The organism is Cupriavidus sp. FW306-01-F10A, from assembly GCF_058782785.1.
This window is the reverse complement of sequence record NZ_JBYSYA010000002.1, coordinates 277,404-333,687: the sequence shown is the minus strand read 5'-3', so window position 1 is coordinate 333,687 and position 56,284 is coordinate 277,404. Positions and strand designations below refer to the sequence as shown.

Below are 56,284 nucleotides of genomic sequence, written 5' to 3'. Positions count from 1 at the left end.
CACTGCCTTCTTTTCATAAGGGACGGACTGAGCTTGAGCGGATGCAGCCATTACTGCGGTAGCTGCAACGAGCGCGAGCTTGGCAAATTTTTTCATATTTCTCCTCTCAGGATGAGATCACCGCAGGGTTACTGCGAGCAAATGGACGAAAACAAGTCATACATTCTTCGGAGTATAACATTCTCGATGTGGTGGATGCTCCACTTCGAACAATGTCTGGCTCTTCGCTGGGGAATTGTGCCACAAGGGTCGTTTCCTAAGAAGTAAATATATTCGATTCGCCGCATGGGTTTTGGGCCTGTGGTGTTTGTGCAACATGGGTCTTGTATCGCCCGCAAAGCCTTGTGGCATCAGGGATTCCGGGTTTCAGTCAGGGCCTCGGGAGGTGTGCGCAAGGGCTGTCCGGAGAGCGGCAGGCGGGGGGTGGCGGCATGTTAGAATGGCACGTTGCCCAGCCGTCAGGCGCCCACCGTGCCGCGCGCTAAAGGGCCTGTCATTCGCTTAAACCTGCCGCATAAACCACGCCGCAATGGATCCATTCGCAAAAGAAACCCTTCCGGTCTCCCTCGAAGAGGAAATGCGCCGCTCCTATCTCGATTACGCCATGAGCGTGATCGTGGGCCGGGCGCTTCCTGATGTGCGGGACGGCCTGAAACCGGTGCACCGGCGCGTGCTGTTTGCGATGCACGAGCTCAACAACGACTGGAACCGACCCTACAAGAAGTCGGCCCGTATCGTCGGTGATGTGATCGGTAAGTATCACCCGCACGGCGATACCGCAGTCTACGACACCATCGTCCGCATGGCGCAGGACTTCTCGCTGCGCTACATGCTGGTCGACGGCCAGGGTAATTTCGGTTCGGTCGACGGCGATAACGCCGCGGCCATGCGTTATACCGAAATCCGCCTGGCGAAAATCGCCCACGAGATGCTGTTCGACATCGACAAGGAAACCGTCGATTTCGACAGCAACTACGACGGCTCTGAAAAAGAGCCTTCGATTCTGCCGGCGCGTATTCCCAATCTGCTAATCAACGGTTCGTCCGGTATTGCGGTGGGCATGGCCACCAATATCCCACCACATAACCTGAATGAAATCGTCGATGGCTGTCTGCACCTGCTGCGCAACCCGCAGGCGACGGTGGATGAGCTGATTGAATTGATTCCGGCGCCTGATTTTCCGACCGCCGGGATTATCTATGGCATCCAGGGCGTTCGCGAAGGCTATCGCACCGGCCGCGGCCGCGTGGTGATGCGGGCCAAGACGCACTTCGAGGACATCGACCGCGGCCAGCGCCAGGCGATCATCGTCGATGAGCTGCCCTACCAGGTCAACAAGCGCACCTTGCTCGAGCGCATCGCCGAACTGGTCACTGAAAAGAAGATCGAGGGCATTTCCGACATCCGCGACGAGTCGGACAAGTCTGGCATGCGCGTGGTGATCGAGCTCAAGCGCAATGAGGTGCCTGAGGTTGTTCTCAACAACCTATATAAGAACACCCAGCTGCAGGACACCTTCGGCATGAACATGGTGGCGCTGGTCGACCGCCAGCCGCGCCTGCTGAACCTGCGCCAGATGCTGGAGTACTTCCTGGCGCACCGGCGCGAAGTCGTCACCCGCCGCACGGTGTTCGAGCTGCGCAAGGCGCGCGAGCGCGGCCACGTGCTGGAAGGCCTGGCCGTGGCGCTGGCCAATATCGACGAATTCATCGCCATCATCAAGGCCGCACCGACGCCGCCGATCGCCAAGCAGGAACTGATGGCGAAGGCATGGGATTCGGCCCTGGTCCGCGAAATGCTTGCGCGCGCCGAAGGCGAGACCCCGGGCGGCCGCGCCTCCTATCGTCCGGACGGGCTGCCGCCGGTGTTCGGCATGCAGGCAGACGGCCTGTACCGCCTGTCGGATGGCCAGGCGCAGGAAATCCTGCAAATGCGCCTGCAACGCCTCACCGGGCTCGAACAGGACAAGATCGTCCAGGAATATCGCGACATCATGGCGGTAATCACCGACCTGCTGGATATCCTGGCGCGGCCGGAGCGTATTACTGCCATCATCATCGACGAACTCACCGCTATCCGCGCCGAATTCGGCGACGAGCGCCGTTCGCAGATCGAGCTGAACGCGACCGAGCTGGACACCGAAGACCTGATCACGCCGCAGGACATGGTGGTCACGCTGTCGCACAGCGGCTATATGAAGAGCCAGCCGATTTCCGAGTACCGCGCGCAAAAGCGTGGCGGACGCGGCAAGCAGGCGGCAGCGACCAAGGAAGACGACTGGATCGACACGCTGTTCGTGGCCAATACCCACGACTACATCCTGTGCTTCTCTAACCGCGGCCGGCTCTACTGGCTGAAGGTGTACGAGGTGCCGCAGGGCTCCCGCAACTCGCGCGGGCGCCCGATCGTCAACATGTTCCCGCTGTCCGAAGGCGAGAAGATCAATGTGATCCTGCCGGTCAAGCAGTTTGACGCCGAGCACTTCATCTTCATGGCCACCGCCCGCGGCACGGTCAAGAAGACCGCCCTGACCGAGTTCTCCAATCCGCGCAAGGCCGGCATCATTGCGGTCGACCTGGACGAGGGCGACTACCTGATCGGCGCGGCCGTGACCGACGGCCAGCACGATGTGATGCTGTTCTCCGATGCCGGCAAGGCCGTGCGCTTCGACGAGAACGACGTGCGTCCGATGGGCCGCCAGGCGCGCGGCGTGCGCGGCATGAACCTTGAAGACGGCCAGACCGTAATCGCCATGCTGGTGGCGCCGGCCGAGACCGCCGAAGAGGCTGAGGCGGGCATGCGCGGCAGCGTGCTGACCGCGACCGAGAACGGCTACGGCAAGCGCACCCCCATTGCTGAGTACACTCGACACGGCCGCGGCACCAAGGGCATGATTGCGATCCAGACGAGCGAGCGCAATGGCCGTGTGGTGGCGGCAGCACTGGTTTCGCCCGAGGATGAGATCATGCTGATCACCACCGGCGGCGTGCTGATCCGTACCCGCGTGGCTGAAATCCGCGAAATGGGCCGCGCCACGCAGGGTGTCACGCTGATCAACGTTGACGAAGGCACCAAGTTGTCCGGGCTGCAGCGCATCGTCGAAAGCGATGCCGACAACGGTGCCGGTGGCGACGAGGCTGAAGACGCCGACGGTGCAGAAGGTGCTGCCGGGGCCGACTTGGACGCTAATCCGTAAGACAAATCGTAAATTGTTGCAACAATAGGACGCCAGCCGGAACTCGCCTCGCGGCTGTCCGGACTAAAACGGACGTATTTACCAGGGAGTCACAATGCTCAAAACCTATCGACGTATCGCAGTTCTGGCCGCTTTCGTTCCGACCTTCATGATGGCGCAGCACGCCCATGCGCAGGATGCGGAAAAGACAGCAGCCATCAAGGAACTGCTTTCCGTCATGCAGGCTGACCAGGCCGTCAAGGGCCAGGCCGAAAACTGGCAGCAAGGCGCCAAGCAGGAAGCTCCGCTGGTGCTGGAACAAGTGCTGGTCGAGAACAAGACCCTGAACGACAAGCAGAAGCAGGCCGCTGTCGAAAAGCTGAAGAAGAACGGCGCGGTGCAGCGCATGGTTGACGGCGCCGGCTCGGCGTTCAGCACCGATGGCTTCCGCAAGGACGCGATCCAGGCGCACTACGATGCCTTCGGCAAGTACTACTCGACGGCGGAACTCAAGGACCTGACCACCTTCCTTAAGTCGCCGACCGGCCAGAAGTTCATGGCCAACCAGGGCAAGGCGACCCAGGAGATCTGGGGTTCGATGATGCAGAAGTACGGCCCGCAGGTCGGCAAGTCGATGCGCGACGCCGCAGAGAAGGAAATCACCGCCGCTTCGAAGTGATGCTGGCGTGATCCGCGACTGAATCAGACCGCCGCCCGCCTGCAGCCTTGCAGGCAAGTGCGGCCCCGGGGCCTGGCCCCGGGTGCCCAACGGGGCGCGGGTTTGAGGGATAATGGCTGCTTGGGTAACACCGGCAGCCATTTTTCCATTCCCCGTCTCATGAACGATCCCCAGAATCCCGCTCTTGCCGGCATGATGCAGCGTGCATTGGCCGAACGTGTCTACAACTTCTCCCCTGGCCCGGCGGCGCTGCCCGCCGAAGTGCTGCAACAGGCTGCCGAGGAGATGCTGTCCTGGCACGGGACCGGGGTTTCGGTGATGGAGATGAGCCACCGCAGCCGCGAATTCGAAAGCATCCATAACGAAGCGATCGCTGACTTGCGCGAGTTGCTGCACATCCCCGCCAATTTCAAGGTGCTGTTCCTGCAAGGTGGCGCCATCGGCGAAAACGCCATCGTGCCGCTGAACCTGATGCGGCTGCGCAGCGCCGAGCAGCCCAAGGCCGATTTCGTCGTCACCGGCACCTGGTCGGTCAAGACCGAGCAGGAAGCCCGCCGCTATGGCGCGGTCAATATCGCTGCCACGAGCGAGGCGCAGAAATTCCACCGCATCCCCGACGTTGCGGACTGGAAACTGTCGGACGATGCCGGCTACGTGCACCTGTGCACCAACGAAACCATCGTCGGCGTGGAGTTCCAGGACATTCCCGATATCGGCCAGGTCAAGGGCGACCGCGTGGTGGTGGCGGACGCTTCCAGCCATATCCTGTCGCGCCCGATCGACTGGTCGCGCGTGCAGGTGGTCTACGGCGGCGCGCAGAAGAATATCGGCCCGGCCGGCGTCACCATCGTGATCGTGCGCGACGACCTGCTCGGTCACGCCCACCCGCTGTGCCCGTCGGCATTCAACTGGCGCCTGGTGGCCGAGCACAACTCGATGTACAACACGCCGCCGACCTATGCGATCTATATCGCCGGCCTGGTCTTCAAGTGGCTCAAGCGCCAGGGCGGCGTGCCCGCGATCGAGCAGCGCAATATCGCCAAGGCGTCGGCGCTGTACAACTACCTGGACCAGAGCGATTTCTATCGCAACGAGATCCATCCGAGCTGCCGCTCGCGCATGAACGTGCCGTTCTTCCTGGGCGACGAATCGCGCAATGAAGCGTTCCTGCAGCAGGCGCGGGCCAACGGCCTGGTGCAGCTCAAGGGACACAAGACCGTGGGCGGCATGCGCGCCAGCATCTATAACGCGATGCCGCTGGAAGGCGTGATGGCGCTGGTCGATTTCATGCGCGAGTTCGAGCGTACGTCCGCCTGACGCGCATTCCCGCTGGCTGCCCGCGCACGTCAGGCACAGTGCGCCGGCAGGCAGAGGTCAGTTTTTCTCCGGCCGCCGCGCCCCGGCGGCCCACCGGATTCATACAAAATGACAAGCCAAGACCGCACCCCCGCGCGCGAGGAGACGCCGCCCAACGAGCAGCAGAACGATAGCCACCTGAGCGAAGCCGAGCGCAAGCTGTCGGTCGAGCTGAGCCCGCTGCGCGAGCAGATCGACACCGTTGACCGCGAACTGCTGGCGATGCTGAACCGCCGCGCCAAGCTGGCACTCGAGGTCGGCGAGGTCAAGAAGAAGTACGGCGCGCCGGTGTTCCGCCCGGAGCGCGAGCTGCAGGTGATCCGCAAGGTGCAGGGCGCCAACCCCGGCCCGTTGCTGGGCGAAAGCGTTGCGGCGATCTGGCGCGAGGTGATGTCCGCATGCCGCGGGCTGGAAAAGCCGCTGGAAGTGGCTTTCCTCGGCCCGGCCGGCACGTTCTCCGAGCAGGCGCTGTATGCGCACTTCGGCCATGAGGTGTCGGGCGTGCCTTGCCCGAGCATCGACGAGGTGTTCCGTGCCGTCGAGGCGGGCACGGTCGAGTACGGCGTGGTGCCGGTCGAGAACTCCACCGAGGGCGCGGTGTCGCGCACGCTCGACCTGTTCCTGCAGACCTCGCTGAAGATCAGCGGCGAGATCGCGCTCAAGGTGCACCACAACCTGATGGCATCCACGCCCGACATGCAGGGCGTCACGGTGGTGCGCGCGCATGCGCAGGCACTGGCGCAGTGCCAGCACTGGCTGACCGCCAACTATCCGCACCTGGAGCGCCAGGCGGTGTCGAGCAATGCCGAGGCCGCGCGCATGGCCAGCGAAGACCCGACCGTGGCCGCGATTGCCGGCGAGTCCGCCGCCAACCGCTATCACCTGCATATCGTGCGCACGCATATCCAGGACGATCCCCACAACCGCACGCGCTTTGCCGTGATCGGCCGCTATGAGACCGAACCGTCGGGCAGCGACCAGACCTCGATGATCCTGTCGGTGCCCAACAAGGCCGGCGCGGTGTACCAGCTGCTGGCGCCGCTGGCGGAGAACGGTGTTTCAATGTGCCGCTTCGAGTCGCGCCCGGCGCGCAGCGGCGCGTGGGAGTACTACTTCTACGTCGACGTGGAAGGGCACCAGCATGAGCCGGCAGTGGCGCGCGCCATCGAAGAGCTGCGCCGCAACGCGGCTTACCTGAAGGTGCTGGGCTCGTATCCGTCGAGCAAGTAAGGCAGCCAGGCAAGAACAAGGAGACGAGATGGCAGAGCAGGGTAAGCAAGGCGGCACGGTGTTCGGACCCGGCTATGTGCGGGCGATTTCGCCGTACGTTGCCGGCAAGCCGATTTCGGAAGTCGCGCGCGAGTTCGGCCTGGACGAGGCCGGCATCGTCAAGCTCGCCTCTAATGAAAATCCGCTCGGCATGCCCGAGTCGGCCCGCCGCGCGGTCGCCGATGCGGTGGCTGAACTCGGCCGCTACCCGGATTCCAACGGCTTTGCGCTGAAGGGCGCGCTGTCGGCGCGCTTCGGCGTGCCCGCCGACTGGCTGACGCTGGGCAACGGCAGCAACGACATCCTGGAGCTGGCCGCGCATGCGCTGGTGGAGCCGGGTCAGTCGATCGTCTATGCCCAGTACTCGTTCGCGGTCTACGCGCTGGCCACGCAGGAGATCGGCGCACGCGCCATCGAAGTGCCCGCGCGCGACTACGGCCATGACCTGGAGGCGATGGCCGCGGCGATCGCGCCGGATACGCGCCTGGTCTTTATCGCCAACCCGAACAACCCGACCGGCACGTTCGTGCCGGCCGCGCAGATCGAAGCCTTCCTGCAGCGGGTGCCGGCCAATGTGGTGGTTGTGCTGGACGAGGCGTACAACGAATACCTGGATGCCGACCAGCAATATGATTCGCTCGCCTGGGTGCGCCGCTACCCGAACCTGATGGTGTCGCGCACGTTCTCCAAGGCCTATGGCCTGGCGGGCCTGCGCATCGGCTACGCGGTGGCGCAACCGGAGCTGTCGGACCTGCTGAACCGCATCCGCCAGCCGTTCAACGTCAACAGCGTGGCGCAGGCCGCGGCCATCGCGGCGCTGGGCGATGCCGGGTTCCTGCGCCGCAGCGCCGAGCTGAACCGTGCCGGCAAGCGCCAGCTGACCGATGCCTTCGACCGGCTCGGGCTGGAATACGTGCCGTCGTCCGGCAACTTCGTGATGGTGCGCGTGGGCGATGACGACGGCGCCGGCGCGCGCGTCAACCTGGCCTTGCTGAAGCAGGGCGTGATCGTGCGGCCGGTGGGCAACTACAACCTGCCGCGCTGGCTGCGCGTGACCATCGGCCTGGCCGAGGAGAACGCGGCCTTCATCGCGGCGCTGGAGCGGGCGCTGGCGTGAGCGCGGCTACAATCGCGGCGTTTCGCTGCAGGCTGCTTGCCTGCCTCGTTGCCAATCATCGATTTACCTCGGCCTGGTCCGAGCCACTGCCCCTAGCGGCCTGAGATTGTGAGTGCATTGCATTTTTCCCGTGTTGTCATTGTCGGTGTCGGCCTGATCGGCGGCTCGCTCGCGCTGGCGCTCAAGCGCGCCGGCGTGGTGGGCACGGTGGTCGGGGTGGGGCGCTCGCCGGCGTCGCTGCAGAAGGCGCTGGATCTTGGCGTGATCGACGAGGCCGCGACGCTGGCGGATGCCGCGCGCGGCGCCAGCGTGATCGTGCTGTGCGCGCCGGTGGCGCAGAACTTTGCGCTGCTGCACGCGCTGGAGCCGCACCTGCAGCCGGGCACCATCGTCACCGATGCCGGCAGCACCAAGTCAGACGTGATCATGGCGGCCAAGACGGCGCTCGGCGACAAGGTCGCGCAGTTCGTGCCGGCACACCCGATCGCCGGGCGCGAGCTCAACGGCGTGGAGGCGGCGCTGCCGGACCTGTACCTCGGCAAGAAGACCGTGCTGTGCCCGCTGCAGGAAAACTCGCGCGCCGATGTCGCCGCGGTGCGCGCCATGTGGGAAAGCGCCGGCGCAGAATGCCATGTGATGTCGGCAGTGCAGCACGACGCGGTGTTTGCCGCGGTCAGCCACCTGCCGCACGTGCTGTCGTACGCGCTGGTGGCGCAGGTCGCCAATGCGGAAGATGCCGCGCTGAAGCTGGGCTTCGCCGGCGGCGGCTTCCGCGATTTCACGCGCATCGCGGCCTCGTCGCCTGAGATGTGGCGCGACATCTGCGTGGCCAACCGCGACGCGCTGCTGCGTGAGCTGAATACCTACCAGTCGGTGCTGGCGCACCTGAAGGCGCAGATCGAGAAGGGCGACGGCGACGCGCTCGAACGCATCTTCGCGCGCGCCAGCAAGACCCGGCTGGCCTGGGGCGCAGAGCGTGCCGCGGGCAACCATACCGAACCCTGAACCAATAGCCTGACCGCGGCGCCCCGGCGCCCACGAAAACCATGGAACACCTGACGCTAGGCCCCCTGACCCGCGCCAACGGCACCGTCCGGCTGCCGGGCTCGAAGAGCATCTCCAACCGCGTGCTGCTGCTGGCCGCACTGGCCACGGGCGAAACCCGCGTGCGCGACCTGCTCGATTCCGACGACACCCGCGTGATGCTGCAAGCGTTGCGCACGCTCGGCGTGGCGTGGCGGCAGGAAGGCGACGACTACATCGTCACCGGCGCCGGGGGCAATTTTCCGAACAAGTCGGCCGAACTGTTCATGGGCAATGCCGGCACCGCGATCCGCCCGCTGACTGCCGCGCTTGCGCTGCAGGGCGGCAGCTACAAGCTGTCGGGCGTGCCGCGCATGCATGAGCGGCCGATCGGCGACCTGGTCGACGGCCTGCGCCAGATGGGCGCCGTGATCGACTACCTTGGCAATGAAGGCTTTCCGCCGCTGCATATCCAGCCGGCCGGCATTCGCATCGACGCGCCGATCCGCGTGCGCGGCGATGTGTCGAGCCAGTTCCTGACCGCGCTGCTGATGAGCCTGCCGATGGCGCAATCCGACAGCGGCCGCATCGAGATCGAAGTAGTAGGCGAGCTGATCTCCAAGCCGTATATCGAGATCACGCTGAACCTGCTGGCGCGCTTCGGCATCGAGGTCGAGCGCCAGGGCTGGGAGCGCTTCGTGCTGCCGGCCGGCGCGGCTTACCGCTCGCCAGGCGAGATCTTTGTTGAGGGCGATGCGTCGTCCGCTTCCTACTTCCTGGCGGCCGGTGCGATCGGCGGTGGCCCGGTCCGGGTGGAAGGCGTGGGCATGGCCAGCATCCAGGGCGATGTGCGCTTCGCCGAGGCGCTCAACCGCATGGGCGCCAATGTGATGGCAGGTGACAACTGGATCGAAGTGCGCGGCACGGAACGCGACGACGGGCGCCTGCACGGCATCGAGCTGGACTGCAACCATATCCCCGATGCGGCGATGACGCTGGCGGTGGCGGCACTGTTTGCCGAAGGCACGACCACGCTGACCAATATCGCCAGCTGGCGCGTCAAGGAAACGGACCGTATCGCGGCGATGGCGACGGAACTGCGCAAGCTCGGCGCAGTCGTGGAAGAAGGGGCCGACTATCTGCGTGTGACGCCGCCGCAACCGTGGCAGACTCCGGCCGACGGCATTGGCACCTATGATGACCATCGCATGGCGATGTGCTTCTCGCTGGCAGCCTTTGGGCCGCTGCCGGTGCGGATCAATGATCCGGGCTGTGTGGCGAAGACGTTCCCGGATTACTTCAGCGTGTTTGCGGGCGTGACCGTCTAAGCGCTCGCCAGGTTGGCGTGGTCGCGCTGCGCCGGGGCGCGGTCGCGGGCAGTTCCGGCCTGGCGGCGCTCGCGCTTCTCCCAGTAGCGGTCGAAGAAGTAGTGGGCCACGGTATTGACGGCCGGCTCGATGAAGGTGATGGCACCGCTGATGGCGAGGCTGCCGGTCAGCGCATACGTCACGCTGAAAGCGATGCCGAGGTGCATGATGCCGAAAGTCAGGGTTTTTGCCATGGTAGATTGCCTCGCGACTGGACGGAAAGGGCATGGTGCCGCGGCTGCGGCGAAGTGCCATGAATCAAATGATAATGATTCTCAATTGAATTCACAATCAATCGTTTCTCTTGGTTTTATAAACAATGACTATCGTCAACGTCATCGCCATTGACGGGCCGACTGCCTCGGGCAAGGGCACTGTCGCGCACAAGGTCGCGGACGCCGTGGGCTTTCACCTGCTCGACAGCGGCGCCCTGTACCGGCTCGTGGCGCTGGCCAGCGACCGCGCCGGGATTGACCTGGCGGACGTGGACGCGCTTGCAAAGATCGCTTCCCGCCTCGATGTGAAGTTCGGCCCTGACCGCGTCTGGATGCAAGGCGAGGAAGTCAGCCTGGCAATCCGTGCCGAGGCGATCGGCAACCGGGCCTCGGCCATCGCCGTGCACCAGCCGGTGCGCGACGCGCTGACCCAGCTGCAGCGCAGCTTCCGCAAGCTGCCGGGGCTGGTCGCCGACGGCCGCGACATGGGCACTGTGATCTTCCCGGATGCGCCGCTCAAGGTGTTCCTGACCGCAAGTGTTGAGGCGCGCGCTCGCAGGCGCTATAAACAATTGATTGATAAGGGAATTTCTGCTAATATTGAAGACCTTTTGCGTGACCTTGAAGCGCGCGATGTACGGGATCGCACCCGCACCGCCGCGCCGCTTCGTCCCGCCGAGGATGCAAAGCTGCTGGATACCTCCGATATGACGGTGGACCAGGCAGTGGCGCAGGTGCTGGAGTGGTTTGCCGCTGTGCGGCCCGATGCATGAGATGCATGCGGGCGCATCAGTAGAAGCGGTGTACCCCGACGGCACCAGATGGCGCCAGCCCGGGCAAGGCTTGTGGCTGGCTTGTGTCAAACCTGACCCCGCTGCACTGGCAGACTGAGCGCGATAGTCGCGCCGGCCAGCGTATTGCGGATTTCACCTTACGTTTATGTCCGACCTGCAAACTAACGAATCCTTTGCCGCACTGTTCGAGGAATCCGTCGCCCGCTCCAATATGAAGGCTGGCGAAGTGATCTCCGCTGAAGTCGTGCGCATCGACCACAATTTCGTGGTCGTCAATGCCGGCCTCAAGTCCGAGGCATTCGTGCCGGTGGAGGAGTTCCTGAACGACCAGGGCGAACTCGAAGTGCAGGCCGGCGACTACGTCTCCGTGGCCATCGATGCGCTCGAGAACGGCTATGGCGACACCATCCTCTCCCGCGACAAGGCCAAGCGCCTGGCATCGTGGCTGAACCTCGAGAAGGCGCTGGAAGACGGCGAGATCATCTCGGGTACCGTGACCGGCAAGGTCAAGGGCGGCCTGACGGTGATGGTCAACGGCATCCGCGCGTTCCTGCCGGGTTCGCTGGTTGACGTGCGCCCGATCAAGGACACCACCCCGTACGAAGGCAAGACCCTGGAATTCAAGGTCATCAAGCTGGATCGCAAGCGCAACAACGTGGTGCTGTCGCGCCGCGCCGTGGTCGAAGCGACCCTGGGCGAAGAGCGCCAGAAGCTGATGGAAACCCTGAAGGAAGGCGCCATCGTCAACGGTATCGTCAAGAACATCACCGACTACGGCGCATTCGTGGATCTGGGTGGCATTGACGGCCTGCTGCACATCACCGACCTGGCCTGGCGCCGTGTCCGCCACCCGAGCGAAGTGCTGTCGGTTGGCCAGGAAATCACCGCCAAGATCCTCAAGTTCGACCAGGAAAAGAACCGCGTCTCGCTGGGCGTGAAGCAGCTGGGCGAAGATCCGTGGGTCGGCATCTCGCGCCGCTACCCGCAAGGCACCCGCCTGTTCGGCAAGGTGACCAACCTGACCGACTACGGCGCGTTCGTCGAGATCGAAGCCGGCATCGAAGGCCTGGTGCACGTGTCGGAAATGGACTGGACCAACAAGAACGTTGCCCCGTCCAAGGTTGTCCAGCTGGGCGACGAAGTCGAAGTCATGGTGCTGGATATCGATGAAGACAAGCGTCGTATCAGCCTGGGCATGAAGCAGTGCAAGGCCAATCCGTGGGACGATTTCTCGCGTAACCACAAGAAGGGCGACAAGCTGGCCGGCCAGATCAAGTCGATCACCGACTTCGGCGTGTTCATCGGCCTGCCGGGCGGCATCGACGGCCTGGTGCACCTGTCGGACCTGTCGTGGCAAGAGACTGGCGAAGAAGCCGTTCGCAAGTACAAGAAGGGCGACGAAGTCGAAGCCGTGGTCCTGGGCATCGACGTCGACAAGGAACGCATCTCGCTGGGCATCAAGCAGCTGTCGGGCGATCCGTTCAACAACTTCATCTCGGCCAACGACAAGGGTTCGCTGGTTCAGGGCACCATCAAGGCGGTTGACGCCAAGGGCGCCGTGGTCCAGCTGGCTGACGATGTGGAAGGCTACCTGCGTGCTTCGGAAATCTCCGCTGACCGTGTGGAAGACGCCCGCAACGTGCTGAAGGAAGGCGAGCAGATCACCGCCCTGGTGGTGAACGTCGACCGCAAGTCGCGCAACATCAACCTGTCGATCAAGGCCAAGGACAGCGCAGAGCAGCAAGAAGCGATGCAGAAGTTCCAGGCTGACACCGGCACGGCTGGCACGACCAACCTCGGCGCCCTGCTGAAGGCCAAGCTCGGCCAGGACAACCAGTAATCGCAGGCCCCCGCGCTTGCGCGTATGCCCATGACCAAGTCGGAGCTCGTCGAAAAACTGGCTGCCCGCTTCCCCCAGCTGCTGCTGCGGGACGCGGACATCTCGGTCAAAACGATACTCGACGCGATGTCCGAGGCGTTGGCCGATGGCCACCGCATCGAGATCCGCGGATTCGGCAGTTTTGGTCTGAACAAGCGTCCGCCTCGCGTGGGGCGCAATCCCAAGTCCGGCGAGCGTGTGCTGGTTCCCGAGAAACGGGTGCCGCACTTCAAGGCGGGCAAGGAATTGCGCGAACGGGTTGACCGCAGCCAGCCGGCGCCTCCGGGCGCCAATGGCAACGGTCATGCCGCCGGCACGGCCCAGGCCGTGCCGGGCAAGGTAGGCCAGGGCAGCGCTCCCGCTGCAGCGGCGGGATTGCACGAGGGTGGGCTGAATTTTGTCCGCTCTTCCTGATTGCCGGGTTTTGCCTGCTGCTTGTGTGGTTGAAAAAAGCGCCCCCCTTCGGGGCGCTTTTTCTATTTCTGCCGGCCTTACGCGCGCACCGAGACGGGTGGCGCATCGTGCGCAAGCGGCTTGCCGGCGTCTGGCGCCGGGCCGCAGCCCGGGCCGCATTACGGCCCGGTTACCGAATAGGTGAAGCGTATCCGTTACAATGCCGGGGTCTTTGCCGGACCTCGCGCGAGTGCGCCGGTGCCGCTTCCACGTCACGCTGAAACGCTGCCAACCGCATGAAACTGTTCGCCTGGATCGTCCGCATCGTCGTATTCGTGCTGCTGTTCGTGCTGGCGCTGCGCAATACCGCCGAAGCCTCGCTGCAGCTGTTCTTCAACGCCGTCTGGCATGCCCCGCTGATCCTGATCCTGTTCGCGGCCTTCGTGCTCGGCGCGGTCGCGGCACTGGCATCGATCGCGCCCAACCTGATGCGCCAGCGCATGGAGCTTGCCCGGCTGCGCCGCGCCCTGGCCGATGCCGGCGCGCAGGCGAGCGCGTCAGCGGCATCGCCGCCGTCGCCAACCTCGGCAGCAGCCGCCGCGCCGCGCGACGGCAAGCCTGTTCCCTATAACGTAGTCGGCCCGAAGGTCTGATCCATGATGTTTGAAACCTGGTGGCTGCTGGCGCTGCCACTTGTCTTTGGCCTTGGCTGGATGGCGGCGCGCTTCGATGTGCGCCAGCTGATCAGCGAGCAGGGCGCCTTGCCGCGCTCGTATTTCAAGGGCCTCAACTTCCTGCTCAACGAGCAACCCGACAAGGCCATCGACGCCTTTATCGAGGTCGCGCGGCTGGACCCGGAAACCACCGAGCTGCACTTCGCGCTGGGCGCGCTGTTCCGCCGCCGCGGCGAAACCGAGCGTGCCATCCGCGTGCACCAGAACCTGGCGACCCGCCCCGACCTGCCCGAGCCCGAGCGCGAGCATGCCTTGTTTGAACTGGGCGAGGACTTCCTGCGCGCCGGCCTGCTGGACCGTGCCGAGGAATCGCTGCGCCGGCTGATGTCGGGCCCGTACGCGGCGTCGGCCAAGCGCGTGCTGCTTGAGCTCTACGAAGTGGAGAAGGAGTGGCAGAAGGCGATCGAGGCCGCGCGCGAGCTGCAGACGCTGGAGCAGACCAGCTACAGCCTGCAGATTGCCCAGTTCTGCTGCGAGCTGGCGCAGGACGCGCTGCAGCGCAAGCGCCCCGAAGATGCGGTGAAGTGGCTCAACCAGGCCGTTGCCGAGAATCCTGCCAACGTGCGCGCCCCGATCCTGCTGGGCGACGTGGCCGCGGCCGCGGGCGACGCCCGCGCGGCGCTTGGCCACTGGCTTGGCATCGAGCGGCAGGATGCATCCTTCCTGCCGCTGGTGGCGGACCGCGTGGTCAAGGCCTACGCCAGCCTGCAGGAGGAGGGCGCCGCGCTGGAATGGCTGCGCGGCCTGCTCAAGGGCAAGCTGGCGCCGGAGGTGCTCGATACCGCCTACAAGGCGGAACTGGACGTGAACGGCCCGGAAGCCGCCGCGCGCCTGATGCGCGAACAGCTGCGCCGCCAGCCCACGCTGCTGGCGCTGACCAAGTATTTCGAGGCGCAGGCGGCGGTGGTCACAGCCGGCGCCGCGTCCGCGCAGCCGGCGGGTGCCGATGCCCCGGCAGAGGGTGCCGAGGGCAACGACGGCAACGGCGAGCAAGCGCAGGAAACCACGGCCATCCGAGACCTGCTGCAGCTGCGCACGCGCAACCTCGCGCGCTACACCTGCCGCGAGTGCGGCTTCCGCGCCCGGCTTTTCTATTGGCAATGCCCGGGTTGCAACCGCTGGGAAACCTATGCCCCGCGGCGCTCCGAGACGCTCGGCTGAGCCCGGGCGGCCTGTGCAACAGAATTGAATTGACGCTATGAAAGTCACCATCATCGGCAGCGGCTATGTCGGCCTTGTCACCGGCGCCTGCCTGGCGGAACTTGGCAACGACGTGTTCTGCCTGGACCTGGACGAGCAGAAGATCGCGCTGCTTAACGCAGGCGGCGTGCCGATCTACGAGCCGGGCCTGCAGGAGCTGATCCAGCGCAACCGTGCCGCCGGGCGGCTGACCTTTTCCACCGACGTGGCGGCCAGCGTCGAGCACGCCGATGTGCAGTTCATCGCCGTGGGCACGCCCCCGGACGAAGACGGCTCTGCCGACCTGAAGTACGTGTTGGCGGCGGCGCGCAATATCGGCCGCCATATGACCGGCTTCAAGGTCGTGGTCGACAAGTCCACCGTGCCGGTGGGTACCGGCGACCGCGTGGCCGCCACGATCCGCGCGGAGCTGGCCGCGCGCAGCCTGGAGGACCTGCAGTTCTCGGTGGTGTCGAACCCCGAGTTCCTGAAGGAGGGCGCCGCGGTCGAGGACTTCATGCGCCCGGACCGCATCGTGCTGGGCTGCAGCGCCGACGTCGCCGGCCGCCACGCGCAGGCCACCATGCGCCAGCTTTACGCGCCGTTCAACCGGCACCACGAGCGCACCTTCTACATGGACGTGCGCTCGGCCGAGTTCACCAAGTACGCCGCCAATTCGATGCTGGCCACGCGCATCTCGTTCATGAACGAGCTGGCCAACCTGGCCGACGAGGTCGGCGCCGATATCGAACTGGTGCGCATGGGCATCGGATCGGACCCGCGCATCGGCTACAGCTTCCTGTATGCCGGCGCCGGCTACGGCGGTTCATGCTTTCCCAAGGACGTGCAGGCGCTGATGCGCACTGCCGCCGACCATGGCAAGCCGATGCGCGTGCTGGAAGCGGTGGAATCGGTCAACGGCGCGCAGAAACGCGTATTGGGCGACAAGGTCGTGCGCCGCTTCGGCGATGACCTGAGCGGGCGCACCTTTGCCGTGTGGGGCCTGGCCTTCAAGCCCAATACCGACGACATGCGCGAAGCGCCGTCGCGCGTGCTGGCGCGCGAACTGGTGTCGCGCGGCGCGTCGCTGCGCATGCACGACCCGGTGTCGATGGCCGAAGCCCGGCGCGTGCTGGATGCCGACCTGGCCGACCTGCCGGGCGGCGCCGCGCGCGTGAGTTTCCACGAGAACCAGATGGATGCGCTGGACGGCGCCGACGCGCTGGTGATCGTGACTGAATGGAAGGTGTTCCGCAGCCCCGACTTCGGCCAGATCAAGCGGCGCCTGAAGGCCCCCGTGATCTTCGACGGGCGCAACCTGTATGAGCCCGAGGCCATGGTCGAGACCGGCGTGGAGTACCACGCCATCGGCCGCCCGACCCGGCAGGCCGTGAACGAATGAGGCGCCGGCGGGTCAACGGACTCATCAACCGATAAGCTAACTCGGCGGCCGCGGCCGTCGCGATATTGCCAAGGATCTTCATGAACAAGACCGTCATTCCGCAGGAGCAGATCCGGCAGTCCCATATCCTGGTGGTCGGCGACATGATGCTGGACCGCTACTGGTTCGGCGATGTGGAGCGCATCTCGCCGGAAGCACCGGTGCCGGTGGTGCAGGTCAAGCGCAGCGACGAGCGCCTGGGCGGCGCCGCCAACGTGGCCCGCAACGCCGCGGCGCTGGGCGCACGCGTGGGCATGCTGGGCGTGGTCGGCGACGACGAGCCGGCCCGCACGCTTGAAGCGCTGCTGGGCGAGAGCCATGTGCAGCCCTACCTGCACCGCGATCCTAAGCTCAACACCACCATCAAGCTGCGCGTGGTGGCGCACCAGCAGCAGTTGCTGCGCGTGGATTTCGAGAGCGCGCCGGCGCATGAAGTGCTGGCCGCGGTACAGGACCGTTTCCTGGCCCTGATCAACGACTACCAGGTGCTGGTGCTGTCCGATTACGGCAAAGGCGGCCTGACCCACGTCACGCGCATGATCGACGCCAGCCGCGCGGCCGGGCGCAAGGTGCTGATCGACCCCAAGGGCGACGACTACTCGCGCTACCGCGGCGCCACCCTGATCACCCCCAACCGGGCCGAGATGCGTGCCGTGGTCGGCGCCTGGAAGACCGAGGCCGACCTGACCATCCGCGCGCAGAACCTGCGCCGCGGGCTGCAGCTTGAGGCGCTGTTGCTGACGCGCTCGGAAGAGGGCATGACGCTCTACACCGAGGCCGAGGTGCTGCACGTCTCCGCCCAGGCGCGCGAGGTCTATGATGTATCGGGTGCGGGCGATACCGTGATCGCCACGCTCGCCACCATGCTGGGTGCCGGCGTGCCGCTCAAGGAAGCCGTGCAGCATGCCAATCGTGCCGGCGCCATCGTGGTGGGCAAGCTTGGTACCGCCGTCGTCTCTTATTCTGAATTGTTCGGCGCCGCCCCGTGAGGCGTGGCGCCCCCATCCTGATCCGACCATGACCATCATCGTCACCGGCGCCGCTGGCTTTATCGGCAGCAACCTCGTCAAAGGCCTGAACGACCGCGGCGAGACCAACGTCATCGCTGTCGACAACCTGACCCGTGCCGACAAGTTCCACAACCTGGTCGACTGCGAGATCTCCGACTACCTGGACAAGCAGGACTTCCTCGCGCGCTTTGCCCGCGGCGAGTTCGGCAAGGTGCGGGCGGTATTCCATGAAGGCGCGTGCTCCGACACCATGGAGACCGACGGCCGCTACATGATGGAGAACAACTACCGTTACACGCTGTCTCTGATGGAGAGCTGCCTGGAACAGGGCACGCAGTTCCTGTATGCGTCGTCGGCGGCTACCTACGGTGCTTCGCAGGTGTTCCGCGAAGACCGCGAGTTCGAGCGCCCGCTGAACGTGTACGGCTACTCCAAGTTCCTGTTCGACCAGATCGTGCGGCGCCGGCTGCCGTCGGCGCTGTCGCAGATCGTGGGCTTCCGCTACTTCAACGTGTACGGCCCGCGTGAAACGCACAAGGGCCGCATGGCCTCGGTCGCCTTCCACAACTTCAACCAGTTCCGCGCCGACGGCACGGTGAAGCTGTTCGGCGAGTACGGTGGCTATGCCCCCGGCATGCAGAGCCGCGACTTCATCTCGGTCGAGGACGTGGTCAAGGTCAACCTGCACTTCTTCGACCATCCGGACAAGTCCGGCATCTTCAACCTCGGCACCGGCCGCGCGCAGCCGTTCAACGACATCGCCGCCACCGTGGTCAACACCCTGCGCGAGGCCGAAGGCAAGCCGCGCCTGTCGCTCGATGAACTGGTGCAGGAAGGCCTGCTCGAGTACGTCAAGTTCCCCGATGCGCTGCGCGGCAAGTACCAGTGCTTTACGCAGTCGGATGTGTCGAAGCTGCGCAGCGCCGGCTACAGCGAGCCGTTCCTGTCCGTCGAGGAAGGCGTGGCGCGCTACTGCCGCTGGCTGATCGAACGCGCCGGCTGACAATCGGCGCGCAGCCGGCCGACACGCTTTCGTGCGGCCGGTGTCAACTTTTGTTGCCGCATGGGCCGCCGCTGCGGCCCGCCCCTATCCTGACCTGACCTCGCCGCCCCGGCGGGGGTGGTACCTCAGACCATCCACAGGAAAGGAGAGCCTTCATGTTCAAGCATTGGGTCCGGCAACTTGCCCGGCGTTTTTCCCTGGTATCCCTCGCTGCAACCATCTGCCTGTTCGCAGGCGGTGCCGCGCATGCCGCCATCGATGTCAACACGGCGGACGAGGCGGCGCTGACCTCGGTCAAGGGCGTGGGGGCCGCCACCGCCCGCAACATCATCGACGAACGCAACAAGCGTGGACCCTACAAGGACGCCGCGGACCTGGCCGAGCGCGTCAGCGGCATCGGGCCAAAGTCCGTGGCGAAGCTGCAGGACGCTGGCCTCGCCATTGGCCCGAAGGGAGCCGCAGCAGCGGCACCGGCAGCGGCGGCGGTCCCTGCCCCAGCCAAAGCCGGTAAGGCAGCGCCCACGGCGGCCGCGAAGCCGGCGCGCTAGCAGGCGCAGGGGCTGGCGCCCGGCTGCCGCGTGGCCGGGCGCTCTCCTTGCTGGTATGGGTTGTGCTAGACCCTTGCCGCTTCGCACGCCCCGTGGCGGCGGAGTATCATGCGGACGCCGCGCCGGCAGGATCTGCCGCGCGCGGCTGCCGACAGGCACGCATCTACCAAACAACCAGGCACAAACGCGGCGGCCGCCGACCAGGCGGCCAGCCCGGACCACAGGGAGCAGAACAGTATGGCGAATGGCGAGGACGCGGGATTCCTGCCGCAATGGCGGCTCAAGACCGAAGGCGTGATCGGGCCGGATGAGCGGCTGCCCGCCGGGCAGACGCTGCTGGCCGGCATCCAGCACGTGGTGGCGATGTTCGGCTCGACCGCCATTGCACCGATCCTGATGGGTTTCAACCCGAATATCGCCATCCTGTTTTCCGGCATCGGCACGCTGATCTTCTTCCTGTGCGTGCGCGGGCGGGTGCCGAGCTATCTTGGCTCCAGCTTCGCCTTCATCGCCGTGGTGATCGCCGCCACTGGCTACGCGGGCAGCGGCCCCAACCTCAATATCCCGGTGGCGCTGGGCGGCATCATCGCCGCCGGTGCGCTGTACACGGTGATCGGCCTGATCGTGCAGGCGGTGGGCTACGCCTGGGTCGAAAAGCTGATGCCACCGGTGGTGACCGGGGCCATCGTCGCGGCGATCGGGCTGAACCTGGCCCCGGTGGCGGTCAAGGCAGTCAGCGGCGCGGCCCTCGATACCTGGGTGGGCCTGCTGACGGTGGTGGCCGTGGGGCTGGTGGCGGTGCGTGCGCCCGGCATGATCGGGCGCCTGCCGGTGCTGATCGGCGGCCTGGCCGGCTACCTCGCCTACTACCTGGGCACCAACGTGATGGGGCTGGGCAAGCCGATCGACTTCTCCAGCGTGGCTGCGGCCAGCTGGTTCGGGCTGCCGGCGTTCACCGCACCGACCTTCGAGTTAAGCGCCATGCTGCTGATCGCCCCGGTGGCGATTGTGCTGGTGGCGGAGAACCTGGGCCATATCAAGGCCATCGGCGTGATGACCGGGCGCAACCTGGACCCGTATATCGGCCGTGCCTTTATCGGCGACGGCATCGCGACCATGCTGTCGGCCAGCGGCGGCGGCACCGGCGTGACCACTTATGCCGAGAACATGGGCGTGATGGCGGTCACCAAGATCTACTCGACGCTGATCTTCGTGGTCGCGGCCGCGGTGGCCATCCTGCTGGGCTTCTCGCCCAAGTTCGGTGCACTGATCCTGACCATCCCGGGTCCGGTGATCGGCGGGCTGACCATCGTCGTGTTCGGCCTGATCGCGGCGACGGCGGGCCGGATCTGGGTGCAGAACAAGGTGGACTTCTCCAGCTCGCGCAACCTGATCACGGTCGGCGCCACGCTGACCGTGGCCGCCGGCGACCTGACGCTGAAACTGGGCGGCATGACGCTGGGCGGCATCGGCACCGCCACCTTCGGCTGCATCCTGCTGTACCACCTGCTGGGCGAAGGCAACCACGAAGAGGGCTGAGCCAGGGCAGGATGGGCGCAGGCGGGTGGGTGGCAGCGTAAATCCCGCCTGCCGGCGAGGGATAGGTGTCTGGATTACAATGGCCGGCGAATTGGAATCCCCCGTTTGCGACCCCCTTTCGCGACCCCTCGCTCCATGGCCTACAAGACAATTGAAGACACCATCGGCAATACGCCGCTGGTCAGACTGCAGCGCATCCCCGGTGCCGCCAACGACGCGCGCGGCAATGTGATCCTCGGCAAGCTCGAAGGCAACAACCCGGCCGGTTCGGTCAAGGACCGCCCCGCGGTGTCGATGATCGCCCGGGCCGAGGCGCGCGGGCGCATCAAGCCGGGCGACACCCTGATCGAGGCGACTTCCGGCAATACCGGCATCGCGCTGGCCATGGCGGCCGCCATCCGCGGCTACAAGATGGTGCTGATCATGCCCGAGGACCTGAGCCTCGAGCGCCGCCAGAGCATGGCGGCCTATGGTGCCGAGATCATCCTGACCCCGGTCAAGGGCGGCATGGAGTACGCGCGCGACCTGGCGGATTCGATGGAACGCGACGGCAAGGGCGTGATTCTCGACCAGTTCGCCAACCCGGACAACCCGCAGGCGCACTACGAGGGCACCGGGCCGGAGATCTGGCGCGATACCGACGGCCGCATCACCCACTTCGTTTCGGCGATGGGCACCACCGGCACCATTACCGGCGTGTCGCGCTACCTGAAGGAACAGAACCCGGAGATCCAGGTCATCGGCGCGCAGCCAGCCGAAGGCTCGCGCATCCCGGGCATCCGCAAGTGGCCCGAGGCGTATCTGCCCAAGATCTACGATGCCAGCTACATCGACCGCACCGAGCCGGTGAGCCAGGGCGATGCCGAGCACATGGCGCGGCGCATGGCGTCCGAAGAGGGCATCTTCTGCGGCATTTCGGCCGCGGGCGCGCTCTGCGTGGCGCTGCGCATTGCCGAGGAAGTGGAGAACGCCACTATCGTCTTCGTGGTGTGCGACCGCGGCGACCGCTACCTGTCGACCGGCGTGTTCCCGGCGTGACCTGAACCGGTGCCAACAAGAAAGGCCTCGCAAATGCGAGGCCTTTCTTGCTTTGGCGGGCAGCTGGCGTCAGCCCATCGCCGCCTTGACCGCCTCGCCCAGCTGGTACACCGCCAGCGCATAGAAGAAGCTGCGGTTGTAGCGCGTCAGCACGTAGAAGTTGCGCAGGCCGAGCAGGTACTCCGTGGGCTGGTCGGGGGTGGGCAAGTCCACCACCAGCACGCCGGTCTCGCCTTCGCGCGCGGGGTCGATCGGCTCGTCCACGCGCAGGCCGGCGCGGGTCAGCTGGTTGAGCGTGCGCGTTGGCCACGGCTCGCCGTCGGCCGCCGCGGTGGCGACACCCAGGCTGCCGGCGTCGCCGGCAATGCGCCACACCACCGGGCGGCCCGGCTCCCAGCCGTGCAGCTGGAGGAAGCGCGCGACACTGCCGATGGCATCGGTAGGGCTGTTGCGCAGGTCGATGCGGCCGTTGTTGTCGTAGTCGATGGCGTATTCGCGCAGGCTGGTCGGCATGAACTGCGGGATGCCGATCGCGCCCGCGAAGGAGCCCAGCACCGAGTACACGTCGGTGCGGGTGTCGCGGCACCACAGCAGGTAGTCGGCCAGCTGGTTGCGGAACAGCGTGGTGCGGGCTTCGCGGTTGGGCGTGTCCGGGTAGTCGAAGGCGAGCGTGGACAGCGAATCGAGCACGCGGAAGGTGCCCATGTCGCGGCCATAGATGGTTTCCACGCCGATGATGCCGACGATGACCGATGCCGGCACGCCGAACTCGGCTTCGGCGCGGCGCAGCGTGTCGCGGTTGTCCTGCCAGAAGCGCACGCCCGCGTTGATGCGGATCGGCTCGATAAAGCGCGAGCGGTAGGTGCGCCAGCTTTTGCGGCCGGTGGTGGCGGGCGGCATGATCAGGCGCACCACGGTGGCGGAATAGACCGCCTGGCCAAACCACTCCTGCAGCATGCCACGGTCAAGGCGGTGGCGGGCCACCATCTCGTCGATAAATGCGCGGGTCTGCGGATTGTCGCGGTAGCGGCCGGGTTCGATCTCTTCCTCGCGCATGCTGACGCGGCGCTTGCCCGCGGCGAGCAGGCTGGGGGAGAGGCCGCAGAGTCCGAGTGCGGCAGCGGAAAGCGCGGCGCCCAGCAGGGGGCGTCGCAGTGAGCGCTGGGTGTCGGTCATGATGTCCTTTGCAAGTCGCACCGAGTATAGCGGATGCCACTGCGGCAACTATGGGCAAGCCGTCACGACATCGCGCGCCGGCGCCGCTGGGTGGCTTGGGCTGGCGTGTGCTAACGTAGCGATTGGAGACAACATCGCGACGATAAGAGATGCCGACAGGCTATTACACGCACCCCGAGTTCCAGCGGCACGAGATGGGGCATTTCCATCCGGAGTGCCCGGAACGCCTTCAGGCGATCGAGGATCACCTGATTTCGCACGGCCTGGACGGGCTGCTGGAGCGCCGCGAAGCCGCGCCCGCCACGCGCGAGCAGCTTGAGCGCGTGCACCGGCCCGACTATGTCGATTCGCTCGAACGCGCCAGCCCGGCCAGCGGCTATCACGCGATCGATCCGGATACCTCGATGAACTCGCACACGCTCGCCGCCGCCACGCTGGCCGCGGGCGCGGCGGTGGCGGCCACCGATGCGGTGATCGCGGGCGAGTTCGAGAACGCGTTCTGCTGCGTGCGCCCGCCCGGCCACCACGCCGAGCCTGACCGCGCCATGGGCTTCTGCTTCTACAACAACGTCGCCATCGCCGCGCGCCACGCGCTGCGGGCGCACGGGCTGGAGCGCGTGGCCATCATCGATTTCGACGTGCACCACGGCAACGGCACCGAAGCGGCATTCCGTGGCGACGAGCAGGTGATGATGTGCAGCATCTTCCAGCACCCGTTCTATCCGTACAGCGGCACCGAGCATCTTGCTCCCAATATGGTCAACATCCCGCTGCCGGCCTATACCAACGGCATGGCCGTGCGCGAAGTGGTCGAGACCATCTGGCTGCCGCGGCTCAATGAGTTCCGCCCGCAGATGCTGTTTATCTCCGCCGGCTTTGACGCGCACCGCGAGGACGACCTGGGCCAGATGGGCCTGGTGGAGCAGGACTACGCCTGGATCACCGGCCAGCTGGTGGACGTTGCGCGCGCCCATGCACAGGGCCGCATCGTCAGCTGCCTGGAGGGGGGCTACAACCTGAGCGCGCTGGGCCGCAGCGTACTGGCGCACCTGAAGGTGCTGCTGGAACGATAGGAGAGCATGGCCATGGCCGAGAACGATGCGCGCGTGGACGCGCCGCTGCTGACCGAAACGCGCGATGCCGCGGGCGTGGTGCGACTGACCATGAATCGGCCGCAGGCGTTCAATGCGCTGTCAGAAACGCTGCTCGACGCGCTGACCGACGCTCTCGGCCGGCTGGCGTCGGACCACACCGTGCGCGTGGTGGTGCTGGCTGGCGCCGGCAAGGCCTTCTGCGCCGGGCACGACCTGCGCGAGATGCGGGCCTCGCCGTCGCACGACTACTACCGGCGCCTGTTCGACCGCTGCACGCGCATGATGATGGCGATCCAGAAGATGCCGCAGCCGGTGCTCGCGCGCGTGCAGGGCATCGCCACGGCGGCGGGCTGCCAGCTGGTGGCCATGTGCGACCTTGCGGTGGCCGCCGACGATGCGCGCTTTGCGGTGTCCGGCGTCAACCTGGGCCTGTTCTGCTCGACGCCCGGGGTGGCGTTGTCGCGCAACCTGCATCGCAAGCAGGCGATGGAGATGCTGCTGACCGGCGACATGATCGACGCCGAAACCGCCCGCGAGCGCGGGCTGGTGAACCGGGTGGTGCCCGCTGGCCAGCTCGACGAAGAGGTGGCGCGCCTGGCCGCCAGCATCTGCGCCAAGCCGGCCGCCGCGGTGGCCGCCGGCAAGGGCCTGTTCTACCGCCAGCTGGAAATGGGCATCGAGGCCGCCTACCAGCTCGCCGGCCAGACCATGGCCTGCAACATGATGGACGAGTCGGCGCTGGAGGGGGTGCAGGCCTTCATTGACAAGCGCTCGCCGTCCTGGCGTGGCTCATAGGCGACTTTTTGGGCGTTTATATGCCGGGAGCGTATAAAGACATCGGTAAAAAGTCGTTTATGGTATGAAGCGAATCGCATAAAATACGCGCTTCAGAAAAATAACGAGCGGCAACAGCGCTGGAGATCCCTCGCCTGTTGCCGTTTTCTTTTGGTCACCTTTCCATGATCGAACTGCAAGGACTGTCGCAGCGCTTCCCGGGCGCGTCTGGCGACGTGCATGCATTGCGGGACGTCAGCCTGTCGATAGCGGCGGGCGAGGTCTTCGGCATTATCGGCCGCAGCGGCGCCGGCAAGAGCACGCTGGTACGCGCCATCAACCTGTTGAACCGGCCCTCGAGCGGCCGCGTGATCGTCGCGGGCCAGGAACTGACCGCGCTGGACACGGGCGCGCTGCGCCTGGCACGCCGCGAGATCGGCATGATCTTCCAGCACTTCAACCTGCTGTCTTCGCGCACGGTGTATGAGAACGTGGCGCTGCCGCTGGAACTGGCCGGCAAGCCCAAGGCCGAGATCGCCGCGACGGTGCTGCCGCTGCTGGACCTGGTGGGCCTGTCGGCGTTGAAGGACCGCTATCCGGCGCAGATCAGCGGCGGGCAGAAGCAGCGCGTGGGCATTGCGCGTGCGCTGGCCAGCAAGCCCAAGGTGCTGCTGTCGGACGAGGCCACTTCCGCGCTGGACCCCGAAACCACCCGCTCCATCCTGGATCTGCTCAAGCAAATTAACCGCGACCTGGGCCTGACCATCGTGATGATCACGCACCAGATGGAAGTCATCAAGCAGGTCTGCGACCGCGTGGCCGTGCTTGAAGCCGGCCAGGTGGTGGAGACCGGGCGCGTGATCGACGTATTCCTGCGCCCGCAGCACGACGTCACCCGCGCCATGATCGGCGACGTCATCTCGCAGGAACTGCCGGCCAGCGTGCTCAAGCGCGTGGAAAGCCGGCTGGGCAACGGGCGCGACCACGTCTACCGCCTTGCCTTCACCGGCGAGGGCGTGGACCAGCCGGTGCTGGCCCAGGCGATCCGCCGCTACGGGCTGGACTTCAATATCCTGCATGGCCATATCGACGAGATCCAGGGCCAGGCCTTCGGCTCGCTGGCGATCATGGCCACGGGCGAACTGGCCGACGTGAAGGCGGCGATGGAATACCTGCAGGCGCAAGGCGTCGTGGTGGAGGAGTTCGAGCATGTGGTCTGAAATGTTTGACCTGTTCCTGACCTCGTTCAACGAGACCCTGCTGATGGTGGCAATCTCGGGCGTGGTCGGCTCGTTGCTGGGCGTGCCGCTGGGCGTGCTGCTGCACCTGACCAACCGCGGCGGCGTGTTGTCGCATCCGCTGTTCAACCGCAGCATCGGCGTGGTGGTCAATGCGGTGCGCTCGATCCCGTTCATCATCCTGCTGGTGGTGGTGATCCCGTTCACGCGCTTTATCGTCGGGTCGTCGATCGGCACCACCGCGGCGATCGTGCCGCTGACCATCGCGGCGATCCCGTTTATCGCGCGCCTGGTGGAAAGCGCGCTGCGCGAGGTCGACAAGGGCCTGGTCGAGGCCGCCCAGTCGATGGGCGCCACCACCCGCCAGATCGTGTGGAAGGTGCTGCTGCCCGAGGCCATGCCCGGCATCGTCGCCGGCCTGACCATCACCTTTGTCAGCCTGGTCGGCTATTCGGCCATGGCCGGCGCGATCGGCGGCGGCGGCCTGGGCGACCTGGGCATCCGCTACGGCTACCAGCGCTATATCACCGAGGTCATGGTGGCGGTGGTGGTGATCCTGATCGTGTTCGTGCAGGCCGTGCAGAGTTTCGGCGACTGGCTTGTCCGCCGTATCAGCCACCGCTAGTCAGCCACTGCCCAAGCCAATTATTTTCTGAAACAGGAACGCATATCATGCAACGTCGCAACCTGCTGCAATGGATTCTCGGCGCCGCGATCGGCGCAACGCTGGCCACTGGCGCCGTCGCCCAGGAAAAGCCGATCAAGATCGGCGTGACCGGCGGCCCGCACGCCCAGATCATGGAGCAGGTGAAGAAGGTCGCCGCCAAGGACGGCCTGAACATCCAGGTGGTCGAGTTCAGCGACTACATCCAGCCCAACGCCGCGCTGGCTGCCGGCGACCTGGACGCCAACAGCTACCAGCACCTGCCGTACCTGGAAGCCCAGATCAAGGACCGCGGCTACAAGTTCGCGCATATCGCCTATACCGTGACCTTCCCGATGGGCGTGTACTCCAAGAAGATCAAGTCGCTCGACCAGCTCAAGCAGGGCGCGCGCGTGGGCGTGCCCAACGATCCCACCAACGGCGGGCGCGGCCTGTTGCTGCTGCAGAGCAAGGGCGTGATCAAGCTAAAGCCCAACGCCGGCCTGAAGGCCACGCCGCTGGACATCGTCGAGAACCCGAAGAAGATCCGCATCGTCGAGCTGGACGCCGCGCAGCTGCCGCGCTCGCTGGATGACCTGGATGCCGCCGCCATCAACGGCAACTACGCGGAATCGGCCGGCCTGTCGCCCGTCAAGGACGCCATCGCCATCGAAGGCCCGAAGGGTCCTTATGCTAACCTGATCGCGATCCGCGAGGCCGACAAGAGCAAGCCCTGGGTGGCCAAGCTGGTGAAGGCCTACCATTCGCCGGAAATCAAGCAATACGTCACATCGACCTTCAAGGACTCGGTCATTACCGCCTGGTAAGCCGGCGTCACTTTGAGGTTTTCATCCAATCAGACGATGCCCGCAAGCCCCGGTTTGCGGCACAATCGCTGGACGGCTGGGATCTGCCGGGCTATGCCCGGCATCATTTTGCCGATAAAATAGTACGATCGTTCGAAAAACAGGAGAGCCGCCAACCCGGTGGTTATAATGACGAGCGAACAATATTTCTGACTATCAGCTATCAGTGGAGTGAGCGCATGAAAGTACTCGTCGCAGTCAAGCGGGTGGTGGATTACAACGTCAAGGTCCGCGTCAAGCCGGACGGCAGTGGCGTCGATCTGGCCAACGTGAAGATGAGCATGAACCCCTTCGACGAAATCGCCGTGGAAGAGGCCGTGCGCCTGAAGGAAGCCGGCGTTGCCACCGAAGTGATCGCCGTCTCGTGCGGTGTCACGCAGTGCCAGGAAACCCTGCGCACCGCGATGGCCATCGGTGCCGACCGCGGCATCCTGGTGGAATCGAACGAAGACCTGCAACCGCTGGCCGTGGCCAAGCTGCTGAAGGCGCTGATCGACAAGGAACAGCCGCAACTGGTGATCCTGGGCAAGCAGGCCATCGACGACGACTCCAACCAGACTGGCCAGATGGTGGCCGCGCTCGCCGGCCTGCCGCAAGCCACGTTTGCCTCGAAGGTGGTGGTTGCCGATGGCAAGGCCTCGGTGACGCGTGAAGTCGATGGCGGCCTGGAAACGCTGTCGCTCAAGCTGCCGGCCGTGGTCACGACCGACCTGCGCCTGAACGAGCCGCGCTACGTGACGCTGCCGAACATCATGAAGGCCAAGAAGAAGCAGCTCGATACCGTCAAGCCGGAAGACCTCGGCGTCGACGTCAAGCCGCGCCTGTCGACCCTGAAGGTGGTCGAGCCTGCCAAGCGCAGCGCGGGTGTGATGGTGCCGGACGTCGCGACGCTGGTGCAGAAGCTGAAGAACGAAGCCAAGGTTATCTGAGCGCGGGGGAGAAATAACATGACTGCACTCGTCATTGCTGAACACGACAATCAATCCATCAAGGCCGCCACGCTGAACACCGTGACTGCCGCTGCCCAGTGCGGCGGCGACGTGCACGTGCTGGTGGCTGGTGCCAACGCCAAGGCCGCGGCCGATGCCGCCGCCAAGATCGCCGGCGTGACCAAGGTCCTGCTGGCCGACGCCCCTTACTTCGGTGACGGCCTGGCCGAGAACGTGGCCGAGCAGGCGCTGGCCATCGCCAACGACTACTCGCACATCCTGGCTCCGGCCACCCCGTACGGCAAGAACATCCTGCCGCGCGTGGCTGCCAAGCTGGACGTGGCCCAGATCTCGGAAATCTCCAAGGTCGACGCCCCGGACACGTTCGAGCGCCCGATCTACGCCGGCAACGCCATTGCCACGGTCAAGTCGGAAGACAAGATCAAGGTCATCACCGTGCGCGGCACCGCCTTTGACGCCGCCGCAGCCGAAGGTGGCTCGGCTGCCGTCGAGACCCTGCCGGCCGTGGCCGACGCAGGCGTTTCGCAGTTTGTTTCGCGCGAAGTGGCCAAGAGCGACCGTCCGGAACTGACCGCCGCCAAGATCATCGTCTCGGGTGGCCGTGGCGTGGGTTCGGGCGAGAACTACGCCAAGGTGCTGACGCCGCTGGCCGACAAGCTGGGCGCCGCGCTGGGTGCCTCGCGCGCCGCCGTGGACGCCGGCTTCGTGCCGAACGACTACCAGGTCGGCCAGACCGGCAAGATCGTCGCGCCGCAGCTGTACATCGCCGTCGGCATCTCCGGCGCGATCCAGCACCTGGCCGGCATGAAGGACTCCAAGGTGATCGTCGCGATCAACAAGGATGCCGAAGCCCCGATCTTCTCCGTGGCCGACTACGGCCTGGTGGGCGACCTGAACACCGTGGTGCCGGAGCTGGTGGCAGCACTGGGCTGATGCCTTGCCGGCCGCCAGGCGGCCGGCACTGGTAGCAAGTACGAGCCGTTCCGGGGGTGACCCGCGAACGGCTTTTTCATACATGTTGGGAGACATCGATGACTTACCGTGCGCCGATCAAGGACATGCTGTTCGTCATGAACGAGCTGGCCGGGCTAGAGGCCGTGAGCAAACTGCCGGGCTTCGAGGAAGCCACGCCGGAAACGGCCGAGGCAGTGCTGGACGAGGCCGCCAAGTTCAACGAGCAGGTCGTCGCGCCGCTGAACCGCGCCGGCGACCTGGACCCGAGCAGCTGGAAGGACGGCGTGGTCACCACCACGCCCGGCTTCAAGGAGGCCTTCCGCCAGTTCGGCGAGGGCGGCTGGCAGGGCGTGCTGCATCCGCAGGAGTTTGGCGGCCAGGGCCTGCCCAAGCTGGTCGCCACCGCCTGCAACGAGATGCTGAACACCGCGAACCTGTCGTTCGCGCTGTGCCCGCTGCTGACCGATGGTGCCATCGAAGCGCTGCTGACGGCCGGCACGGATGAGCAGAAGGCCACCTTCCTGCCCAAGCTGATCTCGGGCGAGTGGACCGGCACCATGAACCTGACCGAGCCGCAGGCCGGCTCGGACCTGGCCGCGGTGCGCACCCGCGCCGAGCCGCAGGGCGACGGCACCTACAAGGTGTTCGGCACCAAGATCTTCATCACCTACGGCGAGCATGACATGGCGAAGAACATCGTCCATCTCGTGCTGGCGCGCACGCCCACCGCGCCCGAGGGCGTCAAGGGCATCTCGCTGTTCATCGTGCCGAAGTTCATGGTCAACGCCGACGGCAGCACCGGTGAGCGCAACGACGTGCATTGCGTCTCGATCGAGCACAAGCTGGGCATCAAGGCGAGTCCCACGGCCGTGCTGCAGTTCGGCGACCATGGCGGCGCCACCGGCACGCTGGTCGGCGAAGAGAACCGTGGCCTCGAGTACATGTTCATCATGATGAACTCGGCACGCTTCTCGGTCGGCATGCAGGGCATCGCCGTGTCCGAACGCGCCTACCAGCAGGCGGTGGCCTTTGCGCGCGAGCGCGTGCAGAGCCGCCCGGTCGATGGTTCGGCGCGCGAGGCGGTGACCATCATCCACCACCCGGACGTCAAGCGCATGCTGATGACCATGCGCGCGCTGACCGAAGGCGCGCGCGCCGTGGCCTACGTGGCCGCGGCCGCCAGCGACGCGGCGCACCAGCATCCCGACGAAGCGGTGCGCCAGCAGAACCAGGCCTTCTATGAGTTCCTGGTGCCGGTGGTGAAGGGCTGGAGCACCGAGCTGTCGATCGATGTCACCAGCCTGGGCGTGCAGGTGCACGGCGGCATGGGCTTTATCGAGGAAACCGGCGCGGCGCAGCACTACCGCGATGCGCGCATCCTGCCGATCTACGAAGGCACCACGGCAATCCAGGCCAACGACCTGATCGGCCGCAAGACCGTACGCGACGGCGGCGCCGTGGCGCGTGCGATCTGTGCGCAGATCGCCGAGACCGAGGCTGCGCTGGGCAAGCATGGCTGCGCTGCGTTCACCGCTGTGCAGTCGCAGTTGGCCAAGGGCCGCGCGGCGCTGGAAGACGTGGTGGCGTTTGTCGTGGCCAATGCCAAGTCGGACCCGAACGCCGTCTTTGCCGGCAGTGTGCCTTACCTGAAGCTGTGCGGCATCGTGTTCTCTGGCTGGCAGTTCGGTCGTGCGATGCTGGCCGCCGATGCGAAGCGGGCCGAGGATCCGGGCTTTTATGACGCCAAGATCGCCACCGCGCATTTCTTTGCGGAGCACATCCTGTCGCAGGCGTCGGCTTTGCGCGATGCCATCGTCAGTGGTGCGGCACCGGTGAATGCGATGACGGCCGAGCAGTTCTGAGCGGCCTGACAGTCGCCGGAAAGAAGAAGGGCGGCCCCGCGGGGTCGCCCTTTTTGCTTATCGAGGCAGCGCCTGCTTCAGGCAGTGGCCGGCCTGGGCGTCAGGCGATGGCGCGCCGGCTTCAGGTAGCGGCCCACCGACAGGTCGTCGGCGCGGATCGCCGGCGAGGTGCCCGAGACCAGGTCCGAGAGCAGCTTGCCCGAGCCGCAGGCCATGGTCCAGCCGAGCGTGCCGTGGCCGGTGTTCAGCCACAGGCCGCGCACCTGGGTCGGGCCCACGATCGGCGTGCCATCCGGCGTCATCGGGCGCAGGCCGGTCCAGAAGGTGGCCTGGCTGACATCGCCGGCGCCCGGGAACAGGTCGGTGACCACGTGTTCGAGCGTGCGGCGCTTGGCCGGATCCAGGCTGCGGTCATAGCCGACGATCTGCGCCATGCCGCCCACCCGGATGCGGTCGTCGAAGCGGGTGATGGCAACCTTGTAGGTTTCGTCCAGAACGGTGGACACCGGGCTGCGCGACGGATCGCTCAGCGGCACCGTGATCGAGAAGCCCTTGAGCGGATACACCGGCAGGTTGGACATGCCATGCAGGAACGGCTTGACCAGTTGCGTCGACCAGCTGCCCAGCGCCACCACCACCAGGTCGGCATCCATCGGCTGGCCGTCGACCACGGCGCCGGTGACGGCATCGCCCTGGGTCATCAGGCTGTCGATCGAGCGGTTGTACAGGAGTTTCACGCCCAGCAGCTCGGCCATGCCCGCGAGCCGTTGCGTAAACAGCGCGCAGTCGCCGGTTTCATCGTTGGGGAGGCGCAGGCCGCCGGCCAGCTTGTGGCGGACGGCGGCCAGCGCCGGTTCGCTCGCGGCGAGTTCCTCGCGCGAAAGCAACTGGTAAGGCACGCCGGCTTCTTCCAGCACGGCGATGTCCTTGGCCGCGCCTTGCAGCTGCTCGTCGGTGCGGAACACCTGCAGCGTGCCTTGCTGGCGGCCTTCATAAGCGATGCCCGTCTCCGCGCGCAGCGCGCGGATGCAGTCGCGGCTGTATTCGGCCAGCCGCACCATGCGCTCCTTGTTGACGGCGTAGCGTTCGGCGCTGCAGTTCTGCAGCATCTGCCACATCCATTGCAGCTGGAACAGCGTGCCGTCCGGACGGATGCTGAGCGGCGCGTGTTCCTGGAACATCCACTTGATCGCCTTCAGCGGTACGCCCGGCGCCGCCCACGGCGACGCATAGCCGGGCGAGATCTGCCCCGCGTTGGCAAAGCTGGTGCCGAGCGCGGGCCCGGCCTCGCGGTCGACGACGGTCACTTCGTGACCGGCCTTGGCCAGATACCACGCACTGGTGACGCCAATAACGCCGCTGCCTAGTACGAGAACGCGCATGTCCGGGGGCTCCAACTGCGGTGACAAGTTGATAAAGGATTTATCTCTATACTATTGAATCCAATCCAGTCATTGTTATCGAATTTCTCAGGAAAACAGGAAAAACTCATGAGAACGAGTCGCCAGCCCATGCGCACCCTCGACCGGCTCGACCGCAAGATCCTGACGGCGCTGCAGAGCGACGGCCGGATGTCGATGAAGGACCTGGCCGAGGCGGTCGGCCTGACCATCACGCCCTGCATCGAGCGCGTCAAGCGCCTGGAGCGCGATGGTGTCATCATGGGCTACTACGCGCGGCTGAACCCGGCGCTGCTGGGCAGCGCGCTGCTGGTGTTCGTCGAGATCTCGCTGGGCAACAAGTCGGGCAATATGTTCGAGCAGTTCCGGCGCGAGGTGCTGCGTATCCCGGAAGTGCTGGAATGTCACCTGGTATCGGGCGATTTCGACTACCTGATCAAGGCGCGCATCCGCGAGATCGGTGAATACCGCCGGCTGCTGGGCGACATCCTGCTGCAGCTGCCCGGGGCAGCGCAGTCGAAAAGCTATGTGGTGATGGAAGAGATCAAGGAGACGCTGGCGATTTCCGTCGAGGAGAAGAGCCAGGCAGTATGACCAAGGCCAGCATGGAGCGCCCCCCGCCAAAACCCAAGCCCGCCAGCAGCCGCCCGACGCGGCCCGACGCCGACCCCGACGCGCTCGCGCCGCAGGCAGGCCCGCGGCCGCCCGTGGCGCGCAAGGGCCGGGGCGCCGTGAGCAACCTGCAGGGGCGTTTCGAGCGCGACCTGCGTGAAGCGTTCGACGATGGCTGGGGCAGTGCACCGGAAGAGGCGCCGCGTACCACCGAAGCCGCATCGTCGCCGGAGGCAGCCCCGCTGCCGCCGCTGCGCACGGAAGTCCATATCGAGCGCGCCCGTTCGGTCCTGACGCGCAATGCATCGCCCGACATCCCGTTCGATGTCTCGCTCAACCCCTACCGCGGTTGCGAGCACGGCTGCATCTACTGCTTCGCCCGGCCGACGCACGCCTACCTGGACCTGTCGCCGGGGCTGGACTTTGAAACGCAGCTTTATGCCAAAACCAACGCCGCCGAGCGGCTGCGCGAGGCGCTGGCACGGCCGTCGTACCGCTGCGAGACCATCGCGCTGGGCGTCAACACCGACGCCTACCAGCCGATCGAGCGCGAACAGCGCATCACGCGCGGCGTGCTGGAGGTGCTGAACGAGTGCGACCACCCGGTGGCGCTGATTACCAAGTCGTCTCTGATCGAGCGCGATATCGACCTGCTCGCGCCGATGGCGGCGAAGCGGCTGGCGGTGGCGGCGGTCACCATCACCACGCTGGACGCTGGCATCGCGCGCACGCTGGAGCCGCGCGCGGCCACGCCGTCACGCCGGCTGCGCACCATCCGCACGCTGACCGACGCCGGCATCCCGGTGGGTGTGAGCATCGCCCCGGTGATCCCGTTCGTCACCGAACCCGACCTTGAGCGTGTATTGGAAGCGGCGCACGAAGCGGGCGCCGTCTATGCAAACTACATCGTGCTGCGGCTGCCCTGGGAAGTGCGGCCGCTGTTCGAGGAATGGCTGCTGGCGCATTTTCCCGAGCGCGCGGAACGGGTGATGAACCGCGTGCGCGACATGCGCGAGGGCAAAGCCTACGATGCCAGCTTTGCCTCGCGCATGCGCGGTACGGGCGTGTGGGCGGACTTGCTGCGTCAGCGTTTCTACAAGGCCGCCGAACGGCTAGGGTTTCGTTACAACCGGTTCGAGCTGGATACGTCGCGTTTCCGCCCGCCAGTCAGGGGGCCCCGCGGCAAGGACGATCCGCAGGGTTCGCTGTTCTGAGTCTTCCGGGCGCGTTCGGTGGCCTGCTGGTCGCCGATCATGCTGCTGGCGAGTTCCAGCGCGGCCTTCGCGCTCGATGGCGGCAGTCCCGAGGACAGCGCCAGCCTGACAGCGATCGCCGCCAGGCGTCCTTCCTCATAGGTTGGCATGTCGATGCTTGCTCCTTTGCGCCAGGGTGTGGCCCCGCCGCGCGTGACGCCGCCGGAATCGGACGGCTCTACCAGTATGGGCGAATTGGCGGAAAGGAGAACCGCCGTTTGCGCCGGCCTTGATCGTGCGCAAGCGCGCAGTGCGCTCTAGGTATCGGGCCGGTCCCAATAGGGCGGGTTGCCGAAGCGCTCGGCGAAGAAATCCACGAAGGCGCGTGTCTTGGGCGGTACCAGGTGCCGGCTGGGAAACACTGCCCAGATCGACACTGCCGGCACCACCGGGTATTCGTCCAGTACTGTCACGAGCGCGCCGCTGCGCAACAGCGGGCCCACATCCCAGGTCGACTTGAGCGAGATGCCGACGCCGGCCACCACCGCGTCGCGCAGCACTTCGCCGTTATCCACGCGCAGGTTGCCGCGCACGTGCACCACGGTCTCGCCCAGTGGCGTATTGAAGCGCCACGCCGACTGGTCGGCCAGCACCAGGCAGTTGTGCTGGCGCAGGTCGTCCGGGTGGCGCGGCACGCCGTGGCGCTGCAGGTAGGCGGGTGAGGCGCAGATCACGCGGTGGCTGGGTGCGAGCGCGCGTGCCACCAGCGTGGAATCGGGCAGCACGCCCATGCGCAGCGCCACGTCGATGCTGGCATCGACCAGTCCGATCACCTGGTCGGTCAGGCGCAGGTCAAGCGCGATATCGGGATAGGCGGCGAGGAATTCGGGCAGCGCTGGCGAGACATGCTGGCGCCCGAAGGACGCCGGCGCGGTCACGCGCAACTGCCCGCGCGGGCGCTCGGCGCTGGTGCCGACCGATGCGCTGGCCAGATCCGCGGTGGCAAGCAACTGCTCCGCATGCGGCAGGAAGCGCTCGCCGTCGGCGGTGAGTGCCAGCCGCCGTGTGGTGCGATGCAGCAGGCGGCTGCCCAGCGACTGTTCCAGCCGGCCCAGGCGGGCGCTGGCGCTGGAGGTGGACAAGCCCAGGTCGCGTGCGGCGGCCGACAGGTTGCCCAGCGCCGCGGCGCGGACGAAGACGGCAATGTCGAGCAGGTCGAAATGCACGGCGCCAATGCCGCCGCGGCCGCTATTGCGACAACGCGCGGGCGGCCTCGACCTGCGATTCGAAGAAGGTCTGGAAACTGATCGCCAGCCCTGCCATCAGCAGGCCGGTGCCGATCAGCAGCGACAGGATCACCAGGATCACTACCGGCCAGCCGGAGCGTGTAGGTTTGCCGAGTTGGTTGAAGCGTGCGTCCCATTTGTCGTCCGGGCGCAGCCCGTAGACGATGGCCGCCAGGAAGGCGCTGATGACGGAGGCTCCGCCGGCGACGGCGAAGGTCCAGTTCAGCGCCGGGCTGCCCGCGCCGGTCGCCATCGAGGCCACGCCGAGCGCGCCTGCCAGCAGCGCCAGCAGGTGCACCCAGCCATACGGATCGCGCAGGCCGCCCAGGTAGAAGCGATGCGCGCCCAGGCTGCCGCACAGGAACGCCAGCGCCACGGTCAGCAGCTTCGATTTGCCGCGGGCGGGCGGCGAGGCGAGCGTGGAGGCATGGCGGGCTGGCGTGGCTGCAGGCATGGTCGGATTTCCGGCGGTTGCGGGCCGGCAATGCACCGGCACAGGAACGGCGGCACACGGGTACCGGCCGGCCCACATTGTACGCCGGCAGTCAGCGCAAGAAAGGGAAGTGCGTCAGAAGACGCGCAGGACGGCGCTAATGCCAGCCGGACTGCAGGCCGTCCAGGAAGGCCACCGCGTGCTCGCTGATATGGGTTTCGCCGTAGAGGACCAGGGTCAGGAGGCCCATGAACAGGATTGACAGCGATAACTGGCCCGCGTGTTCGGCCAGGTCGCTAAGAAGGGGTGACATGACAAACCTCACAGAATTATTGTCTTTCTGGAGGCTGCGCCCGGGCCGTCTTGATCGGGTCCGGCAGGAGGTGTCGGGCAGAGGCAGGTCAGTTCGATTGCCGTCTGCACTGGACGGCACGCTGTGAGCCCCGGGCAGCGCCGGGCGGCAGCCTGTGCGTGGCACCCGCAAAGCGGGGCGCACACTTGAATAGAGACCGGGGGAGCGGGGGCGGAGTTCCGCGAACCGCCGCAAGACCGTTGGGCAGTGCGGCGACGGGCGGGGGTGTGCCGACAGCCGTCAGCAGTGACCTTTATCGGCCATTGTCGCGGCCACGTGCCTGCCAGCCGGGGCCGACGTTGCCTGGCCGGGAGTCGTTGCGGGCTTCATTGGGGTTGTCGCGTTCCTGGCCCCGGCCGCGGTTGTCGTCGCGGGCACCAGCCAGTGCGGCGCGGCGCCCGCTCAGGCGATCGTCGGCACGGGCACGTGCCTCCATGCGGTCGATCTGGGCTTGCACGTGCTCGCGGCTCTCGGCGCGCACGCTGGCCATCTGCCAGCCGTCGCGGGGCTGCGGCTGCATCCGTGCGGACCGGCTATCGGGCCGTACTTGTTGCCAGAACGCGACCTGGGCATGGCTGGTGGCAACCGCGCCGACCAGGCCCGAGGCCACCAGGATGCCAGCCACCAGGTCGCGCAGGAGAGAGCGGGTGAGCATGCGGATTCCCAGGTTCCTGACGCGCTGTGTTGCTGTTGGAAGATGGGTTCATGGTACGCATGGGCCATCGGGGCGCCTATGCCAATCCCGTTACCGGTGTAACGGATTGTTTCGGCCACCCAGACCCCCGTTCCGTGGGGTTTTCAGCGGGATTCAGGGTCGGTAGCGGATGCGGTAAATGGCCCCGGCAAGGTCGTCGCTGACCAGCAGCGAACCGTCCGGCGCAACCAGGACGTCGACCGGGCGGCCCCACGGCCTGCCGCCGCGCAGCCAGCCCTGCGCGAACACCTCCTGGCGCACCGCCTTGCCGGCATCGTCCAGCGCCACGCGGACCACGCGGTAGCCGGACGGCTCGCTGCGGTCCCAGCTGCCGTGCTCGGCAATGAAGACGTTGTTGCGGTAGGCCGCCGGGAATTGCGTGCCGGTGTAGAAGCGCATGCCCAGGGCCGCGACGTGCGCGCCCAGGCGAGCCACCGGCGGCACGAACTCGGCGCAGGGCCGCTGGCTGCCGTATTCGGGATCGGCAACCGTGCCGGCATGGCAGTACGGGTAGCCGAAATGCTGGCCGGCAGCGGTGGCGCGGTTGAGCTCGTCGTCGGGCACGTCGTCGCCCATGCGGTCGCGGCCGTTGTCGGTGAACCACAGCTCGCGCGTGGCCGGGTGCCAGTCGAAGCCGACGGTGTTGCGCACGCCGCGTGCCACTACCTGCAGGTCGCTGCCGTCGGGCTTCATCTTCATGATGTTGGCGTAGCGGTTCTCGTCCGGCGCGCAGATATTGCATGGCGCGCCGACCGGCACGTAGAGGTAGCCGTCGGGGCCGAAGGCGATGAATTTCCAGCCGTGATGCCCGTCTGTCGGGAAGCGGTCGCTCACCACCGTTGGTGCCGGCGGCTGGTCGAGGCTGGCCTCGATATGGTCGATCCGCACGATCTTCGACAGCGAGGACGCATACAGGCTGCCGTCGTGCAACGCCACGCCGACCGGCATGCGCAGCCCGGTGGCGACCGTGCGCACGCGCGGCCGGGCCCCCAGCGCGTCGGTCACCGCGTAGACCTTGCCTTCGCTGCGCGAGCCGACGAAGAGCGTGCCCGACGGCGACATCGCCATGGCGCGTGCGCCCGGCACGTCCTGCGTCAGCACCTCGATGCGGAAACCAGGCGGCAGCCGGACCTGGTCCAGCGGCAGGGCGGCCGGCGCGGACCCGGTGCCTGCCAGCAGTACAATGGCGAGCAGGGAAGCTGGCCGTAAGGTGCGGGCCATGAAGTGCAGAACGGGGCGCATGTCGGGCCTCCTGTCGCGGTTTTTGCCACGATGCCTGCACGGCAGGCGCGCGTCAATCACCTAAGTGTTTGTTTGGCCTCGGTAATTGGGCTATACTCTTGCGTTTCGTGTTCGAACGTCCTCGAACACCCCGTTTTCTGAGGAATCATTCCATGGTCGTTATCCGTCTGGCTCGCGGCGGCAGCAAGAAGCGCCCGTTCTTCAACATCGTCGCCACCGACTCGCGCAACCGTCGCGATGGTCGTTTCATTGAGCGCGTTGGTTTCTACAACCCGCTGGCTACGGAAGGTGAAGAAGGCCTGCGCCTGGCGCAAGACCGCCTGGCCTACTGGCAAGGTGTTGGCGCCCAGCTGTCGCCGACCGTTGCCCGCCTGGTCAAGCAAGGCGCCGCCAAGGCTGCTGCCTGATAGTCGCCTGCAGCGCGCCCCGTCGAGCCGTTTTTACGGCCGGCCGGGCGCGTTCTTATTGCACACGTGACTGAACGAAAGCAGGGCGCCGCCCGGCCGCTGAACCGACCGCTGGTTCAGCCCCAGGGCGAGCCGCAAAAGGCTTGCAAACTGCCCGCGGCGCTCCTGTATGCCGACCCCCTGCCGGAAGACCTGGTGGAGGTCGGCTATATTGGCGCTGCCTACGGCATCCGCGGCTGGATCAAGGTCTTGCCGCATGCCGATGATGCTTCGGCCCTGCTGCATGCCCGCCGCTGGTGGCTGCTGGCACCGCCGCAGGCGGGGCTGGTGGCGGCCGATGCGTCGCGTGCCCAGCCCGTCTGCGTGAAGATCGCGCAGTCGCGCGAGCACAGCGGCACCGTCGTGGCGCAAGCGTCCGGCGTGGCCGACCGCAATCTTGCGGAAGCGCTCAAGGGCCGTCGCGTGTGGATCCGGCGTGCGGATTTTCCCGCGCCGGAAGAAGATGAGTTCTACTGGGTCGACCTGATCGGCTGCACCGTCAGCAACGAGCAAGGCGAGTTGCTGGGCGAGGTGTCCGGGCTGATCGACAACGGTGCCCACCAGATCCTGCAGGTGGCCTGCGTGCTCCCTGACGGCAAGGCCGGTGAACGGCTGATCCCGTTTGTCGATGCGTTCCTGCGCTCGGTCGATACCGCGGGCAAGCGCATCGTGGTCGACTGGGGGCTCGATTACTGAGCCCGTGCCTTCGCGGTGCGGGGTTCGGAAGGGAGAGAGCGGATGCAGTTCGATGTGATCACGCTGTTTCCCGACATGTTTCGCGCGCTGACCGACTGGGGTATCACCAGCCGGGCGGCCAAGCAGCAGCGCTATGGCTTGCGTACCTGGAATCCGCGTGATTTCACGGTCGACAACTACCGCACCATCGACGATCGTCCTTACGGCGGCGGCCCCGGCATGGTGATGCTGGCCAAGCCGCTGGATGACGCGATCGATGCCGCGGTGGCGGCGCAGGCGCAGGTCGGCGTGCCAGAGCCGCATGTGGTGCTGATGTCGCCGCAGGGCAAGACGCTGTCGCATGCCAAGGTGATGGAGCTGGCCGAACGGCCGGGCCTGGTCTTGCTGTGCGGCCGGTATGAGGCCATCGACCAGCGGCTGATCGACCGCCGCGTGGACGAGGAAATCAGCCTCGGCGACTTTGTGCTGTCGGGCGGCGAACTGCCGGCGATGGCGCTGATCGACGCCGTGGTGCGGCATCTGCCCGGCGTGCTGGGCGATGCGCAGTCGGCCGTGCAGGACAGCTTCGTCAACGGCCTGCTGGATTGTCCGCACTACACGCGGCCGGAAGAATATGAAGGCGTGCGGGTGCCCGAGATCCTGCTCGGGGGCCATCACGCCGAGATCGAGAAATGGCGGCGCCAGCAGGCGCTGGCCAATACCGCGAGCAAGCGCCCCGATCTGATCGAGGCCGCTCGCAAACAAGGTTTGCTGACCCGGGCTGACGAGAAGTTCTTGTCGGAATGGGCGGCGAAGGAAGGGCGGGGGGAGACCCCCGCCAGGTAAAACCCCATCCTCTGCCGGGGCCCGGGCAACGCCTGGGGCATACAACGCCGGCACGATGGCTACGGAGAAAAAACGATGAACATCATCGAGCAGATCGAGAAGGAAGAGATCGCGCGTCTGACCGCGAACAAGACCATCCCCGCATTCGCACCTGGCGACACCGTGATCGTCAGCGTGAACGTGGTGGAAGGTAACCGCAAGCGCGTGCAGGCCTACGAAGGCGTCGTGATTGCCAAGCGCAACCGCGGCCTGAATTCGTCCTTCATCGTGCGCAAGATCTCGTCGGGTGAAGGCGTGGAACGTACGTTCCAGCTGTACTCGCCGCTGATCGCTGCCATCGAAGTGAAGCGTCGCGGCGACGTGCGTCGTGCGAAGCTGTACTACCTGCGCCAGCGTTCGGGCAAGTCCGCACGTATCAAGGAGAAGCTGGTGTCGAAGGCTGCTGTCGCTGCCAAGGCTGCGCAGTAAGCTGGGCACGCCGGCCGGGGCAGCCCGGCCAGCGTTTCCTCAGGAAGGGCACCCCCGGGGTGCCCTTTTTGCATTGGCGCGGCACAAACGATGGAAGCGGCAGGCGTTTTTGCTGCAGCGCCAGAATGCGCGCTTCTGTCATACTTGCGATGTTATGCGTCCTGCTTTCGATCCCGAATCCCTCCCCGTCATCGACACCGACCTGCGCAACGGCGCCCTGAGCGCGCCGCGGCTTGAGGTGGACTTTATCCGGCACCGCTTCCGGGTGCCGCCGGCCTGGGCGCCGGAGCTGACCGATGAATCGCGCGTCTATGACCGCAGCCGCGGGCTGCGCGACGCCGCCGTGCTGGTGCCGCTGGTGGAGCGCCATGACGGCCTGACGGTGCTGCTGACGCAGCGCAATGCCAACCTGAGCGCGCATGCCGGGCAGATCAGCTTCCCGGGCGGGCGGCAGGAGTCATGGGATGTCAACCGTATCGACACCGCGCTGCGCGAGACGGAGGAAGAAGTGGGGCTGGCGCGCGACTATGTCGAAGTGCTGGGTGCGCTGCCGGACTACATCACCGGCACCGGTTTCCACGTGAGCCCCGTGGTAGGGCTGGTGCGCGACGGTTTCACGCTGCGCCCGGATGCCTCGGAGGTTGCCGATGTCTTCGAGGTGCCGCTCGCGTTCCTGATGGACCCGTCCCACCATGAACGGCGGCTGTTCCGCTGGGTCGACGGCGAGCGGGTGTTCTACGCCATGCCCTATCCGCGCGAGACTGGCGGCCACCGCTTTATCTGGGGTGCCACCGCGGGCATGCTGCGCAATCTTTACCACCTGCTGGCGGCCTGAGCCGCCGGCTTCTTACGCTGCGGCCTGGTCATTGCTGCCGATGCAGTGGGGGCAGCTCTTGCCGACCACGTAGTGCGGGCTTTGCTGCTCCTGCGGCGTGACCACCGCGCGGCAGGCAAAGCACTGCTTGGGGCCGGCCGGCTCCAGGCTGGGGTTCAGCGCGGTGCGGTAGTCAAAGACGAAGCAGTCGCCGCGATAATGGCTGCCACCGACTTCCTCGAAGTACTTCAGGATGCCGCCCTCGAGCTGGTACACGCGCTCGACGCCGACTTCCTGCATATGGATCGCCGCCTTCTCGCAGCGGATGCCGCCGGTGCAGAACGACACCACGGTCTTGCCTTCCAGCTCCGCCTTGTGGGCCGCCACCGCCTCGGGAAATTCGCTGAACTTGGCGATGTCATATTCCACGGCGTCTTCGAACGTGCCAACCGCGACTTCGAAATCATTGCGCGTGTCCAGCATCACCACCGGGCGGCCTTCGTCGTCGTGCCCCTGGTCCAGCCAGCGCTTCAGGTCGGCCGGACGCACTGACGGCGCGCGGCCTTCCTCGGGGCGGATCAGCGGCATCTTCATGGTGATGATTTCCTTCTTGGCGCGCACCAGCATGCGCTTGAAGGGCTGGTTTTCCGACAGGCTTTCCTTGGGCGCGATATCGGCAAAGCGCGCATCGGCGTGCAGCCAGGCCATGAAACCGTCGATGGCTGCGCGCGGCCCGGCCAGGAACATATTGATGCCTTCGGGCGCGAGCAGGATCGTGCCCTTCAGGCCGGCCGCTTCGCAGCGCTCGCGCATGGCCGGGCGCAGGGTCTCGATGTCGTCCAGCGAGACGAATTTGTAAGCGGAAATATTGACGATCTGCATGGGAGACTGCGCCTGCACGGCCGCGTCCCGGAGGGCGCCGACGGCTTGCGATAACTGCCTGATTGGAAAGGCGAAATTATAACGCGTGCGGGCGCCGCCGCCGCGCATTCCCAAGCACTCCGATCGGCTATGCCGGGCCCTCGCGCCAGGCCGCCTGCACGCAATATCGGAGGCATGCCAGCGGCCCGAGCCGGTACAATGTCGCCCATGTCCGCACCCCGCTTCGTACACCTCCGCCTGCATTCCGAATACTCCATCGTGGACGGCATCGTCCGCCTGGAAGACGCCGTCAAGGCCGCTGCCGCCGACGGCATGGGCGCGCTCGCCCTGACGGACCTCGCCAACGCCTTCGGGCTGATCCGTTACTACAAGGAGGCGCGCGGCAAGGGCGTGAAGCCGGTGGTCGGTGCCGACGTCTGGCTCACCAACGCCGAAGACCGCGACAAGCCGTCGCGCCTGCTGCTGCTGGTGCAGGACCGCCGCGGCTACCTGAACCTGTGCATGCTGTTGTCGCGCGCGTGGCTGGGCAACCAGCACCGCGGCCGCGCCGAGATCGATCCGGCCTGGTTCCTGGAACCCGGCGAGGACAACCTGCCGCTCGCGACCGGCCTGATCGCCCTGTCGGGCGCAATGGGTGGCGATATCGGCATGGCGCTGGCCAACGGCAATGCCGACGGTGCGCGCCGCGCGGCACAGCATTGGTCCACGGTATTCGCGCAACGCTTTTACATCGAACTGCAGCGCGCCGGCAACGCCGGCACCGATGCCTACGTGCAGCAGGCCGTGCAACTGGCGGCGGAACTGCAACTGCCGGTGGTGGCCACGCATCCGGTGCAGTTCATGACGCCGGACGACTACACCGCGCACGAGGCGCGCGTGTGCATCGCCGAGGGCGAGCTGCTGGCCAATCCGCGCCGCACGCGGCGCTTTACCACTGACCAGTACTTCAAGACCCAGGACGAGATGTGCGCGCTGTTCGCCGACATCCCCTCGGCACTGGAGAACGCGGTCGAGATCGCGCGCCGCTGCAACCTGACGCTGGAACTGGGCAAGCCGCGCCTGCCGCTGTTCCCGACGCCCGACGGCATGTCGCTGGACGACTACCTGGTCTACATGGCCAAGGACGGGCTGGAGAAGCGCCTGGTGGTGCTGTTCCCCGACGAGGCGGTGCGCGAATCCAAGCGCCCGGAATACTACGCACGGCTGGAGTTCGAGACCGGCACCATCATCAAGATGGGCTTCCCCGGCTACTTCCTGATCGTGGCGGACTTTATCAACTGGGCCAAGAACAACGGCGTGCCGGTGGGACCGGGCCGCGGTTCGGGCGCCGGTTCGCTGGTCGCGTATGCGCTCGGCATTACCGATCTGGACCCGCTCAAGTACGCGCTGCTGTTCGAGCGATTCCTGAACCCGGAACGGGTCTCGATGCCCGACTTCGACATCGACTTCTGCCAGCACGGCCGCGATCGCGTGATCACATACGTGAAGGAGAAGTACGGCAAGGACGCGGTATCGCAGATCGCCACCTTCGGCACCATGGCGGCCAAGGCCGCGGTGCGCGACGTGGGCCGCGTGCTCGATCTCGGCTACGGCTTTGTCGATGGCATCGCCAAGCTGATCCCGTTCAAGCCGGGCAAGCTGGTCACCATCGAGGAAGCCAAGAAGGAAGAGCCGCTGCTGACCGAGCGCGAGAACAACGAGGAAGAAGTGCGCCAGCTGCTGGAGCTGGCACAGCGCGTCGAAGGCATGACCCGCAACGTCGGCATGCACGCCGGCGGCGTGCTGATCGCGCCCGGCAGGCTGACCGACTTCTGCCCGCTGTACACGCAGGGCGCGCAGAACGACGGCATGAGCGGCGTGGTCAGCCAGTACGACAAGGACGACGTCGAGGCCGCCGGCCTGGTCAAGTTCGACTTCCTGGGCCTGACCACACTGACCATCCTGGACTGGGCCGAGCGCTATATCCGCCGCCTCGATCCGAGCAAGGCCGACTGGAATTGCAGCCATATCCCGCTCGACGACAGTCCCGCCTTCGATATCCTCAAGACCGCCAACACGGTCGCCGTGTTCCAGCTGGAAAGCCGCGGCATGCAGGGCATGCTGAAGGACGCCAAGCCTGACCGCTTCGAGGACATCATCGCGCTGGTGGCGCTGTACCGCCCGGGCCCGATGGACCTGATCCCCAGCTTCTGCGCGCGCAAGCACGGCCGCGAGAAGGTGGAGTACCCGGATCCGCGCGTCGAACCCGTCCTGAAAGAGACCTACGGCATCATGGTCTACCAGGAGCAGGTGATGCAGATGGCGCAGATCATCGGCGGCTACTCGCTCGGCGGCGCCGACCTGCTGCGCCGCGCCATGGGCAAGAAGAAGCCCGAGGAGATGGCCCAGCATCGCGTCATGTTCCGCGAAGGCGCCGACAAGAACGGCCTCTCCGCGCAGCAGGCCGACGACATCTTCGACCTGATGGAGAAGTTCGCGGGCTACGGCTTCAACAAGTCGCACGCGGCCGCGTATGCGCTGCTGGCGTACTACACCGCCTGGCTCAAGGCCCACCATCCGGCCGAATTCATGGCAGCCAACATGTCGCTGGCCATGGATGACACCGACAAGGTCAAGATCCTCTACGAGGACTGCAAGCTCAACAAGATCGCGGTGCTGCCGCCGGACGTCAACGCCAGCGAATACCGCTTCGCGCCGACCGATCCCAAGACCATCCGCTACGGCCTGGGCGGCATCAAGGGCAGCGGCCAGGGCGCGATCGAAGATATCCTGCGCGCGCGCGAGGAGCGGCCGTTCACCGATCTGTTCGACTTCTGCGAACGCGTCGACCGCCGCCAGGTCAATCGCCGCACCATCGAGGCGCTGATCCGCGCCGGCGCCTTCGACAGCCTGAACGACAACCGCGCCCAGCTGCTGGCCTCGGTGCCGATCGCGATGGAGGCCGCCGAGCAGAAGGCCGAGTCCGCCAACCAGGTGTCGCTGTTCGACCTGATGGGCGATGCCGGCGATGCGCACCGCCCCGAGCTGCTCGACGAACCGCGCTGGAGTCCCAAGCGCACGTTGCAGGAAGAAAAGCAGGCGCTCGGCTACTACTTCTCAGGCCATCTGTTCGATGCCTACCGCGACGAGGTGCGCCGCTTCAACAAGGGCACGCTGGCGGCGCTGGAAAAGGAAGTGCAGGGCAACGGCGGCGGCTTCGGCCGCGATGTGCGCGGCAAGACCATCGCCGGCGTGATCAGCGGCGTCCGCACGCAGATGACCCAGCGCGGCAAGATGGTGATCGTCACGCTGGACGACGGCACCGGGCTGGTCGAGATGACGGTGTTCAACGAGCTGTTCGACGCCAACCGGCACATGTTCCGCGAGGATGAGCTGCTGATCGCCACGGGGAATGCGCGGCACGATACGTTTACCGGTGGGGTGAGGTTTACGGCGGAATCGGTGATGGACCTGGTGGCCGCACGCGTCAGGTTTGCCAGCGCCGTGCGGTTGTCGATGAATGGGAATTCGTCGACCGGGATGTTGCGTGAACTGCTGATGCCGCACCTGGCCCGCGCCAGCGGTGGACAGGGTTTGCCGGTGCGCATCCACTACCAGTCGGCGGCGGCTTCGTGCGAGGCCATGCTCGGAGCGGACTGGAAGGTGGTGCCCTCCGACGAGGCGCTGACCGCGTTGCGGCTGGCACTGTCGCCGGACAGCGTCAGCACCCTCTACGAATAAACCGACGGCAGCGGCGGTCTCAGGCCGCCTGCCGGGCGGCGCGCGCGCTGGCCGCCAGCGCTAGCAGCGCGTCGACGTGGGCCTCGATGCCCGGATCGTAGTCGAGCATCGCCATCGGATCCGCCAGCCGGCCTTGGCCGCTGCGTGCCGCGTCGACCGCGGCGCGAATCGCGCGGTCGAGCGTCTCGGCGCGATCGCGTGCGAAGGCATGCACCGCCTGCGGCCGGATCACCTCCAGGCAGGCAATATTGTCGGCAAAGACCAGCGGTGTGCCGCACAGCACCGATTCCACGCCGACCAGTCCGAACGGTTCATAGCCCGACGCCAGGATGGTGAAGTCCGCGGCGCGGTAGAGCGCGTCGATGCGGCTGCTGTAGCCCAGTTCCCGTACCCGCGGGATGGTGCGCCCGACCGGACGGCCGGCCACGGCAAGCGTGATCGGCAGGTCCGATTTGGAGAAATAGTCGGCAAGCAGGTCGAAACCCTTGCGGGCATGGCCCGAGGACGGGAACAGGAACACGACCTCATCGTCACCGAAACCGAACTCACGGCGCAACGCGGCGCGCGCGTCGGCGTCGACCGGCGTGAAGCGCTGCGTGTCGACCGGCGGGTAGATCAGTTCCACGCGGTCCGGCGGCATCCCGTACAGCTCGATCACCTCGCGGCGCATCAGCGCCGAATGTGCCACCACGCGGTGCGCGCCAGCATACTGCGCACTCTCCAGGTCGATCTGCCACTGGTCGGAGCGGCGCGCTGTCGTGCCGCGCGCGCCGAGATAGCCGCGATGGGTGCCGCCGCAGATGGCGATATCGGAGCCGCGCACGCGGTTGCAGCCAATCAGCACTTCGTCCGCGGGACGGCGCGCTTGCAGCCGCCACGAGAAGTAGCGGTCGCGCAGCTTGCCAGGCAGCCACGACACCACGATCCGGTGCGGGGCAATGCCGGCCGACTCTGCCACGCCGGCGTCGAAGCGGCGCGCGTAGACCGACACCTCGGTGCCGGCGCGGCCTGCCATGGCCCGGCTGATGTCGAGCGCATAGCGTTCCAGGCCGCCGCCAGCGCCGAAGCGATTGCAGGAGATGCCAACTTTCATCGATGCATGGAATAAAGGGGAGGGGCGGCCGGCCGCCTCAACGGGTGACCTCAGGGGCGGCTGCCTTGAGGCTGGTGTCGGCCTGCAACTGCGCCAGCTTGGCGTACTTGTAGTAGCTTGCCTGCGCATTCATCAGCGCCACGCCGAAGCCTGCGCTGCCGTCCAGGAAGCCGCGCTTGAGCAGGTAGGTCCGGATGAAGGCCCACAGGCCGTGCCCCGCGGCGGACGCCACCGAACTACGCTTGCCCCGCGCGTAGGCCTGCTGCGCGCCTGCGCTGGAGTAGCTGTCGATCTTGTGCAGCACGTCCGACAGTGTGCGGTAGCTGTAATGGACAAGCGGCTCGCGCAGATGGGTGACCGGATCGTCCACCTTCAGGTGTTCGTGGACCAGGTCATCCGTGAAGCGGCCGCGGCCCTTGCGGAAGACGCGGGTCACATAGTCCGGGTACCAGCCGGCGTGGCGCACGAAGGTGCCGCAGAACGCTGACAGGCGCGGCAGCGCAAGCGCGTGGGCGTCGGCCCGCTTCAGATGGCCCAGGATCTCGTCGCGCAGGGCGGGCGTGACACGTTCGTCGGCATCGAGACTCAGGATCCAGTCGCCCGTGGCGGCGTCAACCGCGCGGTTCTTCTGCGGGCCGAAGCCAGGCCAGTCGTCGGTCTGGATGACGGTGGCGCCGGCGGCACGCGCAATCGCCACAGTGTCATCCGTGCTGGCCCAATCCACTATAATCGCCTCTTCGCACCAGGACACGCTTTCGAGGCATGGCCCGATATTGTGAGCTTCATTCCTGGTAATGATGACGGCCGAGACTCTCATGGAACATAGGGGAGGCACGCAGGTCGGACAAGACCGACGGGCCGCCGGAGTCGCCCACGGCGCCAGGCGCTGGATCGAGACCGCGTATTCTACCGCACTGGCGCATGGCGCCCTCCGCGCACCCTGATGCCATCGAGTCGGCTAGCGGGCCGCTTCCTGAAACTCAAATTGATGATACGAGCACAATTGTTCCGTTCCGCCGGGATGGAAGAAGTCTTCCTTCTGCCTGCGCGTGCAGCATTGGTCTCTCTGTCGCCGGCTGCAATCCGGGCAAGACCGGACACACAGGTGCTGGCCGCATGATCGGCGCCTACGTCATCAATCTCGACTCCGCGCGGGAACGCCGGGAGCGCATTTCCGGCCAGCTGGCGGGCCTTGGCATCCCGTTCCAGGTGTTCCGGGCCGTGGATGGCCGCGTGCTGGCGGAGCAGGAAGTGGCCAGCAAGTACGATGCCGCCGCCGCCGCCGCGCGCTACCGCCCCATGAGCCGGGGCGAGGTCGGGTGCGGGTTGAGCCACCTCGGTGTATACCGCAAGATGCTTGACGACGGCGCCGCCTTTGCGCTGGTGCTGGAGGACGATGCTTCGCCCGGCCCCGACCTGGCAACCGTGCTGGCCGACCTGGAGTCGCGTCTGGATCCGGACCGGGCCGAGGTGGTGCTGCTGTCCCATGTCGACAAGTACACCCGCTGGGGTGCCCGCAGGCTCGGCGGTGAACGACGCCTGGTCAGGCGCTACGGCGAATGGTGGCGCGCGCACGGCTACGTGGTGACGCGCGCCGCAGCGCAACGGCTGCTGGCGGGCTTGCAGCCGATGTGGTGCGCGGCCGACTACTGGTCGGCCTTCGAAAAGCAGGGCCTGGTGTCGGTCAGTGCGGTGGTGCCATATTGCATCGGCCTGACCGAGCTGGCCGAGACCTCGTCGCTCGAAACGCATCGCGCCGACCTGGACGCCACCGACAAGGCTCAGCGCAGCATCGGCTATTATCTGCGCCGCTACGTCTATCAGCGCTTCCTGTTCCAGCTCATCGTCAGGCCCTTCCTTCGGGTAGCCCGGCAGAAGCGGCCGGGCTAGCGCCGGGCCGGCACGCCGCCTCCACACACAAGACATATCAGTGACCACATCCAAACCGCCCATTTCGCCAGGTGCCGCCGTGCCGTCCAGCATGGCCAGCCGGCTCTGGTCTTACCTGCGCCCCGAGTTACGCATCTTCATCGGCGCTATCCTCGCCATGGCCGTGGTCGCGGGCAGCGAAGGGGTGATCCCCAAGGTTGTCAATGACCTGCTCGACAAGGGCTTCGGCGGCGACTACGCCGGCACGCTGTGGCATGTCCCCGCCATCCTGACCGGCGTGGCCCTGATCCGCGGCCTGGCGCAGTTTGCCTCGGGCTACCTGCTGAACCTGATCTCGAACCGCGTGCTGCTGAAGATGCGCCTGCAGATGTTCGAGCGCCTGCTGCAGGCGCCGGCGTCGTTCTTCCACCGCAACACGGCGGCTTCGCTGATCAATGCCGTGATCTTCGAGGTCAACCAGGTGCTGCAGATCCTGACCAGCGTCTTTATCACGCTGGTGCGGGACTCGCTGACGGTTGTGGCGCTGCTGATCTACCTGTTCTATACCAACTGGCGCCTGACGCTGATCGTGGCGGTGATCCTGCCGGTGATCGGCTACCTGATGTCGAAGATCAACCGCCGGCTGCGCAAGCTCAACCGCGATCACCAGGCCTTTACCAACAACGCTGCCTATGTCGTGGAAGAGGCCGTGGGCGGCTACAAGGTGGTCAAGCTGCACGGCGGCGAGGCCTACGAGATGGGCCGCTTCCGCACCGTGGCCGAGCGGCTCAAGAACTACTCGATGCGCATGGCGGTTGCCGGCGGGCTGAACCAGCCGGTCACGGCCTTCCTGGCCGCGCTGGCGCTGTCGGTGATCATCACCATTGCGATGGTGCAGGCGCAGGCCAACCAGACCACGGTGGGCGGTTTTACCGGCTTTGTGATGGCGATGCTGCTGCTGATCTCGCCGCTCAAGCACCTGACCGACATCAACCAGCCGCTGACGCGCGGCATCACCGCAGCCGAGATGATCTTCCGGCTGATCGATGAACCGATCGAGCCGCAGGACGGTGGCAAGATGCTGGATCGTGCCCGTGGCGAACTTGCCTTCGAGCAAGTCGGCTTCCGCTACGGTGAAGCATCGCGTGCCGCGCTGGAGGGCATTGACCTGCGCGTCAGTCCGGGCGAAGTGGTGGCGCTGGTGGGTCCGTCGGGAAGCGGCAAGACCACGCTGGTCAACCTGGTGCCGCGCTTCTTCGACCCGACTGGCGGGCGCATCCTGCTGGATGGCACGCCGCTGACCGAGTTGTCGCTGAAGGACCTGCGCAACCAGATTGCCTTCGTCAGCCAGGACGTGGTGCTGTTCAACGACACCGTCGCCGCCAACGTGGCATATGGCGCGCAATCCGACAGCGAGATCGACATGGCCCGCGTTGAGCGCGCGCTGGCGGCCGCCTACCTGACGGAAACGGTCAAGGGGCTGCCGGAGGGCCTGAACACCAATATCGGCGACAACGGCATGAAGTTGTCCGGCGGCCAGCGCCAGCGGCTGGCGATTGCCCGGGCGCTGTATAAGAACGCGCCCATCCTGATCCTGGACGAGGCGACTTCGGCACTGGATTCGGAGTCCGAGCGCCAGGTCCAGGCGGCGCTGGAGGAACTGATGAAGGGCCGGACCACGCTGGTGATTGCGCACCGGTTGTCCACCATCGAGAACGCCGACCGCATCGCCGTGCTGGACCACGGCCGCGTGGCGGAGCAGGGCACGCACGCGCAGCTGCTGGCGGCCAACGGCCTGTACGCCGGGCTGCACCGGATCCAGTTCGCGACGCAGCAAGGGTAACGGACCTGCCAACGACAAAGGCCGGCGCTTGCGCCGGCCTTTGTCGTTTCCTTCGTGCTCAGTTTGGCGAGGTGACGGGCGGCTGCACGCCCAGCACTTCATCGATGGCAGCCAGCACCTGATCCCGCCGCGGCACCACGCCGCCGCCGCCCAGCGAGACCGCGCGGCCCGGCGCATCGACGCCGTACAGGTGGCGCGACGTGGTCGTGAACAGGATCACGGTCGGGCGGCGCAGCGCATCGGCGATATGCACGAAGCCGGTGTCCATGCCAACCACCAGCGATGCCTTGCCTACCATCTGCGCCACGCCGGTGATGCTCAGGCGTGGCATCACTTCGGCGTTGGGCACGCTGGCGGCGATGGTTTCGGCTTCCTTGCGCTCCGCGTCGTTGCCCCAGGGCACCAGCACGCGCAGCCCGCGCGCCGAGATCGCGCTGCCCACGCTGATCCAGTCGGCGACCGGCCACTTCTTTTCCTCGCTCGAGGTGGCATGGAACAGCATCGCGTACGGACCCTTGGCGGCCGGCGCCGGCGTGTCTGCGGGCATCTCCAGGCCGTAGTCCATGTCCCTGGTCAGCTCATAGCCCAGGGCGCGGCTGACGGCGCGGCGCATCCGCTGCCGCGCGCAATCTTCTTCGACAAATGGCTGGAACACATGGTTGTAGGCGAAGCGTGCGCCGCTCTCGCCCAACTCTGCCACGGGGTAGCCATAGCGATTGCGCGTGCGTGCCAGGAACGTCACGATGGCGCTCTTGTAGACGCCGTGGACGTCCAGCACCGCATCGTACTTCTCGCGGCGCAGTTCACGCAGCGCACTGAAGATCGCACGCAAGCCAGCCCAATTGCGCGATTTCTTGAAGCCGCGCAGCGGCGCGGAAATCACACGCTCGATATTCGGATTCCAGCGCGGCACGTCGGCGCAATATGAGTCGGCGATCCAGTCGATCTTGACGCCGGGAAAGGCCCGCTGCAGGTCCGCGACCAGCGGCTGGGTGAACACCATGTCGCCGAGAGAGGTCAGCTTGACGATGAGAATACGTTTCATCAGGAACAGTATGATGGGCAGTGTGCCCGCCTGGTTCGGAAGGTGCGTAGTATGCCTTATGCAGGGGACATGTGTCCGTGCGATGCATGGGCGACATGGCGCCCGCCACACTCATGCCGATCCGTTAGTATCTGCATCAGAAGCCCACGATCGATGACGCCTATCCAACAGGAGACCACCATGTCCGACCCGGCATTCGCCATCAGCCGCTACCCCGTTCCCGCGCTGACCGACCTCCCCGACGACATCCGCGCCCGCATCCTGGAAGTCCAGGAAAAAGCCGGCTTCGTCCCCAACGTCTTCCTGGCGCTGGCGCACCGTCCCGACGAGTTCCGCGCGTTCTTCGCCTACCACGACGCGCTCATGCTCAAGGAGGGCGGCCTGACCAAGGGCGAGCGCGAGATGATCGTGGTGGCGACTTCCGGCGCCAACCAGTGCCTGTACTGCGTGGTGGCGCATGGCGCGATCCTGCGCATCTATGAGAAGAAGCCGCTGGTGGCGGACCAGGTGGCGGTGAACTACCTGAAGGCGGATATTCCGCAGCGCCAGCGCGCGATGCTCGACTTTGCGATGAAGGTGTGCAAGGCGTCGCATGAAGTCGGCGATGCCGACTTTGCTGCGCTGCGCGAGCACGGTTTTTCCGAGGAGGATGCCTGGGATATTGCCGCCATCACGGCGTTCTTCGGCCTGTCGAACCGGATGGCCAACACCGTCAGCATGCGCCCGAACGACGAGTTCTACCTGATGGGCCGGGTGCCGAAAGCGAAGTAACGCCGCAGCGGCTCAGCGCACCTCGGCGCAGGCACCGCTCTTGGGGTCGAACAGCACCGGCCACGCCTGCTCGTAGATGCCGGGCGTGCAGTGCTTCTCGCAGCGGTTATGGGCCAGCGTCACGCGGCGCGGATCCTGCCACACCAGCAGCTTGCACTGGCTGCCGTCGATGGCCTGCAGTTCGATGTGCGGGGTCGCGCGGACCTGGCGGAACTCGGCCAGGTTGAATTCGCAACTGCCGCGCCGCGATACCCATAGCTTCCACTTGAGCGCACGCACCTCGTTGGCCTTGACGTCCATCAGCGCGTCTTCGCGGAAGCCGTCTTCCTCGGTGCGCTTGCAGGCGGCGGCAATGTTGATGGTCTTGTTCGCGATCGGGGTGGCGCGCTCCTTGGGCGCGGCGGCGACCGCTTCGCCCTTCGCCTCGGGCGGCGGTGCGGGGGCGCGCTTGGCAATCGGCAATGGCGCGCACGCCACCGACAACAGAAGGGCCAGCAGACAGGTCCCATGGTTCGTGGCGTTCATGCCGGACTCCTTGCTTGCCGACCGGGCCGCGCCCCGCATCGGGGCGGCAAGCCGGGCGCGGCATCCGTGCGGATGCCGCTGACTACGTTGGCTTAGTTATAGCGGATGGCAAACGGAATTGGAGTAGGACCATCACCGAGTCCGTAAGGAGACGGACGCTAGCGGACACGCGCAGGCGCTGCAGCGCGGTTACGTTCGTAAACAGCTTGATACACAGATGCGGAATGCGGCGTGCTAGCCTTTCTCAACCATCGCTCGCCGCCGCCAAAAAATGAAGCCCCGCGCCCTTGTTGCCCTCATCGTATTGCCCGTGCTCCTTGGCACCTTCTCCGCCGCCGCCCAGGCCGACGACGACTGGGACGACGATGATGATCACCGCTACGCGCGCCGGTACAAGGGCGGCGACTACAAGGAAGAATTCTGGGTCGGCAACTGCAAGATCAAGCGCAAGTGGAAAGACAACGGCGAGTACAAGGAGGAGCGCAAGTGCAAGGACCGGCCGGTCGTGTACCAGCCGCCGCCGGCCGTGTACTACCAGCCCGAACCCGCCTTCGTGGTGAGTCCGCAAGTCGTGATCCGGCCCTAGCCTGGTCCGGCCAGAATGCAGAAAGGCCCGCCAGTGAGCGGGCCTTTCCATGCCTGCGCCGGCATCTTCACATCAGGATGATGTCGTACTGTTCCTGGTGGAACGTCGATTCCACCTGCAGCGAAATCGGCTTGCCGATGAAGTCGCCAAGCATCGCCAGATGCTGGCTTTCTTCTTCCAGGAACAGGTCGATCACTTCCTGCGAGGCCAGGATGCGGAATTCGCGCGGGTTGAACTGGCGCGATTCGCGCATGATCTCGCGCAGGATGTCGTAGCAGGCCGTACGCGGCGTCTTGACCTGGCCCTTGCCGTGGCAGACCGGGCATTGCTCGCACAGCACATGCGCCAGCGACTCGCGCGTGCGCTTGCGCGTCATCTCGACCAGGCCCAGTTGCGAGAAGCTGTTGACCGTGATGCGGGTGCGGTCGCGTGCGAGCGCTCGCTTCAGCTCGGACAGCACCGCGTCGCGGTGCTCGGCGTTCTCCATATCAATGAAGTCGATGATGATGATGCCGCCGAGGTTGCGCAGGCGCAGCTGCCGCGCGATGGTGTGGGCCGCCTCCAGGTTGGTCTTGAAGATGGTGTCGTCGAAGTTGCGCGCGCCCACGTAGCCGCCGGTGTTGACGTCGATGGTCGTCATCGCCTCGGTCTGGTCGATCATCAGGTAGCCGCCCGACTTCAGGTCCACCCGGCGCGACAGCGCCTTCTCGATCTCGGCGTCGATATTGAACAGGTCGAAGATCGGGCGCTCGCCGGTGTAGTGCGACAGCCGCGGCAGCACCGCCGGGGTGTATTCCTTGGCGAACTCCAGCAGCATCTGGTAGTTCTCGCGCGAGTCGATCTGGATCACGCCGGTGGCGTCGTTGATAAAGTCGCGCAGCACGCGCTGGGCCAGGTTCAGGTCCTGGTAAAGCAGGTTGGGCGCGGGCAGGGTAGTGGCGTTCTGGCGGATCGCGCCCCAGATCTTGCGCAGGTAGGCGATATCGTTGCCGAGTTCTTCGTCGGTCGCTTCCTCGGCAATGGTGCGCACGATAAAGCCGCCGCGCTCGTCGTCGGGCACCAGGCCCTGCACGCGGCTGCGCAGCGCCTCGCGGTCCACTTCGCCCTCGATGCGCTGCGAGATGCCGATATGCGGGTCCTGCGGCAGGTACACCAGGGTACGCCCGGCGATGCTCACCTGGGTCGACAGGCGCGCCCCCTTGGTGCCGATCGGGTCCTTGATCACCTGCACCATGAGTGCCTGGCCTTCGAACAGGGTCTTCTCGATGGCCAGCTGCGGGGTGGAATTGTTGCGGTCGGCATCACGCGGATGCCAGATGTCGGCCACGTGCAGGAAGGCGGCGCGCTCCAGGCCGATATCGATAAAGGCCGATTGCATGCCGGGCAGCACGCGCACCACCTTGCCCAGGTAGATATTGCCGACCAGCCCGCGGGTGAGCGTGCGTTCGACATGCAGTTCCTGCACCGCGGCCTGCTGCACGATGGCGACGCGGGTCTCTTGGGGCGTGATGTTGACGAGGATGTCTTCAGTCATAGCGGGTGAAACGCGTCGCCGGTGGCCCGGCTGTATAGGGTGGTCCGGCGCTGGGCCGGGTCTTGTCTGGGCACGGAGGGCGCTGCTCAGAACTGCAGGCGGGCCTGGCGAAGTAACGCCGCCGTCTCAAACAAGGGCAAGCCCATGATACCTGAATAGCTGCCACTGATCCGCTCGACGAACTCCGCCGCCCGGCCCTGGATGCCGTAGGCACCGGCCTTGCCGAGCGGCTCGCCGCTGGCGACGTAGCGTTCGATCTCGGCGGGCTGCATCGGGCGGAAGGTGACTTCCGAGATCGACAGCGCATGCCGCATGCCCGTGGTCGACACGATCGTCACGGCGGTCAGGACGCGGTGGGTGCTGCCCGAGAGCGCGCCCAGCATGGCCGCGGCATCGGCGCCGTCGGCGGGTTTGCCCAGGATGCGGCCGCCCAGGCAGACCGTGGTGTCGGAGGTCAGCACCGGCGCATCGGGCAGCGCGCGGCGTTCGCGGCGGCGCAGCGCGGCTTCGGCCTTCAGCGCGCAGACGCGCTGGACGTAGTCGTCGGGGGTCTCGCCGGGCTGGACGGCCTCGAGCGCTTCGGCATCCTCGTCGTCATCGGCCAGCAGCAGTTCGTAGCGCACGCCGAGCTGGGTCAGC

General features: G+C 66.2%; 54 protein-coding genes (2 of these 54 only partly in view). 38 read left to right on the top strand and 16 right to left on the bottom strand.

Annotated features, from left to right (window positions below; genetic code table 11):
- A protein-coding gene (gene ompA, locus AC3WLF_RS04565) for an outer membrane protein OmpA (protein ID WP_010812964.1) crosses the window boundary here: on the bottom strand, positions 1-96 show its 5' portion. It extends 558 nt beyond the left edge of the window; only the first 96 of its 654 coding nucleotides appear in the window; its start codon is at positions 94-96; its stop codon lies beyond the left edge, outside the window.
- Between the two features lie 433 nt (positions 97-529).
- On the opposite strand from ompA, the gene gyrA reads away from it, so the two are divergent.
- From gyrA to aroA, 7 genes are all read left to right on the top strand, one after another.
- Positions 530-3,196, top strand: a complete 2,667-nt coding sequence (gyrA, locus tag AC3WLF_RS04560) for a DNA gyrase subunit A (protein WP_492317451.1) — start codon at positions 530-532, stop codon at positions 3,194-3,196.
- 94 nt (positions 3,197-3,290) lie between these two features.
- Positions 3,291-3,854: a DUF2059 domain-containing protein gene (locus tag AC3WLF_RS04555; RefSeq protein ID WP_010812962.1), complete on the top strand. Its 564-nt coding sequence runs from the start codon at positions 3,291-3,293 to the stop codon at positions 3,852-3,854.
- 159 nt (positions 3,855-4,013) lie between these two features.
- Entirely contained in the window at positions 4,014-5,171 is a 1,158-nt protein-coding gene (gene serC / locus AC3WLF_RS04550; protein ID WP_492317449.1) for a 3-phosphoserine/phosphohydroxythreonine transaminase, read from the top strand.
- A gap of 108 nt (positions 5,172-5,279) precedes the next feature.
- On the top strand, positions 5,280-6,440 hold the full coding sequence (pheA, locus tag AC3WLF_RS04545) for a prephenate dehydratase (protein WP_010812960.1): 1,161 nt from the start codon (positions 5,280-5,282) through the stop codon (positions 6,438-6,440).
- Between the two features lie 28 nt (positions 6,441-6,468).
- Positions 6,469-7,596, top strand: a complete 1,128-nt coding sequence (gene hisC, locus AC3WLF_RS04540; protein ID WP_492317447.1) for a histidinol-phosphate transaminase — start codon at positions 6,469-6,471, stop codon at positions 7,594-7,596.
- A gap of 108 nt (positions 7,597-7,704) precedes the next feature.
- Complete coding sequence (locus AC3WLF_RS04535) at positions 7,705-8,601, top strand: prephenate dehydrogenase (protein ID WP_454750222.1); 897 nt, start codon at positions 7,705-7,707, stop codon at positions 8,599-8,601.
- Between the two features lie 41 nt (positions 8,602-8,642).
- Positions 8,643-9,947: a 3-phosphoshikimate 1-carboxyvinyltransferase gene (gene aroA, locus AC3WLF_RS04530; protein WP_492357889.1), complete on the top strand. Its 1,305-nt coding sequence runs from the start codon at positions 8,643-8,645 to the stop codon at positions 9,945-9,947.
- Here aroA and AC3WLF_RS04525 read toward each other — a convergent pair.
- Positions 9,944-10,180, bottom strand: a complete 237-nt coding sequence (locus tag AC3WLF_RS04525) for a DUF2061 domain-containing protein (protein ID WP_492317445.1) — start codon at positions 10,178-10,180, stop codon at positions 9,944-9,946. The two genes, aroA and AC3WLF_RS04525, sit on opposite strands and share 4 nt — an antisense overlap.
- Before the next feature lie 125 nt (positions 10,181-10,305).
- Between AC3WLF_RS04525 and cmk the strand changes: the two genes are divergently transcribed.
- From cmk to cysM, 11 genes are all read left to right on the top strand, one after another.
- Positions 10,306-10,974, top strand: coding sequence for a (d)CMP kinase (gene cmk, locus AC3WLF_RS04520; protein WP_492317444.1), 669 nt, complete (start codon positions 10,306-10,308; stop codon positions 10,972-10,974).
- Positions 10,975-11,140: 166 nt separating this feature from the next.
- Entirely contained in the window at positions 11,141-12,835 is a 1,695-nt protein-coding gene (gene rpsA / locus AC3WLF_RS04515) for a 30S ribosomal protein S1 (protein ID WP_010812954.1), read from the top strand.
- A 30-nt stretch (positions 12,836-12,865) separates the two neighbouring features.
- Positions 12,866-13,288 carry an integration host factor subunit beta gene (locus tag AC3WLF_RS04510; RefSeq protein ID WP_010812953.1) on the top strand — a complete coding sequence of 141 codons (423 nt, stop codon included), beginning with the start codon at positions 12,866-12,868 and terminating at the stop codon, positions 13,286-13,288.
- A 275-nt stretch (positions 13,289-13,563) separates the two neighbouring features.
- A complete protein-coding gene (locus AC3WLF_RS04505; RefSeq protein ID WP_010812952.1) occupies positions 13,564-13,920 on the top strand; it encodes a LapA family protein in 357 nt (118 codons plus the stop codon).
- A gap of 3 nt (positions 13,921-13,923) precedes the next feature.
- A complete protein-coding gene (gene lapB, locus AC3WLF_RS04500; protein ID WP_492357888.1) occupies positions 13,924-15,162 on the top strand; it encodes a lipopolysaccharide assembly protein LapB in 1,239 nt (412 codons plus the stop codon).
- A 37-nt stretch (positions 15,163-15,199) separates the two neighbouring features.
- On the top strand, positions 15,200-16,582 hold the full coding sequence (locus AC3WLF_RS04495) for a UDP-glucose dehydrogenase family protein (protein WP_492321410.1): 1,383 nt from the start codon (positions 15,200-15,202) through the stop codon (positions 16,580-16,582).
- Between the two features lie 80 nt (positions 16,583-16,662).
- Complete coding sequence (rfaE1, locus tag AC3WLF_RS04490) at positions 16,663-17,610, top strand: D-glycero-beta-D-manno-heptose-7-phosphate kinase (RefSeq protein ID WP_010812949.1); 948 nt, start codon at positions 16,663-16,665, stop codon at positions 17,608-17,610.
- A gap of 28 nt (positions 17,611-17,638) precedes the next feature.
- The gene (gene rfaD, locus AC3WLF_RS04485) at positions 17,639-18,634 is read left to right on the top strand and encodes an ADP-glyceromanno-heptose 6-epimerase (RefSeq protein WP_010812948.1); all 996 of its coding nucleotides are present in this window, start codon (positions 17,639-17,641) and stop codon (positions 18,632-18,634) included.
- A 155-nt stretch (positions 18,635-18,789) separates the two neighbouring features.
- Positions 18,790-19,182, top strand: a complete 393-nt coding sequence (locus AC3WLF_RS04480) for a ComEA family DNA-binding protein (RefSeq protein ID WP_492357887.1) — start codon at positions 18,790-18,792, stop codon at positions 19,180-19,182.
- Between the two features lie 237 nt (positions 19,183-19,419).
- Positions 19,420-20,721, top strand: a complete 1,302-nt coding sequence (locus AC3WLF_RS04475) for a solute carrier family 23 protein (RefSeq protein WP_011614702.1) — start codon at positions 19,420-19,422, stop codon at positions 20,719-20,721.
- A 135-nt stretch (positions 20,722-20,856) separates the two neighbouring features.
- Positions 20,857-21,759, top strand: coding sequence for a cysteine synthase CysM (gene cysM, locus AC3WLF_RS04470; protein ID WP_010812945.1), 903 nt, complete (start codon positions 20,857-20,859; stop codon positions 21,757-21,759).
- Positions 21,760-21,828: 69 nt separating this feature from the next.
- Here the strand turns inward: cysM and mltB are convergent, their stop codons facing one another.
- Positions 21,829-22,935 (bottom strand): lytic murein transglycosylase B, encoded by a 1,107-nt coding sequence (mltB, locus tag AC3WLF_RS04465; protein ID WP_340523979.1) that lies wholly within the window; start codon positions 22,933-22,935, stop codon positions 21,829-21,831.
- A gap of 149 nt (positions 22,936-23,084) precedes the next feature.
- Between mltB and AC3WLF_RS04460 the strand changes: the two genes are divergently transcribed.
- The 8 genes from AC3WLF_RS04460 (at position 23,085) to AC3WLF_RS04425 (ending at position 31,316) form a co-directional block, all read left to right on the top strand.
- Positions 23,085-24,008 (top strand): histone deacetylase family protein, encoded by a 924-nt coding sequence (locus AC3WLF_RS04460; RefSeq protein WP_492357886.1) that lies wholly within the window; start codon positions 23,085-23,087, stop codon positions 24,006-24,008.
- 12 nt (positions 24,009-24,020) lie between these two features.
- The gene (locus AC3WLF_RS04455; protein WP_492351754.1) at positions 24,021-24,824 is read left to right on the top strand and encodes an enoyl-CoA hydratase; all 804 of its coding nucleotides are present in this window, start codon (positions 24,021-24,023) and stop codon (positions 24,822-24,824) included.
- Positions 24,825-24,988: 164 nt separating this feature from the next.
- The gene (locus AC3WLF_RS04450; RefSeq protein ID WP_492321413.1) at positions 24,989-26,023 is read left to right on the top strand and encodes a methionine ABC transporter ATP-binding protein; all 1,035 of its coding nucleotides are present in this window, start codon (positions 24,989-24,991) and stop codon (positions 26,021-26,023) included.
- Positions 26,013-26,666, top strand: coding sequence for a methionine ABC transporter permease (locus AC3WLF_RS04445; protein ID WP_010812940.1), 654 nt, complete (start codon positions 26,013-26,015; stop codon positions 26,664-26,666). The genes AC3WLF_RS04450 and AC3WLF_RS04445 overlap by 11 nt, the downstream gene beginning before the upstream one ends.
- A gap of 47 nt (positions 26,667-26,713) precedes the next feature.
- A complete protein-coding gene (locus tag AC3WLF_RS04440; protein WP_492321414.1) occupies positions 26,714-27,511 on the top strand; it encodes a MetQ/NlpA family ABC transporter substrate-binding protein in 798 nt (265 codons plus the stop codon).
- A gap of 218 nt (positions 27,512-27,729) precedes the next feature.
- Complete coding sequence (locus tag AC3WLF_RS04435) at positions 27,730-28,479, top strand: electron transfer flavoprotein subunit beta/FixA family protein (RefSeq protein WP_340523966.1); 750 nt, start codon at positions 27,730-27,732, stop codon at positions 28,477-28,479.
- Between the two features lie 18 nt (positions 28,480-28,497).
- Positions 28,498-29,433 carry an electron transfer flavoprotein subunit alpha/FixB family protein gene (locus AC3WLF_RS04430; RefSeq protein ID WP_492357885.1) on the top strand — a complete coding sequence of 312 codons (936 nt, stop codon included), beginning with the start codon at positions 28,498-28,500 and terminating at the stop codon, positions 29,431-29,433.
- Positions 29,434-29,531: 98 nt separating this feature from the next.
- A complete protein-coding gene (locus AC3WLF_RS04425; protein ID WP_492357884.1) occupies positions 29,532-31,316 on the top strand; it encodes an acyl-CoA dehydrogenase in 1,785 nt (594 codons plus the stop codon).
- 77 nt (positions 31,317-31,393) lie between these two features.
- Here AC3WLF_RS04425 and AC3WLF_RS04420 read toward each other — a convergent pair whose 3' ends face one another.
- The gene (locus AC3WLF_RS04420) at positions 31,394-32,698 is read right to left on the bottom strand and encodes a D-amino acid dehydrogenase (protein WP_492357883.1); all 1,305 of its coding nucleotides are present in this window, start codon (positions 32,696-32,698) and stop codon (positions 31,394-31,396) included.
- Positions 32,699-32,806: 108 nt separating this feature from the next.
- On the opposite strand from AC3WLF_RS04420, the gene AC3WLF_RS04415 reads away from it, so the two are divergent.
- Complete coding sequence (locus AC3WLF_RS04415; protein WP_010812934.1) at positions 32,807-33,310, top strand: Lrp/AsnC ligand binding domain-containing protein; 504 nt, start codon at positions 32,807-32,809, stop codon at positions 33,308-33,310.
- The gene (locus tag AC3WLF_RS04410) at positions 33,307-34,542 is read left to right on the top strand and encodes a PA0069 family radical SAM protein (protein WP_492351758.1); all 1,236 of its coding nucleotides are present in this window, start codon (positions 33,307-33,309) and stop codon (positions 34,540-34,542) included. Before AC3WLF_RS04415 ends, AC3WLF_RS04410 begins: the two co-directional genes overlap by 4 nt.
- 296 nt (positions 34,543-34,838) lie before the next feature.
- Here AC3WLF_RS04410 and AC3WLF_RS04405 read toward each other — a convergent pair whose 3' ends face one another.
- From AC3WLF_RS04405 to AC3WLF_RS04385, 5 genes are all read right to left on the bottom strand, one after another.
- Complete coding sequence (locus tag AC3WLF_RS04405) at positions 34,839-35,747, bottom strand: LysR family transcriptional regulator (protein WP_492321418.1); 909 nt, start codon at positions 35,745-35,747, stop codon at positions 34,839-34,841.
- A gap of 22 nt (positions 35,748-35,769) precedes the next feature.
- Positions 35,770-36,261 (bottom strand): NINE protein, encoded by a 492-nt coding sequence (locus AC3WLF_RS04400; RefSeq protein ID WP_492321419.1) that lies wholly within the window; start codon positions 36,259-36,261, stop codon positions 35,770-35,772.
- Positions 36,262-36,397: 136 nt separating this feature from the next.
- Positions 36,398-36,553: a hypothetical protein gene (locus tag AC3WLF_RS04395; RefSeq protein ID WP_492321420.1), complete on the bottom strand. Its 156-nt coding sequence runs from the start codon at positions 36,551-36,553 to the stop codon at positions 36,398-36,400.
- Between the two features lie 292 nt (positions 36,554-36,845).
- The gene (locus tag AC3WLF_RS04390) at positions 36,846-37,247 is read right to left on the bottom strand and encodes a hypothetical protein (protein WP_010812929.1); all 402 of its coding nucleotides are present in this window, start codon (positions 37,245-37,247) and stop codon (positions 36,846-36,848) included.
- 153 nt (positions 37,248-37,400) lie between these two features.
- The gene (locus tag AC3WLF_RS04385; RefSeq protein ID WP_492321421.1) at positions 37,401-38,528 is read right to left on the bottom strand and encodes a PQQ-dependent sugar dehydrogenase; all 1,128 of its coding nucleotides are present in this window, start codon (positions 38,526-38,528) and stop codon (positions 37,401-37,403) included.
- A 152-nt stretch (positions 38,529-38,680) separates the two neighbouring features.
- On the opposite strand from AC3WLF_RS04385, the gene rpsP reads away from it, so the two are divergent.
- The 5 genes from rpsP to AC3WLF_RS04360 all read left to right on the top strand — a co-directional run bounded on the left by rpsP (position 38,681) and on the right by AC3WLF_RS04360 (position 41,798).
- Entirely contained in the window at positions 38,681-38,935 is a 255-nt protein-coding gene (gene rpsP / locus AC3WLF_RS04380; RefSeq protein ID WP_010812927.1) for a 30S ribosomal protein S16, read from the top strand.
- Positions 38,936-39,046: 111 nt separating this feature from the next.
- Positions 39,047-39,670: a ribosome maturation factor RimM gene (gene rimM, locus AC3WLF_RS04375; RefSeq protein WP_051398514.1), complete on the top strand. Its 624-nt coding sequence runs from the start codon at positions 39,047-39,049 to the stop codon at positions 39,668-39,670.
- 42 nt (positions 39,671-39,712) lie between these two features.
- Complete coding sequence (gene trmD / locus AC3WLF_RS04370; RefSeq protein ID WP_492357882.1) at positions 39,713-40,495, top strand: tRNA (guanosine(37)-N1)-methyltransferase TrmD; 783 nt, start codon at positions 39,713-39,715, stop codon at positions 40,493-40,495.
- 75 nt (positions 40,496-40,570) lie between these two features.
- Positions 40,571-40,963 (top strand): 50S ribosomal protein L19, encoded by a 393-nt coding sequence (gene rplS / locus AC3WLF_RS04365; RefSeq protein WP_492321423.1) that lies wholly within the window; start codon positions 40,571-40,573, stop codon positions 40,961-40,963.
- A 154-nt stretch (positions 40,964-41,117) separates the two neighbouring features.
- A complete protein-coding gene (locus AC3WLF_RS04360; RefSeq protein WP_010812923.1) occupies positions 41,118-41,798 on the top strand; it encodes a CoA pyrophosphatase in 681 nt (226 codons plus the stop codon).
- A 12-nt stretch (positions 41,799-41,810) separates the two neighbouring features.
- On the opposite strand, the gene AC3WLF_RS04355 is transcribed toward AC3WLF_RS04360, so the two are convergent.
- A complete protein-coding gene (locus AC3WLF_RS04355) occupies positions 41,811-42,659 on the bottom strand; it encodes a sulfurtransferase (protein WP_492357881.1) in 849 nt (282 codons plus the stop codon).
- 207 nt (positions 42,660-42,866) lie between these two features.
- Between AC3WLF_RS04355 and dnaE the strand changes: the two genes are divergently transcribed.
- Positions 42,867-46,379, top strand: a complete 3,513-nt coding sequence (gene dnaE, locus AC3WLF_RS04350; protein ID WP_492357880.1) for a DNA polymerase III subunit alpha — start codon at positions 42,867-42,869, stop codon at positions 46,377-46,379.
- Between the two features lie 19 nt (positions 46,380-46,398).
- On the opposite strand, the gene AC3WLF_RS04345 is transcribed toward dnaE, so the two are convergent.
- Together AC3WLF_RS04345 and AC3WLF_RS04340 are read right to left on the bottom strand one after the other, a co-directional pair.
- Complete coding sequence (locus AC3WLF_RS04345) at positions 46,399-47,472, bottom strand: glycosyltransferase family 4 protein (RefSeq protein ID WP_492321426.1); 1,074 nt, start codon at positions 47,470-47,472, stop codon at positions 46,399-46,401.
- A gap of 37 nt (positions 47,473-47,509) precedes the next feature.
- Positions 47,510-48,289 (bottom strand): glycosyltransferase family 2 protein, encoded by a 780-nt coding sequence (locus tag AC3WLF_RS04340; protein WP_492357879.1) that lies wholly within the window; start codon positions 48,287-48,289, stop codon positions 47,510-47,512.
- A 299-nt stretch (positions 48,290-48,588) separates the two neighbouring features.
- On the opposite strand from AC3WLF_RS04340, the gene AC3WLF_RS04335 reads away from it, so the two are divergent.
- Positions 48,589-49,362, top strand: a complete 774-nt coding sequence (locus AC3WLF_RS04335; RefSeq protein WP_492351763.1) for a glycosyltransferase family 25 protein — start codon at positions 48,589-48,591, stop codon at positions 49,360-49,362.
- A gap of 91 nt (positions 49,363-49,453) precedes the next feature.
- Positions 49,454-51,184: a lipid A export permease/ATP-binding protein MsbA gene (gene msbA, locus AC3WLF_RS04330; RefSeq protein ID WP_492321445.1), complete on the top strand. Its 1,731-nt coding sequence runs from the start codon at positions 49,454-49,456 to the stop codon at positions 51,182-51,184.
- A gap of 58 nt (positions 51,185-51,242) precedes the next feature.
- On the opposite strand, the gene waaC is transcribed toward msbA, so the two are convergent.
- Positions 51,243-52,229 carry a lipopolysaccharide heptosyltransferase I gene (gene waaC, locus AC3WLF_RS04325; protein ID WP_010812916.1) on the bottom strand — a complete coding sequence of 329 codons (987 nt, stop codon included), beginning with the start codon at positions 52,227-52,229 and terminating at the stop codon, positions 51,243-51,245.
- 180 nt (positions 52,230-52,409) lie between these two features.
- Here waaC and AC3WLF_RS04320 point away from each other — a divergent pair, with 180 nt between their 5' ends.
- A complete protein-coding gene (locus tag AC3WLF_RS04320) occupies positions 52,410-53,000 on the top strand; it encodes a peroxidase-related enzyme (protein ID WP_010812915.1) in 591 nt (196 codons plus the stop codon).
- A gap of 12 nt (positions 53,001-53,012) precedes the next feature.
- Here the strand turns inward: AC3WLF_RS04320 and AC3WLF_RS04315 are convergent, their stop codons facing one another.
- A complete protein-coding gene (locus AC3WLF_RS04315; protein ID WP_492321429.1) occupies positions 53,013-53,525 on the bottom strand; it encodes a hypothetical protein in 513 nt (170 codons plus the stop codon).
- Positions 53,526-53,796: 271 nt separating this feature from the next.
- Between AC3WLF_RS04315 and AC3WLF_RS04310 the strand changes: the two genes are divergently transcribed.
- Positions 53,797-54,111, top strand: coding sequence for a hypothetical protein (locus AC3WLF_RS04310; protein WP_492321430.1), 315 nt, complete (start codon positions 53,797-53,799; stop codon positions 54,109-54,111).
- Between the two features lie 67 nt (positions 54,112-54,178).
- On the opposite strand, the gene rng is transcribed toward AC3WLF_RS04310, so the two are convergent.
- Both rng and AC3WLF_RS04300 read right to left on the bottom strand, forming a co-directional pair.
- Positions 54,179-55,645: a ribonuclease G gene (gene rng / locus AC3WLF_RS04305; RefSeq protein WP_010812912.1), complete on the bottom strand. Its 1,467-nt coding sequence runs from the start codon at positions 55,643-55,645 to the stop codon at positions 54,179-54,181.
- Between the two features lie 86 nt (positions 55,646-55,731).
- Positions 55,732-56,284: the 3' portion of a Maf family protein gene (locus tag AC3WLF_RS04300; RefSeq protein WP_010812911.1), read on the bottom strand. 62 nt of this gene lie beyond the right edge of the window; only the last 553 of its 615 coding nucleotides appear in the window; the start codon falls outside the window, past its right edge — the gene reads right to left on this strand; the stop codon is at positions 55,732-55,734.

Coding starts and splice junctions, on each gene's coding strand:
- gyrA (WP_492317451.1), top strand. CDS start 530: ATGGATCCATTCGCAAAAGAAACCCTTCCGGTCTCCCTCGAAGAGGAA.
- AC3WLF_RS04555 (WP_010812962.1), top strand. CDS start 3,291: ATGCTCAAAACCTATCGACGTATCGCAGTTCTGGCCGCTTTCGTTCCG.
- serC (WP_492317449.1), top strand. CDS start 4,014: ATGAACGATCCCCAGAATCCCGCTCTTGCCGGCATGATGCAGCGTGCA.
- pheA (WP_010812960.1), top strand. CDS start 5,280: ATGACAAGCCAAGACCGCACCCCCGCGCGCGAGGAGACGCCGCCCAAC.
- hisC (WP_492317447.1), top strand. CDS start 6,469: ATGGCAGAGCAGGGTAAGCAAGGCGGCACGGTGTTCGGACCCGGCTAT.
- aroA (WP_492357889.1), top strand. CDS start 8,643: ATGGAACACCTGACGCTAGGCCCCCTGACCCGCGCCAACGGCACCGTC.
- AC3WLF_RS04525 (WP_492317445.1), bottom strand. CDS start 10,180: ATGGCAAAAACCCTGACTTTCGGCATCATGCACCTCGGCATCGCTTTC.
- cmk (WP_492317444.1), top strand. CDS start 10,306: ATGACTATCGTCAACGTCATCGCCATTGACGGGCCGACTGCCTCGGGC.
- rpsA (WP_010812954.1), top strand. CDS start 11,141: ATGTCCGACCTGCAAACTAACGAATCCTTTGCCGCACTGTTCGAGGAA.
- AC3WLF_RS04510 (WP_010812953.1), top strand. CDS start 12,866: ATGACCAAGTCGGAGCTCGTCGAAAAACTGGCTGCCCGCTTCCCCCAG.
- AC3WLF_RS04505 (WP_010812952.1), top strand. CDS start 13,564: ATGAAACTGTTCGCCTGGATCGTCCGCATCGTCGTATTCGTGCTGCTG.
- lapB (WP_492357888.1), top strand. CDS start 13,924: ATGATGTTTGAAACCTGGTGGCTGCTGGCGCTGCCACTTGTCTTTGGC.
- AC3WLF_RS04495 (WP_492321410.1), top strand. CDS start 15,200: ATGAAAGTCACCATCATCGGCAGCGGCTATGTCGGCCTTGTCACCGGC.
- rfaE1 (WP_010812949.1), top strand. CDS start 16,663: ATGAACAAGACCGTCATTCCGCAGGAGCAGATCCGGCAGTCCCATATC.
- rfaD (WP_010812948.1), top strand. CDS start 17,639: ATGACCATCATCGTCACCGGCGCCGCTGGCTTTATCGGCAGCAACCTC.
- AC3WLF_RS04480 (WP_492357887.1), top strand. CDS start 18,790: ATGTTCAAGCATTGGGTCCGGCAACTTGCCCGGCGTTTTTCCCTGGTA.
- AC3WLF_RS04475 (WP_011614702.1), top strand. CDS start 19,420: ATGGCGAATGGCGAGGACGCGGGATTCCTGCCGCAATGGCGGCTCAAG.
- cysM (WP_010812945.1), top strand. CDS start 20,857: ATGGCCTACAAGACAATTGAAGACACCATCGGCAATACGCCGCTGGTC.
- mltB (WP_340523979.1), bottom strand. CDS start 22,935: ATGACCGACACCCAGCGCTCACTGCGACGCCCCCTGCTGGGCGCCGCG.
- AC3WLF_RS04460 (WP_492357886.1), top strand. CDS start 23,085: ATGCCGACAGGCTATTACACGCACCCCGAGTTCCAGCGGCACGAGATG.
- AC3WLF_RS04455 (WP_492351754.1), top strand. CDS start 24,021: ATGGCCGAGAACGATGCGCGCGTGGACGCGCCGCTGCTGACCGAAACG.
- AC3WLF_RS04450 (WP_492321413.1), top strand. CDS start 24,989: ATGATCGAACTGCAAGGACTGTCGCAGCGCTTCCCGGGCGCGTCTGGC.
- AC3WLF_RS04445 (WP_010812940.1), top strand. CDS start 26,013: ATGTGGTCTGAAATGTTTGACCTGTTCCTGACCTCGTTCAACGAGACC.
- AC3WLF_RS04440 (WP_492321414.1), top strand. CDS start 26,714: ATGCAACGTCGCAACCTGCTGCAATGGATTCTCGGCGCCGCGATCGGC.
- AC3WLF_RS04435 (WP_340523966.1), top strand. CDS start 27,730: ATGAAAGTACTCGTCGCAGTCAAGCGGGTGGTGGATTACAACGTCAAG.
- AC3WLF_RS04430 (WP_492357885.1), top strand. CDS start 28,498: ATGACTGCACTCGTCATTGCTGAACACGACAATCAATCCATCAAGGCC.
- AC3WLF_RS04425 (WP_492357884.1), top strand. CDS start 29,532: ATGACTTACCGTGCGCCGATCAAGGACATGCTGTTCGTCATGAACGAG.
- AC3WLF_RS04420 (WP_492357883.1), bottom strand. CDS start 32,698: ATGCGCGTTCTCGTACTAGGCAGCGGCGTTATTGGCGTCACCAGTGCG.
- AC3WLF_RS04415 (WP_010812934.1), top strand. CDS start 32,807: ATGAGAACGAGTCGCCAGCCCATGCGCACCCTCGACCGGCTCGACCGC.
- AC3WLF_RS04410 (WP_492351758.1), top strand. CDS start 33,307: ATGACCAAGGCCAGCATGGAGCGCCCCCCGCCAAAACCCAAGCCCGCC.
- AC3WLF_RS04400 (WP_492321419.1), bottom strand. CDS start 36,261: ATGCCTGCAGCCACGCCAGCCCGCCATGCCTCCACGCTCGCCTCGCCG.
- AC3WLF_RS04395 (WP_492321420.1), bottom strand. CDS start 36,553: ATGTCACCCCTTCTTAGCGACCTGGCCGAACACGCGGGCCAGTTATCG.
- AC3WLF_RS04390 (WP_010812929.1), bottom strand. CDS start 37,247: ATGCTCACCCGCTCTCTCCTGCGCGACCTGGTGGCTGGCATCCTGGTG.
- AC3WLF_RS04385 (WP_492321421.1), bottom strand. CDS start 38,528: ATGCGCCCCGTTCTGCACTTCATGGCCCGCACCTTACGGCCAGCTTCC.
- rpsP (WP_010812927.1), top strand. CDS start 38,681: ATGGTCGTTATCCGTCTGGCTCGCGGCGGCAGCAAGAAGCGCCCGTTC.
- trmD (WP_492357882.1), top strand. CDS start 39,713: ATGCAGTTCGATGTGATCACGCTGTTTCCCGACATGTTTCGCGCGCTG.
- rplS (WP_492321423.1), top strand. CDS start 40,571: ATGAACATCATCGAGCAGATCGAGAAGGAAGAGATCGCGCGTCTGACC.
- AC3WLF_RS04360 (WP_010812923.1), top strand. CDS start 41,118: ATGCGTCCTGCTTTCGATCCCGAATCCCTCCCCGTCATCGACACCGAC.
- AC3WLF_RS04355 (WP_492357881.1), bottom strand. CDS start 42,659: ATGCAGATCGTCAATATTTCCGCTTACAAATTCGTCTCGCTGGACGAC.
- dnaE (WP_492357880.1), top strand. CDS start 42,867: ATGTCCGCACCCCGCTTCGTACACCTCCGCCTGCATTCCGAATACTCC.
- AC3WLF_RS04345 (WP_492321426.1), bottom strand. CDS start 47,472: ATGAAAGTTGGCATCTCCTGCAATCGCTTCGGCGCTGGCGGCGGCCTG.
- AC3WLF_RS04340 (WP_492357879.1), bottom strand. CDS start 48,289: ATGAGAGTCTCGGCCGTCATCATTACCAGGAATGAAGCTCACAATATC.
- AC3WLF_RS04335 (WP_492351763.1), top strand. CDS start 48,589: ATGATCGGCGCCTACGTCATCAATCTCGACTCCGCGCGGGAACGCCGG.
- msbA (WP_492321445.1), top strand. CDS start 49,454: ATGGCCAGCCGGCTCTGGTCTTACCTGCGCCCCGAGTTACGCATCTTC.
- waaC (WP_010812916.1), bottom strand. CDS start 52,229: ATGAAACGTATTCTCATCGTCAAGCTGACCTCTCTCGGCGACATGGTG.
- AC3WLF_RS04320 (WP_010812915.1), top strand. CDS start 52,410: ATGTCCGACCCGGCATTCGCCATCAGCCGCTACCCCGTTCCCGCGCTG.
- AC3WLF_RS04315 (WP_492321429.1), bottom strand. CDS start 53,525: ATGAACGCCACGAACCATGGGACCTGTCTGCTGGCCCTTCTGTTGTCG.
- AC3WLF_RS04310 (WP_492321430.1), top strand. CDS start 53,797: ATGAAGCCCCGCGCCCTTGTTGCCCTCATCGTATTGCCCGTGCTCCTT.
- rng (WP_010812912.1), bottom strand. CDS start 55,645: ATGACTGAAGACATCCTCGTCAACATCACGCCCCAAGAGACCCGCGTC.